Below are 40,575 nucleotides of genomic sequence, written 5' to 3' on the forward strand. Positions count from 1 at the left end.
GCGACCGCGTCCTCGAGCCCTCCGCCGGTGACGCTGCCTTCCTCGTCGCCGCCGTCGAGCGGCTACGCGAGCTCAGCCCGACACCGGAAGCAACGCCCACCGTCGAGGGCGTCGAGATCCATGAGTACTCGGCGCGTGTCGGTCGGCAACGCGTACGCGAGGCCGGAGGCAAGGCCCGCGTGCGGGTCTCTGACTTCTTCCTCGTCCCACCGACGCCGACGTACGACGCAGTTATCGGCAACCCCCCTTATGTCCGATACCAGGACTGGACGGGTGAGACGCGCGCCCGGTCACGGCAGGCAGCTCTGCGGGCTGGAGTGTCCCTGACGGGTCTGGCCTCGAGTTGGGCGGCGTTCACGGTGCACTCTGCCCTGTTCTTGAAGGACGGTGGTCGTCTGGGGCTAGTCCTGCCGGCCGAGTTACTGTCCGTGAACTACGCCGCACCGGTGCGGCAGTTCCTGTTTGATCACTTCCAGTCGGTCGAGCTCGTTCTGTTCGACCAGCAGGTCTTCCCAGAGGCTGAAGCCGACGTCGTGCTACTGCTGGCGAGCGGATACCGGCTCGGGCCAACCGACCAGGCAGTGATCCGCCGCGCCCACAACGCCAGCGACCTGATAGCTCTGGGCGCCGGAGAATCATGGACTCCGCTCGACCCGGCGGGCAAGTGGACCGGATCTCTTGTCGGCATGGCGGCCACCGAGCCGCTGCGCAGCCTCGCTGCCTCGGGCACGTTCACGTGTCTGGAAGCATGGGGAGACACGACGCTCGGCATCGTGACCGGAGCGAACAACTACTTCACGCTCTCACCGGCACGCGTTCGCGAGCTCGGCCTCGCGCGCCGCGAGCTGTTGCGCTTGTCGCCACCGGGCTCCGCCCACCTCAGGGGGCTCGTGCTGTCGACCGACATGCTCAGTCGACTCGGTGCCGCCGGGAAGGCGACCTACCTCTTCTATCCCGACGAGAACCCCTCGCCCGAAGCCTTGCGCTACATCGAAATGGGCCACGCCACTGGGGTCGATACAGCCTATAAGTGCCGGGTACGCAGAACCTGGTACCGGGTGCCCCTCGTGCGGCCCGCTGATCTCCTGTTGACCTACATGAACGCAGACACACCCCGACTGACGACCAATCAGGCTGGGGCGTACCACCTCAACTCCGTGCACGGCGTGTACCTCACCCCGGCGCACCGAGACCTCGGAGTAGAGCTGCTGCCACTGGCGAGCCTCAACTCTCTGACCCTCCTCAACGCCGAGATGGTCGGCCGCGCGTACGGCGGCGGGATCCTCAAGATAGAGCCTAAGGAAGCCGACGTGTGGGGCGTGCCGGCCCCCGAGCTGCTCATCGCGCGGGCCGAGGCGCTCCGCAAGGTTCGCGAGCAAGTCGCGCGCAAACTCCGGGCAGGCAAGTTACTCGAAGCCGTGGAGACGGTCGACCAGGCGCTGCTCCTCGACGCCGGGCACCTCTCAGAGGCCCAGATTGCATATGTACGACAGGCACGGGCCGAACTGGCTCACCGACGAATGACAAGGGCGGCCAGTGGCAAGTAACCCATCGACCAAAGAGCTGGCCTGGCCGCTCTTCGACCGCATCGTCAGTGACGCACTCCGCGATGACGCGTACACCAATCCCTGGCATCGCCAGGCCGAGGGCACGCTGCGCTACGAGCCCGACTACGACACGCTCGTTCGCCTGCTAGGCGTCCCTCTACACCTGAAGGCAGCCACCACGACTGGTGTCCCCGCACTCGCGCTGGACGTATGGATCGCCCACGAACTGCGCCGTGCGGGGTTCGACCAGGATGCGGTGTGGCCTCGCGCGACGCACCCACGCATCCTGCCCGGCCCTATCGCCCGACTCCTAGAGAAGGGCACGGTTACCGAGGCGATCCGCAAACCTCTACTAGAGCGGCTGATCAAAAAGGGCAACGTCAAGAACGTCACCCAGTCAAGCGCCTCAATCCTGGGCAAGAATTACCTCAAGCAGGTAGACGTCATCATGACTGACTGGGCCACCGGTCCCGAGCTTCTGATCTCGACCAAACGGATGGACTCCTCCTACGGCAAGAACGCGCCCAATCGCGTCGAGGAGTCCTACGGCGACGCGAAGAATCTTCGCCTGCGCCATCCCATGGCCGCTCTCGGGTTCGCATTCGGCCTGCGGACCGACGTCTTCACCAAAGAACCAGATACCGCCGAGTGGCTGCTCGACCTGCTCGCCAAGCTCGGCCGTGAGGAAGACGCATACCACTCCACCTGCGTCATCCTGATCGAGTACGGCGAGGAGCTCGCTATCTCGGAAGCTGAGGGTGAGGACCTCGAAGATCAAGAGCGGCGCGTCGCTGCGGGACTTGAGCCGGCACCGGACGAAGACGAGGAGCCAGTCGTGCTCCCAAAGTCCGAGATCGAGGAGGAACTGAGCAAACTACCGCCCGTGAAGATCGATCACGACAGGACGCCGCAGAACCTCTCACCGTCGACCTTCCTCGCAACAATGGTGAACCGTGTCCTCGATGCGACCCCGGTCAACATGCACAAGCGCGCCCGCGCCCGCCAGCGTGAGGCGCTTGCATAGCGCAGACATCTAGACGGCGTGGCCGCGGATTGCCACTATACGGACCATGCAAGTCGGCGATGATGACGGCCACGGCCGTTACGGTGTCCTGGACGAGAACGCCGCTGGGTTGTTGTGCCATGAGTGTGGTCGGCGGTTCACCCATCTCGGGCTGCACGTCTACAAGGCGCACGGGCTCAGCGCGAACGCGTACCGGACGGCTCATGGACTGAGCCGGCGCGGCCTGGTTGTCGAGGCGACCAGGAGAGCCATCGCGGACAACGCACGAAAGGGGTTCGCTAGCAACAGCGCGTTCGTTCAGAAGAGGGATCCCGCGAAGGCCACTGCCGTGCGCCTCGCTGCAGGCAGCGTCCACTCGCCGGCTGGTCTGGAGGCGATGCGACAGGCCAGTGCCTCTCGACGGGGTAAGCAGCGGTTGGTCACTGTCGTGGCGTGTGAGCTGTGCGGTGTGGAGTTCTGTCCGCTGATCAAGGCCAGGAAGCGCCGGTTCTGTTCGCGGTCGTGTGCGGCGAAGTACAACTGGGCGCGTCGGTCCGGCTAGCGAAGGCTGTCGTACCAGCGGACCACACCGTTGGCGGCGTGTGCACGGCCCAGAGCGCTTGAGGCTGCGTCGAGGGCCGCGGCGGCGGCCTCAAGCTCGGCCGCGGCGGTCACGGTTCCGGTGGCGCCGTCACCGCGGTCGTCCTCCCCCGCGTAGTGCACGCCATCCACCACGCCGCTGTGCCAGGCACCGAGCTGCCGGCAGACCTGTTCTAGCGAGTCGACGGTGGCTCGCAGCTCGCCGAGCAACTTGTAGGAGTCAGCCGGTACGGGCACGTCGCGGGTGGAGTGGGCCAGCGTGCGGGCGGCCTCCTCGATCTCGGCAGCGATCGCTACCTGGCGCCCTTCTTCGTTAATAGCCATCGTCGGTTCCTTTCTCAGCTGCCCATGGGGCGACCCTGCGGCAGTTCGCGGGCGCCGACTCCGGGCCAGGGTTGGCCGTCGTTGTACTTCTCTTCGAGGCGGTTGACCTCGGCCATGACGGCTCGGGTGATGAACTCACTCAGTGACCGTGGTCCTTCGAGGTGGTTGGTGTGCAGGATGGCGGCCCGGACCCGGGCGGTGTCGTCTTCGTCCTGGTAGAAGCTGACCTTGTGGCGGAACTTGCGGCGCACCTCCCCCACCGCTGGCGCCTCGGGCGTCGCCGGCGTCGGTGCGGGACCGGTCGGCTCAGCCGCTGGCGTTGGTGCGGTGGTCTCGGGGGCTGGGTCGGCTGGGGACAGGCGGCTGAGGTTGCTCTTTCGCCGTTGCGGACGGGCACTCATCGCACTGCCTCCTCAAGAACGGTCAAGTACTCGTCGAAGCGTTCGGCCATCCGGTTGGCGACTCGGCTGCCGAACTCGTCAAGTCCGACGCTGGCCTCGGCCGCGTCGGACAGAACGACGGCCTTGGGGATCGGTGGTTCGATGATCGTCATGGCTCCCCTGAGTTCCTCGAGCCAGCTCTGTCCGCTGACTGTCTGGTCCTCGTGCTGGTTGACCAGCACGCCGGCGATCTTCAGGTCGGCGCGGTAGTGCCGGCGGACGGTCTCGATGGTCTCGTGTAGCTTGACCAGGCCGTTGATGCTGGCTTGCTTGCTCTGGGTGACGATGACGACGCCGTGTGCGGCGACTAGGCCGTTGATCGTCAGCTGGTCCAGCGAGGGCGGGCAGTCGATCAGGATCAGGTCGTACTGCTGTGCTGCGTCGCTCAGTGCGTCGCGTAGCCGGGCTTCGCGGCCGGCGCCGGCGACCACGAGCTCGTCACGCACGACGCCGAGCCCCTCCCCCACGGTCGGGGCGACGTCGAGGCCGTCCCAGATTCCGGGGACGATGACCTCGGCGAGTGGCTCGCGGCCACGAGCAGACAGCACGTCGGCGATGCTGATGGAGTCCTCGGGCACCTCGTCGCGTGCCGCGATGCTGGTCAGGGTGCCTTGCGGGTCGAGGTCGACGACCAGGACCTTCTTGCCGGCGCGGATGCCGGCGCGGGCCAGGTGGTAGGTGGTGGTCGTCTTTCCGACGCCGCCCTTCTGATTACACACGGCCAGGATGCGCGCTGTCATGTAGTACCTCCAAGGCTGCTGATCGTACTAATAGTGGCGTTACCGGTGGCGGTGGCGCGCCGGGTCATGGCAGCACGCCGCGGCGGCGGATGAGGTCGCGCTGCCGCTGGGCCCGGTCCGGTTCGCCGCGACGCTCACACAGCACGTCATAAGGCACCGTCGCGGCCGCTGCTCGCACGACCTGGGCGAAGGCGGCCCAGATGCGCTCCTGCTCAGCCTCGGCGGCCCGGAATCCCAGGTCATAGCCGTGGTCGAGGCCGGCCTCATAGTAGGCCAGGGCAACCCGCTTGGCGGTGGGCGGCAGGTCCGCCAGGCTCGGGACGTCGTCGTCACTCAACACGAGTCTCCCCTGTTACCACTAATAGTGGCTTTGATGGTGGCTAGCGCTTTAATCTTGTCGGGTCGGAAGCCGGACCAGTGATGGTCGGCGTCCTGGTCGACCACGACGACCGGCGCCTCGGTGTAGCCGAGTTCGGCGGTGACGTACTCGCGCACTGCCGGGTCGTCCGCCACGTCCACGGTTCGATAGCTGATGCCTGCCTTGTCGAGGACACGGCGGGTGATGTCGCACCTGATGCAGTTGGGCGTTGTGTAGACAGTGACGGTGTACATGGTTCCGTCCTTCCCCTTGACCTCCAATAGTACTAATGCCGCTAGACGATGGCAACGGCATTAGTACTATTGGGGCTTTAGGTTGCGGTGTGGTTTGCGGATTCGGTGATGGCGTCGGTCAGGGTGTGGGCGGCTCGCAGGACGCGGGCGGCGGTGTCCTTGATGGTCTCTGCCTTGCAGTCGCTCCAGCCGGCGACGTAGCCGACGCTGTAGGAGCTGGTGTCCAGCTCGAGAATGCCGGCGACGATGTAGGCCACACTCTCAGCCTCGGTCTCCTTGATGCCGCGGTGCTCGACGTACTCGGCCGGGTCCTCTTCGGCGTGCAGGATGACGTGTGCCGCTTCGTGCAGCGCGGTCTTGGCGGCCTGGGCGGGGGAGAGGCCGGCGTCGACGACCACACGGCGGGTGCCGTCGGTGGTGGTGTACCCGTTGACCGCGCCGGGGATCGCTTCGCACTCGACGCTCCAGCCCTGATTGGTGAGGTAGTCGGCCACGGCCTCAAGGATGCCGTGGGCGTCCTCGCCAGTGAGGTGGTGGGCCAGAGTGCTGGGGTCGGCGGCGTCGGGGTCGACGGGGTCGGTCTGGCTCATGTCGAACACGGAGACGGGGAAGAACCGGCGGCCGCGGTGCTGCTTCTCCTCGCCGGTCTTCTCGTCGGTCTCGGTGGTGAGGATGTCGCGGCCGCCGAAGATGCGGATTCCGCGCTCTCCTTTGCGGACCTGGCGGCCGAGCTTCTGCCAGGTGCGGTAGCCGGCGACGTGGGTGGCCTCGGGCTGCTGGGCCATGATCAGCAACAGGTTGTTGATGCTGTAGCGGTGGAACGCGCGGGTGAAGTCGAGGAACCGGGTCCACGCCTCGGAGTCGCGTAGTGCCTCGACCTGGTCGGTGATGGCCTGGTGCAGGGTCTCGGCCTCGGCGCGGCGCTGCTCGGGGGACTTGGTGTTCTTGATCTTGCGGGCCATTGGCCTCTGCCTCTCTTGACGGTATCAGTACTATTAGGGGAACCGGTGCTGGGACTGGTGTCCGTGTGTCCTGCCCCCACCTCGTTTTTTTGCCGTGAAGGCACGAATGTGCCGCTAGGGAGGCCGCCCGGAGTGCAAGGGTCCGTGGAATACCGGACTGAGCGAAGCGAGGGAGGATATGCCGCGAAAGCCCTTGCGCGCAGGGCGGCCGACCGTATGCTGCCGAAGGCTTCACGGCGAGAAAACGAGCGCCGTAGGCGCGAGCAACTGTCGGCCGCGCAGCGGCCGTCCGGTACGGCCCGTAGGGGCGCTGCTGTTCTTGGCCGGGCGTTACGGCGCGGGTTTCCAGTGTCGAGCTTGTTCGGCGAGGACGGCTCTGGCTGTAAGGACCTGGCTGCGCCAGGGTGTAGTGACTTTGTCGAGGTTGAGCGGGGGCAGGAGTCGCTGGAGCACATCGGTCTCCACGGTGCCAAGGGTGGCGCCCTGTGGCGAGGGCCAGGCGGCGAGGCGCAAGTAGGTCAGCATCCACTTTGTGAGTCGCTGGTCGCCGTCGGGGTCGAGTGCGTAGTTGGTGAAGTAGCCGGGTACTGCGGGGTTTCGGGGCCGGGCACGTAGCGCGAGGTGGCCAGCGAGAAGGCCCGCCAGGGACCGGCGGAGTGTGGATTGGCCGGTCTTGCCGGTGACGAAGTGGGTGCCGAGGTCGCGGCCGGCGAGGGATCGCTCGGCCTTCCCGACGTAGAGCGGCCGGTTGTCGGGTGGCTCTCCCAGGCCGAGTGCGTGCCAGGTCGAGACATCGCCGTGGACGGCGTAGATACCCGGCGTGCCGGGAACGTCAGCGGAGCTGGAGCGAACGGGGTAGCCGGGGCCGATCAGAGCAGCGGCGGCACTGTCCGCGAGTTTGTTGAAGAATCGGGGTGGTGCTGGCCAGGGCCAGGTGTCGAGGCGTGCGGCTGCTTCGGCCATTGTGGGGATGCCTCGCACCTGGCCGGCGGTGACGAGCTCGTGCATGTGGGCGGCCGTGAGGAGTGCTGCGACGTCCGGCAGCGCCTCCGCCCAGATGTCGGCGCCGTCGAGGTAGGCGCTGAGGATCGCTTCGGCTTTCTGGATCTGCCGGCGGGTCAGGGGAGTGGGGTCATCGTCACCGGGCAGCGGCGCATCGGCGGCCTGCTGGTAGTCGTGAGCGGGGTCTTGACTCACTTTCGGCCTCCCTGTCGCGCTTGACCTGATTCTGCCTGATCACGGCTGTGAGGATGTGAGAGTGGGCCTGTAACTGCTTTAACACTAACAGTACTGTTAGCGCCCGCTCCGTTTGAGTATTCGCGGCTCGCTGCCGTGCTGGTGTTGATCAGTGGCTGTGGGTCGTCATGTCGTCCCGAGCGCGGCCGCTGCGGTGCGGATCCAGGGCTTGACGTCATCTTTGCGCAGCCACAGTAGGCGTTCGTCGCGGTGGTTGCGTGGGTCGGGCCGCCACAGGACAAGGATGTGGGAGTTCGTCCAGCGGTTGGCCACTGCTGGCACCCACCAGCTCGAGCCGTCGTCGTCGACGAGGCGCGCGAGGCATGGGACGGAGCCCATGGGGTTGAGCGGGATCTTGGCCGGCTGTTCGGCGTTGGCAGGCTCGGCGCGCATGAGCCCAGTATCGAACACTAGTGCGACGTCCGCGGCGTGGGTTGTAGCGTTGCCTACGGATTGGCTCTACTGCTCCCCACACGGTGCGGCCGGGGGCCGCCGGTGTTGGTGGTTTCTTTCCCTTCCTGGCGTCCGAGTCTGAGCCGCGGCCGCCGCCGGTCAAGTCGGGCGCTGCGCGCCGGCGGTCTGCGAAAGATTCTGTGCCGCGCTCCTGCGTCGCTTATTTCGCCCCAGATTCTTCCTTGTCCCGCCGGTTCCCCGACTGGACCTCTGGCGTCCCGTCGCGGCTCTGATCGAACTACTGCCAGGAAGGGAAAGAAAAACGTTCAGGGGAGGAGCGGGTGATGGGTGCTTACGTGGTGGTGTACGGCAGGGCGGGGTGCCAGGCGTGCTGGGCGACCGAGCGCGCGTTGCAGCGGGCGGGGGTGGATTTTGAGGTCGTGGATCTCGACGGCAACCCGGTGGCGCTGCGTCTGGTGAAGGCCTTGGAGTTCACCTCGGTGCCGGTGGTGACGACGGGCAGGGAGTGGTGGTCGGGGTTCCGGCCAGACCGGATCAGGGCAGTCACGAGGGCTTGATTGGGGCGTCGAGAGATCGAGGTGTTGAGGCAGGAGCTTGGCGGCCACCCTGCTCGGCCACCGTCGGGACGGGCCGGCCGGTCCTGATCGCTTCAGCGACGGCTCGAGCGAGCAGGCGGCCGGGGCTCCAGGGGCCCGCTGCCGTGAGGCGGTTGGCGGCCTCGGCCTCTCGACGAGCGCGAGCTCGCGCTGCCAGCTCGCGCTGCTCGGTGATGATGCGTTGGCTGGGGGAGCGGCGCACCGTGCCGTGGGTGTCAGTCCAGGCGGCGATCCGATGCGTCAGCCAGGCGCCGAGGTTGGCTACGCCGGTGGCTCCGTCGTGGGGCCACTTGGTCCCGCTGGGACGGTGGTCGAGGGCGTACTGAACATCGGCGAGCGTCCAGCCGGCCAGGAAGTAGGGCCGCAGCACCGACCTGATGTACCGAGAACTGATGCCACGCAACGCTGGAACAAGGTCGCGCAAAGTGCCAGCGGCTGCCAGCATGTCGTCCTTGCGCCTTGGCGTGACGGATCGTGGCCACGCTGGTAGTTGGCGCTGTGCTGGTACTGAGGGTGGCCGCGCTTGCGCGGCCTGATGGGCATGGCCGCGAAGCGGCTCCGCTTGGGGGGATGTCAGCTGCTCGCGCGCGTGCGTGTGGGGGGGTACGTAAGCCTCTTCGAGGGGAGGGGTCTCATCCTCATCCACAACTTGGAGACGCCGAGGCACTGCGAGCACGTAGATGGCTCGCTCGTTGATGGCGGGGCCCTGGCTCTTGGGCGCGTACTCGGCGCGGCGGCCGCTGGCGACAATGCCAAGAAGGCCAGCCTCACGTAGCCGGCTGAGGTAGCGGGCCACGGTGGCCCGCGAGTGGCCAGCGCTAGGGTCCAGCTCGGTGATGGCTTGGCCGAGGCTGGCCCACGAGAAGTTCGTGGTCTTGGTCGCGGTGTCGGTGGCGTTGGCGATCGCCCGCGCGACGGCCCGATAGGTGCGCAACGCCGGTGCGGTCATGGTCGCGGTCATCGGGTGGGCCAGCGCTTCTTCGAGCCAGTGGCTGGTACGTCGAGGAATCGTCTGCCCTGCCGGCACGGCGAGGCGCACGGTCAGCGGTGCACGTTCCCGCGCCCTGCTGGGGCGCCGGTAACGGCGCCGGCCGTGGTTCCACGGCTGGTCTTGTGCTGGCGTGTCGCGCGTCGAAGGTAGCGCTGTGCGCGCTGGAGTGGCTATGGTGGGCTCCGAGCGTTAGACGCACGAAGGTGCGTCGATCTAGGCCCTTCACCACCCCGCCGGCAAGCAATGGGGTGAAGGACTTGGACTTCAGGGGCCGGCCCTTCGGGGCCGGCCCCCACTCATATGTGGGGCTATGCGCTAGTGGCTAGCGGCAACTCCTTCTGTTCGGGGTGTCGAGCGGGTGCCGGGGCAAGGTCAGCAAGACCCTCGTGCTCGGCGAGCACGGCCGAGACGTAGTCACTGACCGCGTCGTAGCCGGCACGTGCCGCGCTGGCCTCTACGGCGGCGCGGACTTCCCGGTGGGGTCGGCTGTAGAGCACAACCCGATCGCCCTTGCTGGGCCGTCCGATGCGTCCACTCATGACCGCCACACTGGCAGTGCTGCTTGCAGAAAGGCGGCACCGTTGTCGGCGTGTCGTCGCGATAGCGGGCGGAGTGCTCACTGTGCTCCCTTCACAGGCCGTGGGCCACGGCGGCCGCGGCGTGCAACCAGGCGCGGCGGGTGCGCTCGTTCAGTGCTCCCAGCCGCAGTAGTCCGTCGACCATGCCCGCGTCGAAGGGGATGGTGACGGCCTCGCGTGAGAGGGGCTCAAATCCGGACGCGATCCGCCCGACCTGGGCGGTGGTGGCCTTGGGGTCGCCCTGGCTGACGATGACGACTGCTCCTGCGGCCAGCTCGGCTCCGCGCTCGTCACGTTCTGCGAGAGCTTCGAGCAGGAGTGCGCCGGCCTCGGCGTGGTCGTCACGGGTGGTGGTGGCCACGACGATCTGGTCGGCGTGGTCGATCATCCGCAGCCACATGGGGTCGGACTCGTCGTTGCCCGAGTCGATGAAGATCAGGCGGTAGTACTTGGCTGCGACGGCGTGGATAGCGTCGACGTCGGCTGGCTCGACTCGCTGCTCGTGCGCCAGCGCCATCGGCTTGGACCGCAGGACGTCGAACCGGTCGCGGGTCTGGTGGTGGACGTAGTGGGCCAGGTCCGCGGACTGCGCCGCGGTGCCCAGCAGCCGATCGGTCTGGGGCAGGAGTTCGAGCAGGGTGGAGTCGTGTGGGCCCTGTTCGGTGCGCCAGCCGAGGGTGCCGCGGGTCTGGTTGTTGTCCCAGGCGAGCACGCCGGCGCCGCCGTAGCGGGCGAAGACGGCCGACAGCAGGATGGTGCTGGGTGTCTTGCTGGCCCCACCCTTGCCGTTGACGATGGCGATGGTGCGAGGCCCGGGCCAGTGCTGACTCACGGCCTGTTCGTCGGCTCTCTCGCTGCGCTCGGCTTCACTTGGCTCTACCCGGAGGCCTACCCGGGTCAACAGCCCGCGGATGCCGCTGCTGGCAGGCTCTTCGGCCTGTTCGTTAGTGAGGAAGGACTGACGTAGCTCACGTCGAGTCAGCGGGCGGGTGGCTGGTGGCGCCTCGCGCACCCACGGGGTGGCACCCGCAGCAGGCTCCTCCTCAAGCTCGGGAACTGCAGGCGACACGTCGGGGGTCGATGCCGCTGCTGGCTGGTCGACGGGCACGGTTTGCTGGCGCCGCGGGCGGCGCTGGGACGGGGCTTCGGCGTCCTGGTCTGCCTCGACTGTGCCGTCGGGGTGGACGATCAGGGGCCAGGTTCCGTCCGGGCCGCTGGCGGTGACGCGAACGGGCCGGTTGACCTTGGCTGCGGTTTCGGTGATGACCGCGACGATGGCGGCGCGGGCGTCCTCGGCGTGTGTGGTCTCGATCGGCCGGGAGGTGCCGTTGATGATGACCTCACCGGTGCCGTCCTCCCGGGTGACGGCTTGGATCCGGGGCCAGGACGTCACTGTCTTGGTGGTCATGTCTTGTCTCCTGCCTGTCACAGAGTGATGCCGAGGTCGGCCAGGAACTCTTGGGGGTTGACGGGGGATCCGTCGACGTGGATCTCGAAGTGCAGGTGGCAGCCGGTGGACCAGCCGCTGTTTCCGGTGCGGGCGATCTGGTCGCCGGCCTGTACCTGGTCGCCGACGGAGACGAGGATTCCGTTGGCGTACATGTGCTTGTAGCGGGTGATGACTCCGTCGTGGTCGACGTCGAGGGTCCAGCCGCCGTGCTGGTCGGTGAAGACGTCGATGACTGTGCCGTCCTGTGCTGCCCAGATGGGGCCGTCGCAGCCGCCGGCTTGGAAGTCCAGGCCGGCGTGGAGGTGGGTGTAAAGGCCGGTAACAGGGTCGGGGCGTATGCCGTAGCCGCTGTTGATTGGTCCGTCTGCGGGCGGTGCCCAGCCTTCGGGGCTGACCGTGCCCGGGACGGTGAGTGCGGAGGTGCAGACGTGGCCCCCGGTGCCGGGGGTCAGGCCCGTGTCGGTGGCGGAGAGGGCCTCGACGACGGCTACTGCGGCGTCCCAGTACCGCTCGTAGTGGAAGGGGTCGGCGTTTCGCTGCACGCGGTGGGCCACCATGGTCGGCTCGAGGGAGTCGCGGGCGTCGAGCTGGATCATCGTCTCGAAGAAGTTGGTGGCCGAGACGTAAGGGTCCATGCGGTCCTGGTAGCTGCCCCAGGCGCCGTTGTCGCGCTGTTGGAACAGGCCTCGAGAGTCGGGGCCGGCGGCGTCGCCCCGGTCCAGCACGTGCAGGCTGGACTCTCCCATGGCGGTCATGACTCCGATCGTCTGGTCCCGCACGCTCATCCCGAGGTCGGCTCCGGCGCGCAGCACGTGCGCGGCGTTGGCGAGCTGTTCGCCGCGGTAGCCGCTGATCGGGCCATCGGGCACGTCGCCGGCACCGATGGTGACGGTTGAATCATCACCGGGGTTGCAGGTGGCCTCGGCCGGCGCACCGCCCAGGAGCATGAGGCTGAACACCAGCGCGATGAGCCCTGCGGGGACAAGCAGGACCGCAGCGACTGGCATGAGCTTCTGCGACATGCCAACGTCCTCAGCTGTCCGCTTCGGGCGGGGTGATGCGCTCTGCGAGCCAGGGAGCGTTGTCGTCCTGCCGGCTGAGCAAGACGGTGTAGGTGCCGACGTCGGTGGGGACCTTGACGTGGGCGATGTAGGGGCTGGAGTCCTCGACCACGGTGGGCTCTGCCGTGATCTGGCTGGCGGGGATGTTGGCCGGGTCGACGTAGGCGTAGTCGCTCTGTGCCTCGCTGCTCAGCAGTGGTTCGATCTCGGCCCACCAGCTGTCGTGGTCGAGATCTGGACGTGCGAAGGCGCGCATCACCGCCTCGCCGGCTGCCGCGGCCGAGGCACGGGAGTCCTGGTCCCACTCGGGCACCGTACGAGGGGTGATCACCTCGCCGGTGTCCTCATCGATGAGTCCGGGGACGTCCGGCTCATCGATGCCGCTCGAGGAGCCCTGGTCTGGCTCCGGTGTGTCGACCGATCTCGTAGTGGAAGGGAGTGTGGAGCTGGCCTCACTGGGTTCACCAGCTGGTGTGCTGTCGCTGGGACCGCATCCCACCAACACGCAGGCGATGAGTACGGCTGCTGCTGCGATCGTGCGTTCGTGCGTCACTGAGCCCCCCTCGTGACTGCCTTCTACGTCTGTTCTGGCTGCGCGATGTTGGCTCCCGCGCGTAGCGTCTCCTTGAGTTCGTCTCGCAAGATGAACCAGCTTGAGCCGACCTTGTAGCCGGGGATGACCCCGTCCTTGAGCCACTTGTAGACCCCCGGCTTGGTCATCCCCAGCAGGTCGGCCACCTCTTGCACGCTCAGCGTGTCCGGTCGGCCCTCGAACAGCGCGTCGAGGTGCCTCACGTCCCACTTCCAGAGCCGCATACGGGCAGTGTAGACGCAAGTGAACACTGTGGGGAAGTGTTCAGCACTGTATGGCCCTGTCGCATGCTATTGATCCCTGTTGCTTCCGGCGCTAGCCTAGGTAGTGGTCCAGAATATGCTCCACGTCATTATCGAGGGGGCAAGATAATGTCCGACGGCAGCAACCCCTGGGTGTCCCGTCCAACGATGGCGGACGAAGCCCAGAAACAGGTAACGAACTCGCAGGCGACAGTCCCGCCGGCGACGGGTCCGGTAGCGCCGCAACCCGACGTGCGTGCACCCGATCACGTCGACCAGTTGCCGGTGATGGAGCGCACCCACGCGGCGGAGCTCTGGTGGATTGGTGTCCATGGCGGCTCGGGGGAGAGCACCCTCGCTTCCCTCGTACCGCAGTGGCGCGCCGGCGAGGGTGCCTGGCCACGGGTAAGTGGGGAGAGTGCACCAGCGCGCGTCGTTCTCGTGGCGCGCTCCCACGTGGCCGGCCTCAGGTCCGCGCAGACTGCGGCCACGCAGTGGGCCGCAGGCCTGGTCCCGTCGGTGGAACTCCTGGGTCTGGTCGTCGTTGCCGACGCTCCGGGTCGCCTTCCTCGGCCGCTACGCGACCTTGCCCAGCTGGTCGGGGGAGGAGTGCCCCGGACGTGGACGGTGCCGTGGGTAGAGGAATGGCGTCTCGGCCATGAAGCCTCGCTGCCTGACGCCCCACGCCAGGTGCGCCAACTCGTCAAGGAACTGACAGCGCTGACTCGAGCTGGTGCACCTACGGGCACCGCGAACCGGAAGGAAGATTAATGATCATCGAGGCAATCTCGACCGCGGGCGACATCGCGGCGCTGATCCCTCTGACAGCTCTGCCGGACCCAGACCCCATCCAGCCTCCGGGCACCGAGGGGTTGACCGCGATTCTTGGCTGGGCGCGCTGGGTGGCTCTGGCGGTGTGCATCCTCGGCCTGTTCGCGGCCGGTGCGCTGATGGCGGTGTCCTCCCGTCGTGGTGAGGGCGGAGAACACGTGGGAAAGATCGGCATGTCGCTGGCTGGCGTCATCGTCATCTCCGCGGCTGTGGCTCTCGTCGGCTTCCTCGCCGGGACCTGACCGGTGATGTAGATGAGCAACCAGGACGAAACGCGAAGCCCCTTCACGCGCCCCGGGTTTCTGGTGGCAGCGGTGCTCGTCGGGGCGATCGTCGTTGTCGGTGTCGTGCTCGGCATCCTCAACGCGACCCGCGCGGGCGACGATCCCCCCGACGCGAGCCCCACGCCAGCGGAGCCGGGACCGTCCGCCACGTCCCCAGACCCCTCTGCCCAACCCACCGACGACGAGAGTGTGTGCGGCCTCAAAGACGGGGACTCTGAAGGCACACTCTCGACCGCACCGGAGACTGAGTGGCAGTTTCAGGGCACCACTGCCTACCCAACCTCCTCCACCTACGGGCCTGGTGCGACGGATGAGAACGGTGTCCGGTACTGCTTCCAGCGCTCACCTCAGGGTGCATTGTTCATGGCGGCCAACGCGATCCCGCAGGGATCGGACCCCTCGGTCAGTTCCGCTTGGGTGGACTACGCCCTCGCTGAGGGTCCCTATCGGGAGCAGTTACTCGGGGAGATGGGTGGCAGCCCGGTGACGGAGGGGATGCGCCTGTCCACCGTTGGGTTCCGTCTGTTGCACTACGACGGAGAAACTGCCCGTGTAGACCTGGCAGTACGTGGCTCCGCTGCAGGACAGGCAGCGACCCTCTCTGGCGTGTACGAGCTCGTTTGGCAGCACGGCGACTGGAGGATTAGCGCCGACATAAGCCAACCACTCGACATGGCCACAATTCCCGATGCCGCCGGCTACATCTCCTGGGGCGAGTAATGGCCGCGGCACAGGACTGCGGAGCCCTGGACTTCGGATGTAAGGCGGCGCAGCTGGCGAGCAGTGCAATCGGCGATGCAATCGAGAACATGGCCAATGCGGTGATGGAGGCGTTCGGCAAGGCCATCGCGTCGCTCGGCACCGTGTGGGTCCACATCGGGACGCCTAACCTCACCGGTACGGGAGGTTCCTCCGGGCTAAGTGCGGGGGACAGTGCCCCCGTCGCCGGGGCCGCGATCACGACCGTCATGGGGTACGTGACGTGGATCAGCCTGGCGGTCGCCATCCTGTCGCTCTTCGCGCTGGGCGCCCTGGTGGCTACGCGCATGAGGGCGGGCGAAGGAATCGCTGCCGTCGGCCGCGTGGGGCTCATCTTGGCCGCCGTTGTCTTGGTGGCCGCAGCTAGCGCGCTCGTCACTGGCGTACTGCCGTCGGGCCCCCGCAATGCCGGTGGTGCGGTGCTCTTCCTTCAGTCGGGGCTGTGGTGGTACATGGGCGCCGCTGCGGTGGTTTCTGTCGTCATCGGAGCGGCGCGCATGGCCTGGGAGCAGCGCGCCGAGCCGGGCCGAGAGACGGTCAAGTCGCTGCTGACGCTTGTGGTCGTCGCCGGCGCAGGAGTGACGATGGTCAGCCTGCTCGTCACCGCTGCCGACTCATTCTCGGTGTGGATCATCAACAGTTCCCTCGAGTGCGACGTGACAACGGACTCCGCGTGCTTCGGGGAGAACATGCTCAACCTCCTGGCACTGACCACGAACTCCACCGCCGGCGGCCTGGGCGCGCTACTGGTGATCATCCTCGGGCTGATCGCCATCCTCGGCGCAGCGATCCAGATCCTGCTGATGGTTGCCCGAGGCGGGATGCTGGTCATTCTCACCGGGATCCTGCCGCTCGCTGCGTCGTTCACGAACACCGAGATGGGCAAGGGCTGGTTCAAGAAGTGCGTCGCCTGGCTGGTGGCGTTCATCCTCTACAAGCCCGCGGCGGCCATCGTCTATGCCGCTGCTTTCCAGCTCGTCGGGACTGACGTGTTCTCCGACGACGGCACCGGGCTGCTGGCGGTGCTGACGGGGCTGATGCTGATGATCATCGCTTTGTTCGCGATGCCAGCACTGATGCGCTTTGTCACGCCGATGGTTGGCGCGCTGGCTGGTGGCGCAGCGGGAGGCGCGGTGGCGATGGGCGCGATGGCCGCGTTGCCAACCGGTGCCGCGGCCATCGGGCGCTTGGCGGCCGGCGGCGGCGCGGCCTCGGCTAGCGCCGCAGGCAGTGGTTCATCGGGCCCGAGCGGCTCCGGAGGCACGGGAGGCCCCTCAGGCACTCCGGGCCCATCCGGAAGCCGCAGTTCGGGAATGTCGCCGAATGGTGAATCAGGAGGCTCCTCGCCTCGAGGCGGCGACACCGCAGTGGCCGGATCGGGAGCAACTCCCGTGGGAGCGCCGGCGCAGATGAACGGCGCCGGGGCTAGTGCGGGCGCGGGCAGTGGCGCGGCGGCCGGGGGCGCAGGTGCCAGCGGAGCTGCCAGCGCTGCCGGGGGGCCGGTCGGCCTAGCGGCGGGTGCCGCGCTTCAGGCCGGAAAGCGCGCGGGCGCAGCGGCGTCTAGCGCTGCACAGAACGTCGGTGGACAAGCGACTGGTGAGGGCGAGGGGGGTGGTCCAAGTGGCAGCAGTTGAGACAAGCAGGGGCCCGCGAACCTACGGGAACTGGCGACGTCCCACGTCGGCAGGGATTCTCGGTTTAGGGTCGGTGGGTACTGCTCTGCTCCTCGTCGGGTTGATCATGGTCGTGCTCATGGTCATGATCGCCGGACTGCTCGAGGCGCTGATCGTGGCCGGCGTGCTGGGTGCGGTGATGCTCGCGGTGCTCACGAAGGACTCCCACGGTAGGAGCCTGGTCAGCCGGGCGGGGGCACGAGCGGCATGGTGGTCCGCGCGGTCACGTGGCACGCACATCTACCGCTCAGGGCCGCTTGGGCGTTCAGAGTGGGGCACCTTCCAGCTGCCAGGACTTGCCGCCCCGGTCCGGATGAGCGAGTTCACTGACTCCTACGGCCGCCCGTTCGCGCTGCTCTACACCCCCGCCACGTCGAACTTCTCGATCGTCATCGGCACCGAGCCGGACGGCGCGGCACTCGTGGACCAGGACCAGATCGACATTTGGGTGGCCGACTGGGGTCACTGGCTCGCCAACCTCGGTGACGAGCCAGGCGTAGAGGCTGCCTCGGTCACGATCGAGACCGCACCGGACTCGGGATCGCGTCTGCGGCGCGAGGTCGAGATCAACCTCGACGAGAACGCTCCGGCGTTCGCCCAAGAGATGCTGCGCGAGGTCGTGATGCGCTACCCGGCGGGCTCGTCGACGGTCAAGGCGTATGTCGCCATCACGTTCAACGCCGCTCACCGCACAGGCGGCAAGCGGCGTCAGGCCGAAGAGATGGGCCGGGAGCTCGCGGCCCGGCTACCTGGACTGACGGGTGGACTACAGGCCACCGGGGCAGGCGCGGCGCATCCGCTCTCGGGGCAGGAGTTGTGCGAGGTCATCCGCGTTGCCTACGACCCGGCCGCCTCGGTCCTCATCGATGAGGCACACGCCGCGGCGGAGGTTCCCGAGCTGTCCTGGCCCGACGTAGGGCCGGCCGCCACGCAGGCCAGCTGGGACGGGTACCGGCACGACTCGGCCTACTCGTGCACCTGGGCAATGAGTCAGGCGCCGCGCGGTGCTGTGCAGTCCGGCGTGCTCGCGCGTCTGCTGGCCCCACACCGCGACATCGCCCGCAAGCGCGTCACCCTGCTCTACCGGCCAATCGACGCCGCGCGGGCGGCCGCCATCGTCGAGGCCGACCTCCGGGCCGCCGAGTTCCGGCTGACCGCGACAAGCAAACCGGCCGCCCGCGACAGCCTTGCTGTCCGCTCGGCGGCCGCCACGGCAAGCGAGGAAGCCTCCGGCTCTGGCCTCGTCCAGTTCGGCATGCTCGTCTCGGCCACGGTGGACGACATGGCGAAGGAGGCCGACGCCCGTGCCGCGGTCGACAACCTGGCGGCAACGGCGCGGCTGCGGCTGCGCCCGGTCTACGGCTCTCAGGATTCGGCCTTTGCTGCCGCGTTGCCGTTGGGGCTCGTACTGCCCAAGCACATCAAGATTCCAGCCGAGCTGAGGGAGAAGCTGTGACTGCGACTGACCAGCTCAATGTCCGCGCCCGTCGCCGTGCTCGAGGCACCACACCGGAGGTCAGGCCGCTGCGCCCACCGATGCGCGGCTGGCTGGGTCGCGGCCGCGGCGAGTCGTTCTATGTGCAGACTCCTGCCGAGTGGCGCGGCACCACCGTGCAGGTCTGCGGGCTGTGGCCCTTTGCCGTGGGCGCCGGCACCCCCATGGTGGGCGTCCCCTTCGGGCGCCATATCTACACCGGCGCCACGCTGTGCTGCGACCCGATCTCCTGGTACCAGCGCGCCAATCTCATCGGCAACCCTTCGGTGTTCTTCCTCGGCCGCCCAGGCCTGGGCAAGACCTCAGCGGTCATGCGCATGGCGGTGGGACTGAGCGGGTACGGCGTGATCCCCCTCGTGCTGGGAGACACCCGACCGGACTACATCAAGATGGTCACCCAGCTCGGCGGTCAGGTCATCACCCTGGGCCGCAACCGCGGCGCGCTGAACGTCCTCGATCCCGGCGAGGCACCGGACGCAGCCCAGCGGCTTCGGGCTGCCGGCTTCGACCGTGAGGCCGAGGAGGTGTTGGCCGACGCCCACGGGCTCCGGCTCAACATGCTCTCCTCGCTCATCACGGTGCTGCGCAAGAGCCCGCCGACGGCCCGGGAGGAGACGATCCTTGCCCGCGCCCTGACGTGGCTAGACGAGCACCACGACGGCGTGCCCGTCATCCCCGACCTCTTGAAAGTCGTACAGGTGGCTCCGACCGAGCTGCGCGAGGCCGCGCTCGACCGTGGCGCGGCCACCCGCTACCAGGAGGTGACCGAGGAGCTTGAGGCGGCGCTGGTTGCGCTGTGTCCCGGTGGGAAGTTCGGTGACGTGTTCGCCAGGCCGACCACTCAGCCCATGCGCCGTGACCGCGCGGTCGTGTACGACGTGTCGGCGATCCCGCAGTCCGACAGCGACCTGCGTGCCGTCGCGCTGCTGGCCTCGTGGTCTGCCGGCTTCGCCGTGGTCAACATCGCCCAGATCCTGGCCGACGTGGGCCTGGAGACGCGCCGGCACTACTTCGTGGTGCTCGATGAGCTCCACCAGGCACTGAAGGCCGGCCCGGGCCTGGTCGATCGCGTCGACTACCTCACCCGGCTCAACCGGACGGTCGGGGTGGGGTTGGCGATGATCACTCACACGATGAAGGACCTGCGTTCCCTGCCGATCGAGGAGGACCGGCAAAAGGCCATGGGCTTCATCGAGCGCGCCGGGTTCATCGTGTGCGGTGGCCTGCCACTGAGCGAGATGCCACTGCTGACGTCCGTGGTCGGTCTCTCTCGCGAGGAGCAGGAGCTCCTCGGCGGATGGCAGGACCCACCTGCGTGGGACACCAAGGAGGGCCGAGAGGCGCCGCCTCCGGGGCTCGGCAAGTTCCTGGTGAAGGTGGGCGGCCGGCCGGGCATCCCCGTCGACCTGACGCTCACGGCGGCGGAGAAGTCGCTGCACATGAGCTCCGCGCGGTGGACCGACCGCTCCCGCACGGGCCTGCTGGGACAGGAGGAACCGCAATGAGCCTGCCGAACAATCGCCGCCGCGACCCCGGCGGAGCCTCGAGTGAAGCCGTCCTCGTGTGGGTGGCCATCGTGTTGGTCGTCGTCGGGGTGGGGTCGGTCTACGCCGCGATGCACCTGGGCCATCGCTTTGCCGGCACCGGCGCCAAGGTGCCCAGCGATCCGTTCTCGGTCCTCTTTGGGCTGCTGGGCGGTGACCAGCAATGGCCAGGCCCAGCCGGATGGTGGGTCCTGGCCGGCGTGACTGCGCTGCTCGTGCTCCTCACCGCTGGCGGCGGCCTCGCCGTCCATCGCCTCCGGACGCGGCGCTCACGGGTTGACCGCGCCGCGAGCTACATGGGTCGCGGCCGCGATGTGCAGGACCTGACGCGCAAGCGTGCTCAAGCCACGGCTACGCGCCTGGGCGTGGACTCCTCGGCCGGTGTGCCGATCGGGCGCGCCGTAGCGAACAACGAGCCGCTGTACGGCTCGTGGGAGGACATGCACATCGACATCTGGGGGCCCCGCACCGGCAAGACGACCAGCCGCGCGGTGCCAGCCATCTTGGACGCTCCCGGCTCGGTGCTGGTGACGTCGAACAAGCGCGACGTCGTCGACGCGACCCGCGACGTGCGGGCGAAGGTCGGGCCGGTGTGGGTCTTTGACCCGCAGAGCATCACCCTCGAGGAGCCTTCCTGGTGGTGGAACCCGCTGTCCTACGTGACCGATGAAGTCCGGGCAGCCAAGCTCGCCGACCACTTCGCCACCGGGTCGCGTGATCCCGGCGCCCAGACCGATGCCTACTTCGACCCGGCCGGACAAGACCTGCTCGCCGGCCTGCTGCTCGCCGCGGCACTGGACCACCGGCCCATCACCGACGTGTACACCTGGCTGACCCGGCCCACGGACGAGACCGCTGTGGACATCCTCCACGAGCACGGGTACTCCCTGACCGCCGACCAGGTCGCCGGCGTCGTCTCGGCCCCCGAGAAACAGCGCGGGGGCGTGTTCGGAACCGCGCAACAGATGGCCTCCTGCCTGACGAACCGGCAGGTCGCCCACTGGGTCACCCCGCAGGGCCTGGCCGACCAGCGCCCGCAGTTCCGGCCCGAAGACTTCGTCCGTGCCGATGGCGGCACACTGTACTCACTGTCCAAGGAAGGGCGCGGCACCGCCGGCCCGCTCGTCACCGCGCTCACGGTGGCCGTTGTCGAGGCGGCCGAGGATTTGGCCGCGCGCTCACGGGGTGGCCGGCTGGGTACTCCGCTGCTGGGTGTGCTCGATGAGGCAGCCAACGTGTGCCGCTGGCGCGAGCTGCCCAATCTGTACAGCCATTACGGCTCACGCGGGATCGTGCTCATGACGATCCTGCAGTCCTGGTCCCAGGGAGCCGAGGTCTGGGGCGAGTCGGGCATGAAGAAGCTGTGGAGCGCCTCCAACGTCAAGGTCTACGGCGGCGGAGTCAGCGAGGCCAGCTTCCTCGAAGACCTGTCCCGGATGATCGGGGACTACGACCGCCTCTCCTCCTCCACCTCCTACGGGCGCGGTCACCGCACCGTCTCCCAGCAGCTCCACCGAGAGCGCATCCTCGACGTGGCCGACCTCGCTGCTCTGCCCAAGGGGCGAGCGGTGGTGATGGCCTCCGGCTCACGGCCAACCCTCATCCGCACCCAGCCCTGGATGAGCGGACCCCACGCCGGCGAGGTCGAAGCCTCGATCGCTGCTCACGATCCACAGGCCGAGCGCACCATCCATGAAGCACAACGCGAAGTGGCCGCCGTCGAAACAACGGTGGGAGCCGAGGAGGCATCATGAGCGACTGGGCCAACGACCACCACGACCACGAGGGCATTGACGCCCAACCGGTCGACGTCGATGAGCAAGCAGACGACACAAGCGTCGAGGCTCAGTCGACGCTGTACTACGGCTCCGTCGACGAGTTCGTACGCGAGTACCTCCGCCACGTCTACCGACGGCGGATCAACGGCCGAGAGCGGGTGTGGGCGGCGCGCTGGTGGGAACACGACGAGGCAGTGATCCGGCTGGAAGCGCTCTGGCGAGCCTGGGAGCATCTGCGCCAAGACCCAGCCACCGGAATGAGCGTGTGGTGGCGCGACCATGCCGACCACCACATGGCCGTCCTCATGGACCCAGATGGCCCGTTCGCGTCCGCGGATTCAACGGCGGAGACCAACCAGACCAAGAAAGGCAGCTCCCTTCCATACGCAGCGCCTCCAGGTGGACTGTTTCCCGATGTGCGTAACGAGTAGCCGCTAACGAGGTGCAGGTGATGGCAAGGGCAGCCGGACTCACCCGCGCCCGTCTGCGCCAAAGACGGTCCGCAATGTCGACGAGGCGTTCCGCCTCGCTGACGAGGTCATGGTGCTGTCCCGGGCGGGCAGGTGGCACCAACCAGGGCCCGGCCCCGTGTCCGACACGCAGGCACGCGTTAGTGGTGCGCCGGCCGAAAACTGTGTAACGTCACGCCCTAGTGGGGTGTAGTGCGCCCTAAAGTCGAAAGCCCCGAGGTTCGCCCGGGGCTTTTCTCCTGCCCTGCTGCTGATTCTCGACTCGCTGTGCAGTGGTCTTTCCCGGGGCACCGTCACACTGTCACACTCAGCAGGTGAGGATCCGCGTCCACGAACTCGCCCGGGAACTAGGGGTGGACTCCCCCCGAGTTCTCGCCGAGCTGCGCAAGATGGGCGAGTTCGTAAAGTCCGCATCAAGCGTGCTTGACCCTGCGGTTGCAGCAGCGGTGAGGAGCTCGTTCAATTCCTCACCAGCCCAGTCCTCTCGCCGGAATCCGTTCACGTCGCAACCTCCAAGCCGCCTACCGTCTGTGGGGACCTGGGGGACCGGCCGGTGTGCCGACCCTCCACCACCTAAAGACGACGAGCTGACAGCTGCCGAGGCTGCAATCGAGCTCGGCGTCAGACAGTCGACCATCAGGCAGTGGGTCCACCGCGGTTACTTGACGTCCTCGGGTGTTCGCGGTCGCGCTCGGCTGTACGAGCGAGCTGACCTTCAGCGCGCCAATGCCCAGGCCAAGGCCAAGGCACGTCGCCCCGCGCCACCCTTTGCGGTCCCGCGGGAGCTCACCCGGAGGCCCGTCAGCACGGGCGAGGCTGCGCAGATCGCGGGCGTAGCACCGTCAACGATTCGGATGTGGGTCCATCGCGGACTACTTCAACCCCTCACCGCAGTGGGTTCAAAACACACGTTTGACCCGATTGAGGTCCTGCGGGTCGCCCGTCGACTCTGAGCAGAGCAGTTCAGGCCTTCCTCGGTGCGCATTCACCACCCGCCGGCTGCCCCCTGCCAGCCTCGAGGCCGCCGTCGATCTGAACAGCCCCCTCCAGGCACCTTGCCGTGACCCAAGACTCCGCAGCGACCGTGCTGCGGTTAAGTCCAGTCCCACAGGCTGGGCACCCCCATAAGGAGGTCGCGATCATGGAGATCCTCGCCGCTCTGGCAGGACACCTGTTCGCGCCTGCTCTGATCACCGCTGCCGGGCACTTCGCGCTCCGGCTACTTCCCTTGGTATCGGACCGCGTGAACCAGCGTGCCGTCCGTCTCGCCAAGGCGAAGCGCAACCGACAGAGCAGGTAGCGCACAAAAGCGCCTTTCTCAGGGGTAGGGAGAGCTCTGCCCAAAATCAGCCCATGCCGATAATCCGTAGTTATGACATTCCCGCGTCGTTGGAACGAACGCACGCTCAGCACCCCGGCCTCTTCGGCACCATTCCCCTAACCCCGCGCAACGGTGGGTACTTACTGACGCCTAGTCATGCTCAGGGATTGACCAGTGCCAGGGCCAATAGGGCTCCCTCATTCGGAGTTTGTAGCGTCGTGGCCCTCCGGAGCGACCGTGTCGTCCATGTACACGGTCGCGCTAGTCGCAAATTCGGTGGTCCATGACCCAGCCATCACGCCTGACGTTGCCGCGAAGATCGGATAATCGGTTCTGACGTCGTCACCCGTCAAGGTAGGGCGCCAGTCGCAGGTCACGACAGGCGAATTATCCCGCGTAATTGCGATCCGCTGCATGACCGAGTTCAGCTGCACACACAGCGCCCACGTCACCAAGTCTTCATCGGGCGCGATGAAGTACCAGCCAGGTCTGAACTCGGCTACGTCACCCTCATCCAACTCCTCCTCCTGCGTTGCCAGCAGCAGCGGAGCGAGATCGTCCTCTGGACCGTCTATAGGAGTCGAACCTTCGGGCAAGAAACCAGTTGAAGACTTCTCCCCCACAAATACCACGCGTACATAGAACTGCTCCGTGCTCACGGTGTGCCAGTCGAAAAGCTGGAAGGACGATGAGTGATTTATGAGTGCGCGAAACCTCCTGGCAGACTCGAGCAGGTCCAACGACTCCTCGGGAAACATCGCGAATGGCTCGAGCCACGTCAGAAACTTTGCGACGCTTCGGTGAGGCACGTTGGCAAAGACGTCTCTATGCCGCCGCATAACGTTCGTCAACTTATCAGCCGCGGCATAGAACTGTTGATAATAGTCCACGGTTGCGCGATAGAGCCTGTGTTTTTGGTTTATCGACGGGTAGTTCTGCGGGTAGAAGACGCTCACAGGTCCGAATTCCCCCCGCGCGCGCTGCACCGCGTCCCGAAGCTCAAGCAGCTGTAGAAGCGCGTCTCGCAACGACTCGACGACAGTGCGCTCCGCCGGCGAAGGTCGCCAGTGCTCCAGCTCGTGAAGCCAGTGCTCTACGTAGGCAGGGCCGACTCGAAAGAGGTGCACGCCTACATCTTCCAACCCGCCCTCTTCCTGAGTCACCGGGCGATCATTGCACCGTGGCGCTGCCCTCGAGTACCTGTTGGGCTGGGTTCAGGGAACTCCAGTGCCGACCGCGCGCGGCGGCACGCGGAACTATGTGCCGCCGTGGATGCGGAGCTCGCGCCGCTCGAAGATCCCCGTGATGCCCGCTCGACGGTACTTGATACGAAGGGTGCGGTTGTTGAAGACGGTCGCGGTCAGGTCGTCACCAGGCGGAATAACGAATCCCCGCCATCTCCTGCGCGTCAGAGTCAGCTCGTAGAACAGTTGGTCCTCATTCGGGACCAGCCGGAGCGCGGCATCGTGCTCCGCTTCGACGGGAACGTCACGCCAGACGACCTTGTCCCCCTCTACGGTGTCAACCCCCTGCCATGTGACGGAGGTGAGCTGGGCGGGTACCGCCGAGACATTACGGACCAGCCAAGCGTCAGGTTCTACTCCCTCGACGGAACGCGTCAGGGTGACACCACGTGGCAGCACTGCCCACAGGACCACACCGGTGATGGCAGACGCAAGAACGCCAAGAAGGAAGTCATCCAGCACGACCCGACTCTAGTGTGGACAGTAGCGACGTCGTGGCTGCTGACTGCCAGGGACCTGCATCCAGGTCCCTGGCATACGTGTCTACCGATCGAGTCCGGCGCGATGCCGCTGCATTCCGCGCACTCTGGCGCTCCGCGCCTTCGGCACCCCGCCCACGCGCTTGACCGCCTCGGTGGCTGGCCGGCTTTGGCTGACGTCAGCGCGGATCTTGGTGGCCACGACCTTCTGGTCGATGCCTTTGGCTTCGAGTTCGTGGGCGATGCTCTGCCGTCTTTCCGCGCTGTCGTACATGGCGCGGCCGTCTGCGCGCAGGTGGTCCGCTGCGGCTTCTCGGAGCTCGGCGTCGACCGCTGCGCGTAGCCGCTCGTCCGGGTGAGGTTCGTGGTGAGCGGCCGCACTGGCTTCCTCCGAGAGACGCTCTTCGTGGTCGGCGTCCCGCAGCAGGCGGTGGGCTTCGGCGCGATCTACCTGCTCACGGTTTCGCTCGGCGTCGGCCTGCGCCCGCTCGTGCTCGGCGCGCTGCATGGCCGCGTTCACCGCGGCGGGTGTGGCGCCGGTGTTGTCGGCGTCGATGCCGTACCGGGTGCGCAGCTCGTCGCGGATGCGCTGCTCTGCCCTGACGGCTTCTGGATCTTCGTGCGCCCACGCTCGGGCGACCTGATAGGCGTGGCCGATCTGTTCGGGGGTGGCTCGATCCCACCACTCGGCCCGGTAGACGCCACCGAGCTCGGCACGTGCCGCGCGATGCTCAGCCTCGAGACGCGAGTGCATCTCCCGCGTCTCCTGCTCGCTGTGGGCCTGGACGCGGCGCAGCGCCTGCTCACGGCCGCGAGCGAGCCGCTCTGCGATCTGTCCTGCCGCCGTGACAAGCACGCGGACCTGGCCCTCGAAGGCTTCCTCGATGCCGTCGGTCTCCTCAACCATGACGAATCCCCCTTGTTCATCGTTCCGGGCCGCGGTCTGCGCCCGGCTTAGCTGTGGTGCGCCGCTGGTCCGGCTGGAGTTTCGTGGGCAGCGCGGAGGCGGCCTGGGTGGCGTCGTGCGCGTGGCCGGCCTGCATTCGTTCCAGCATCTGCTGGGCCTGTGGGTCGAGCGCGCTTGACTGTTGAGCTGAGCCCGCCGGGGCTGGGTGTACCGGTTGTGGCAGTGCGTCGCGTAGCCGCAGCAGGCGGGTGCGGGTGTCGTTGGCCAGGAGCTGGGCGTGGCGCAGCTGGCCGGCGGCCACGGAGGCGTCATAGACAGCCTGTGTGAGCCGCAGGAGCTGGCGCACCATCGCCGCTTGGGCGACCTTTCCCTTCCCGCCTCGGGTGGCGCTGGCCAGCAGCATCGCCGCCCCCGAGATGGCCACTGTCCCGGCCTTGGTCGGTGGCACCGTGCGGCGGTAGGTCTGGGCCGACCGGGACAGCGCCTCGGCGGCTGCTGCGAGGTCACCGGGTGTGTATTCTATGGCGTTGGACCAGGCGGCTAGCGCCCCGGCTGTCTGGCGGGCGACGGTGGCCCAGGTGTCGCGGTCATGGACGTCAACCGAACGCAGCCGGTCGACCAGGGCCTGCAGCTCGGTGTTGTGCTGCTCCCACAGCTGGGGATCAGGCTCGTGGGCCTCACGGCCGCTCGCTGTGACGCGCTTGCCGCGCTTGGCGGCGTTCCACTCCGCCACGGCCTCACTGGCACCAGTCGGTGTGTCCGGCCAGCCGTCGCGCAGCCGTGGCAGCGACAGGTCGCGGGCCAGGTTCCCCCCGCCGTACCAGATGGGCCGTTCACCGGCTTCTGGTCGCTGGGCGACCGTGTAGCCGGTGACGACGTCGGTGCGCCCCGAGGCATACCTTGGTCGAACCAGGAGCCCGGAGCGGCGTAGCCGGCGCACGAACTCGGCCTCGGATTCACTGGCTGTCGCCGCGGCGCGCACCTTGAGTGCCAGCACGTAGCGCGGCTGGTCGGTGCGCAGCTCGGCAGCGATGCGTCCCTGACGGTCAGCACCGTCCAACGCCTCCCACGCGGGCAGGTTCTCCCCGTGTTTGGCCCGCCGGCGCTCGTGCTTGGCGCGGGCTCGGGCGCGGGCTTGGGCCTCTTGCTCGGCGGGGTTGTAGCCGCGGGTCGCGCGTTCGGCGCGCACCGACTCCAGTTCTTCCAGGCCGTACTTGACCTCCAGTGCCCGCGTGGCCGATTGCGCCCTGGCGAAGTCGTGATGGATCGAGGCCTTGGTGCCGTCCTCGCGCACGAGGTTGACGGCGATGTGGATGTGGTCGTTGCCGTTGGCCGACACCCCATGACGCACCGCGGCCCAGCGGCAGGGTGCCTTGCTGCCCTCGTTGTCATCAAAGCCCATCGCCGTGATGAAGTCGCCTGCGATGGCCCCCCACTGCTCGTCAGTCAACGAGCCTTCGTCAGCTCGCAGAGACAGCGAGCAGTGCCACACGTGCCCACCTTTGACCTCGACGTCGTAGGCGGTCCTGGGTCGGTCCAGATGACGCGCGACCGCAAGGCCGGCCTCGCGGTTCAGCTCGTCATCGTCATGCCATGCCATCAGGGCCGGGTCGCCGGCCACCAGGTGCGGATCGGTGTGCTCGTTGGTCCGGCCCGGGCCCACCAGGTACGTCATCAGTCCGGCCATGCGATCCCCGCGGACCACGTTGGGCATCACGGCAGACTCAACCCATCGATGGCGTCGTCAATGCGCTCGGCGGTACGGCGCACCGCCGCCAGGGTGCCGCCGAGTTCTGCCTGCACCTCGCCGGTGGCGTTGGTGGCCTTGGCCATCTGGTTGACGTTGTTGGAGATGGACGCCAGCAGCCGGTGAAGCGCGAACAGCTCGGCCATCGCATTGCGTCGCTCGCTCGGCATCTCGGCCGCCTCGACGGCTAGTGCCGATTCCACCAGCAGGCGGGGCACCGTGACGCCCTGCTCGGCGGCCAGGCGCAGCAGCATTCCCTCTTCTTCGGGCGACACCTTGACCTCGTGCCGGTGCGGTCGCCCACCCTGCACATTGGCGCGCCGCCGGCGCGCGAGCTGGCGACTCCGTGGAGCCTCAGTGCTCACAGCAGATCACCAGCCTTCCTGCCCAGCGCAGCGACCCCGCCCACGGCGGGGATTCACACGTCCAGTGTGCACCCACCGGCGCCCGGCGTCGAGCGGGAAAGCCACTTAGCCGGGCTAAGTGTATAGCTTGCTCCGTCGGGACTCCGCTGGTCTGTAACCTCACCCTGGGAGAATTGCCGCCCAAACTCTCGACGTGACGCACGTCTCACCGTACGCTCGTCGTATGCCTCGAGTACCAACACCTGACGAGGCCGTCGAGCGCGCTCGACAGGCCCAGGAGCAGCGCCTGAAATCCATCCAGTCACTCGCCGAGGCGCGCCAGCGCATCGTCGACGTGCGCGAGGAAACCGAGCGCGAACGCGCCGAGCTCGAGGCACGCATCGCCAGCCGCATCAACGACGCCCAGCGCGACGACCTGCGCGCCTACAACGCCGCACTGAGCGCCGGCTGGTCAACGACCGAGCTGCGCAAGATCGGATTCCCAGAGCCGGAGAAGAAGAAGCGCGCCGCACGCGCACGTCGCCGCACCAGCGCAACGGGCAAGGCGAACGGCACCACCTCTCAGCCGACCACTGAGAGCAGCACACCAAGCACGGGGGACACCGACCATGAGCGAGTCACCAGCTGAGTCCATGATCGCCGAAGCGATCGCTGCACGACCCACCCACGGGGAGACCAGCCCCTCCCCCACAGCGACCATCGACACAGGGCGCGGCTTGCCTATCCCACTCGACGTCGGCGGCGAGTCTGATGAGTGAGCAGCCAGGCGCTCTGGCGGCTCGCCACGCAGCGCTGATTGCCGGCGCCATCCCCTACCAGCTCGAGTACCAGCCCCGCGACGACCAGGTAGCCATCGCCACCATCGCTGACGGCCAACTCGGGCCCGTCGCTGCCGTCAGCTGGGACTCCGACGTCACCGACGGTGCCGGGCACGCGCGGTGGATGGCCGGCCGGATCTCCGGCCCCTTCGCCGCCGCCGGCGTCAACGACTTCATCCCCGTCACCTATGGACCCCACGCGCACGAGCGGGCGGTCCTGCTGTGCGGGGCGTTCGCCGAGTACGGCAACGCACACATCGGGATCGCGGTCGACCGGGAGGCCAACACGGCCCGGGTCATCGATCCAATTCTCGGCCCCGCTGACGCCACCTACGAGCTGGTCCCACCCGCCGACTACATCGTCGCTGGAGGAGCGGCTCCCGCCGCTTCTCGCGAGGACCTGCTGCTGCGCTACCAGCCGCACCCGGAACCCGCCTACCCGCAGGTCACTGGCGGTGTCGCTGACACGATCGCGACGACGCTCCCTTCAGTGCGCCAGGCCCAGGCCCGGGCACTGCTCGAGGACCTGACCCGACCGAAGGCCGAACGCCGTCCCGAAGACCTCTCACGCCTCGCGCACCTGGCACTGAGCCACAAGTTGGTGCGCGACTCCCTGCTCGCCGACACTGGCCGTGATCGCGCCAAGACCCACCTCCTGGTGGATCTCTACCGGGCCGCGCCCGCGGCCTACCGGCCTGGGCTCGCCACGCTGGCGGCCGCCAGCCTCTACGTCAACGGCAACAGCGTCGGCACCGAGCAAGTACTCACCCATGCCGACCGGTCCGGCACTCACGCACGACTGACCGAGCTCGTTGAGATGGGGCACGCCCTGCGACTGCCGCCACCCGCCGTCGACGACCTCGCCGGCGACCTGGCAGCCGCGGCCGAGGGCGCAGACACCGCGTTCAGACGCGAGCAGACCTCCGGCCTGCACGGCGCCTCCTTCCCGGGTACCCCCACCACCGGCCCCGGCAAGCACCAAGGCGAACGTCCGGGCGGTCGGCTTCCGCCGGCCCCCCGACGCGAACCCGACCTCGACAGGTGAACAGAGAACCCCGCGTCACGAGCACGGCGGCTCACCACTCTCCAACTCGGTCGCATACAGGGCTTCTCTCGTTCCCGCCTGCGGGAGCGGATCCTGACCGTAGACTTCGGTCGATGATTCCGCCGCTGACAGCAGTTGGCGCGCTTCCTCGAGGCCGGTACCCGGCGACGATCCCAGAGGTCGAAAGCGCCTTCGTCGCCGACCCGATGTGGGCCGCGTCCACTACCCGACCGACCGTCTGGGCCGACTGGCTGCAAGTGACCGCACAGGCGAGAAAAGTGGTTCCAGTTGCCGCCGCGTGGCTGGGAGGAAGCTTCCTTACCGACAAGTTGAACCCCGACGACCTCGACGTCATCTATCTCATCGACGCCCGTCAAGCTGCAGCCGTCACGAGCCCGCTGTACCGCGGCTTCCTCTCGCTGCTCTCCCAGGGCCAGGCGCTGCGCACGCTCCGTGGCAGCCGGCTCGACACGTTCGTCATTGACTGGGTGCCCGATCCGGACGGCGCACGCATGGCTCCGGGATTCAGCGACTACGTCGCCGACCGGGGATACTGGGATGACCTATGGCAACGCAGTCTCAGCGGACCAAAGATGGCGCCGCGAGTGCCATCAGACGCACTGCCCAAGCGTGGCTACTTGGAGGTGATTCTCGATGACTTCCAACCCTGACGACGACTTCCTCGCCGGGCTGCTCGAGGACGCCGCTCTCCAAGGCGTCGCGCTGGAGTGGTCCACGCCGAACGACCTCGCACGCCGTAGCCGGGAGACCTTAGCTGCCCGCATCGCCCCAGGACGCCCTGGCACCTCCCGAGGGGAACTGCGCCTCGCCGGGTCCGGTGTTGTCGGCCACAGCATTCGCCTGTCTGACCTCGGGGGCGTCCTTAGCAGCTTCCAGCGCACCGTCTCTGCTGTCGGTGGAGCTCTCGACGGCATCACGAGCTCGAGGGGATCATTGCCGGCATCGCTGGTCCAGCGCACGAACTTGCGCCTTGACGCCGCACCCGCTCCGGGATCAGTCAGGCTCGCAATCACTCCCGAGCAGTCGCCGGCGGCCGAGCTCTACCCCAACGGCGAAGTACCGCTCGACGACACAAGCCGGCCGCTGTCCGACCGTAGCCTCGAGGAGGTCATCCGCCTTCTCCGAGCGGGAGCAACAGCAGACCCCACAGCCCGAGAGTTCCGCGCCGAATTCGCCGAGCTCGGACCACGAGCTGCCAGCGCGGTCCGCGCGTTTCTCAAGATCGTGGCCGACGACGACCTTGATTTGAACCTCTCATGGCAAGAGCCGCGGAGGCCAACCATCAGCGCCGCCGTTACGTCCAGCGAGGCGCGTTTCCTTGAGCAGGTCATCGCCAACAACGGGCTCGACGACGACGAGCTAGTTGTTCGCGGCACCGTCCATACGGTCAGTGATCGGCGCCCGCTCGACCTTGAAGTCGCCGGCGCTCCAATGCGAGTGCAGCTCGGCGATCAACTACCCCCGGATATCCACACGCTCAACGTCGGTGATGTTGTGGACGCTCGCATCAACGTGACCACCGAGCAACGCGCAGGTGGCGATGAGGTTGTGACTTACACGCTCATCAGCATCGAGCGCGTGGACGAGCCCTGACTGAACACCAATCAGCTCCACGACGTGTGTCTTTCGCCGTTTAGTGGCGGGGTTCTGTCGACGCTTCATGGCGGCTTCCGGTCCCGAGTCAGGCGACGGACTGCGCTGATGGTCGTCCCAGAGCCGATCCCTATACGGGTTTCATGCTGCACAGCAGGAGAGTTTGGTGATGTCGGTGGTGAAGGCCTGGGCGGTGAGCTTGAGGCCTTCGGCCATGGTCAGGTAGGGGCTCCAGAGGTTGGCGACCTGGTCGATGGTCATGCCGGCCTCGAGGATGTAGACGCCGGCGGCGGCGAGGTCGCCGGCGTCCTGAGCTAAGGCGGTGATGCCGATGATGCGGCCGGTGTCGGCGTCGGTGACCATCTTGATGAGCCCGCGGGTGTCGCGGTTGACGATCGCGCGTGGGACGTGCGCGAGGGGCAGGACGCGGCTGTCGTAGCGGATCCCGGCGGCGGAGGCCTGTTGGTCAGTCATCCCGACGGCGGCCAGGGCCGGACTGGTGAACACAACCCGGGGCAGGTGGCGGTAGTCAACCTCGCGGCCGGAGCCGGTGAGGGCGTTGTCGGCGGCCAGGGTGCCGTGGGCGGCGGCGACGTACACGAACTGCCGGTGGGCGGTGACGTCTCCGGCGGCCCAGATGCGCGGGTTGGTGGTGCGCAGGTGGTTGTCGACGATGACCTCGCCCAGCTTGCCGGTGCGTACGTCGACGGTGTCGAGGCCGAGCGTGCCCGTGACCGGGCGGCGGCCGGTGGCAACGAGGACCTCGGCGCCCTGGAGTTCCTGTGAACCGTCGGCTGTGGTGGCGGTGAGCGCGACCTCGCCGGTGGCCGGGTCGCGGCGCACCGCGCTGGGCGCCGCCCCGCGGATGATCTGGATGCCTTCGTCGGCGAAGATCTCCTCGAGGCCGGTGGACGCCTCGGGTTCCTCGTGGGACGCCAGGCGTGAGCGGACCACCATGGTGACCCGGGCGCCGAGCCGGGCGAAGAGCTGGGCCTGCTCCATGGCGACGTAACCGCCGCCGATGACCAGCAGCGATTCCGGGACGTGGTCCAGCTCCATCGCGGTGGTCGAAGTCAGGTAACCGGCCTCCTGCAGGCCGGGGACCGGCGGCGCCCAGGGCGTGGATCCGGTGGCGATCAGGTAGCGCGCGGCCCGGACGGTCTGCACCGTGCCGCCCGGGCCGGTGACGCGCAGTGCCGGCTCGGTCGGTGTGCCGACGAACGTTGCCTCCCCAGGAAGGAGGTCCCATCCGTACGCGGTAGCCAGATCGAGGTACTTCTCGCTGCGCAGCGATCCGACGAGCTCATCCTTACCGGCGACCAGGGTGGCCATGTCCACCGGCCCGACGCCGGGGGCCGGCAGGCCGGGGAACCGGGCGGCGTCCAGGGTGACGTGGCGGGCCTCGGCGGCCGCGAGCAGGGCCTTGGATGGCACACACCCGGTGTTCACGCAGGTACCGCCGACGGTGCCCCGCTCGATCATCACCACCCGCTTGCCCAGGCTGGTGCCGCGGATCGCGGCCGCGAACGCCGCCCCACCCGACCCGATCACCGCCAGGTCATACGACCCGGCCTTAGCCGTTGCCGTCATGAGCTCCTCCTTCGTCACCCTCAGGATCGACCTTCCAGTGCACTGGAAGGTCAAGGCAGAATGAGTGGCATGCGGATCGGCGAGGTGGCCCAGGCGTCAGGCACGACAACCAAGACCCTGCGGTACTACGAGGAATTCGGGCTGCTGCCCGCCGCGGACCGGACCCCGGCGGGGTACCGGGACTACGGCCCCGACGTGCTCGACCGGCTCGACTTCATCCGCCGGGGGCAAGCCGCCGGGCTGACCCTGGCCCAGATCAACCAGGTGCTGGACATCCGCGACCGGGGGCACGCCCCCTGCCAGCACGTCACCGACCTGCTCGACACCCGCCTCGAGGTGATCGACCGACAGCTCGCCGAGCTCGAGCAGCTACGCACCACGATCGCCGACCTACGCGAGGACGCCGCCGCCGGCGACCCCGCGACGTGCTCCCCCGAGGAGATCTGCCGCTACCTGTGACCCCGAGCGATCACGGGCCATGGCACCATCGCGACATGGTCGATGACACCCGGCAGCGGTGCTCATGCTGCGGCCGGCTGCGGTCACGCAAGGCACTGCACGCACTCGGGAACGAGCAGGCCTACATCTGCCGAAGGTGCGGGCTCTGGGTCGCCCTTCGCATCTCCCGCGACTGACCGACCCCGCCCGCAAGCGAAGGCGTCGCCGGCCGCGGGTGGGGGTCAGTAGCGCGGCGCGCCGGCGAGGACCTCGAACTGCCAGTCGCGCCGGGACCGAGCGTCCTGAGGTTGCGGCGATGGAACGTTCACGCTGCTGAAGGGGCGGGTCAACGGTTGCGCGTGAGCTGGCCGAGGCCAGGGAGGAACCGGCCTACTCTTCCGGAGTAGCTTGCGTAGGCGTGCCCGTGGGTGCGGATCAGGTATGGCTCTTCGACGAGGCGGACCTGGATCTCCACGGCCAGGAGCAGGCAGACCAGCGCCGTGGCCGTCACCGCCGTCGGGACCAGGAGTGTCACTCCGAGCAGCGCGGTCAGCATCGCGGTGAAGATCGGGTTGCGGACCACGGCGAACATGCCGGAGGTGACCAGACCGGTGCGCTCGGTGGTGTCGACACCGATCCGCCACGAGGCACCCATTCCCGCCTGGGCGGCCAGGACGCCGGCGAAGCCGGCGATGGCCAGTGCGAAGCCCGCCCACAGGATGGCCGGGGGCAGGGTGATGGGGGCCGTGGTGCCGGTGAGGACCAGGGCGGGGCCCGCGGCGCCGAGCGCGAGGGCGGCGGTGAAGAGGGTCCCGCCCCACGACTCGGCCGATCCGGGGGCGCCGCTCAGGCCGCGGAAGCCGGTGGACCCGGTGCGTCGGCGGTGGATCCAGGAGCGCGCACCGAACGCGGCCACCAGGCCGGCCAGGTACAAGGTCAGTGCCGTGGCTGCGGCGGCATCAGTGGTCACGAGGGGGCTCCGTGGGTCGTCTAGTGGTGGGTGTTACAGGCCGAAGGCGCCGCCCTCGAGGAGGATGACGATGCCGAGGCCGATGAGGACCAGCGGGAAGAGGATGTGTTCCCAGCGTTCGAGGACCTCGGCGATGGGTCGGCGGGTGGCGACGTACTTGGCTGCGAGCACGAGGAGGCCGACCAGGGCGAGGAAGACGAGGCAGTAGGCGATGATCGCGGTGGTGGACGCGGTGGCGAAGACGGGGACGTAGACCCCGATGTTGTCCCCGCCGTTGGCGAACGTCACGGCGGCCACGGTCAGGACTCCGACCTGCTTGCCGGCGACCTTGGCCTCGTCATCCTCATCATCGTCGTCACCGCGGTTGCGCCACGCTCGCCATGCCGCGTACAGGCCCAGGGCGAGCGGGATGAGTCCGAAGTAGGGCAGGGCCGCCTCGGGCAGGAAGGAGCGAGCCCCGAGGGAGACCACCACGGCGGCCAGCAGGATGCCCCCGAAGCCGAGGTACTGACCGAGCAGGATCTTGCGGGTGGTGCCCCGCTGGCCCGCGCCGCGGGCGTAGAAGAGGGACAGCACGATGATGTCGTCGATGTTCGTGGCCACGAACAGGCCGATCGCCTGCAGGATCGGGGTGAGCAGTTCCATCGGGTTGCCTTTCAGGGCGCGTCGGACCGCTGGCGGTGGTCAATGGGGCCGCGTTGGCCCACGGCGTCAGCGTCCGAGCGCGGGCTGGTGCGTGCGTGCGGCGCGCAGGCCGTTGAGGATGACCAGGACCTCGGCGATCTCATGGATGAGCACGACGGCGGCCAGGCCCAGGACGCCGGTGATGGCCAGGGGTGGCAGCGCGGCGATGATGAGCAGCGACAGGACGATGTTCTGGTTGACGATGCGCCGCCCGCGTCGGGCGTGGGCGATGGCCTGGGGCAGCAGGCGCAGGTCCTGACCGGTGAAGGCGATGTCGGCGGACTCGATCGCGGCGTCGGAGCCGGTGGCTCCCATCGCGATCCCGACGTCGGCCGCGGCCAGGGCGGGGGCGTCGTTGATTCCGTCACCGATCATCGCGGTGGGCCGTTGGGCGCTGAGCTCGCCCACGGCGGCGGACTTGCCTTCGGGGCGCAGCTCGGCGCGCACGTCGCTGATGCCGGCCTGCGCCGCGAGGGCGCGGGCGGTGCGCTCGTTGTCCCCGGTGAGCATCGTGACGCCGATGCCGTCGCCCGCCAGCGTCGTGATGACCTGGGGGACCTCGGAACGGAGCTCGTCACGCACCCCGATCGCCCCGGCGACCGCGCCGTCGCGGTGCACGACGACAACGGTCATCCCCTGGGCCTCCAGGGCACGGACCCGGTCGGTTATGGGACCGGGGTCGACCCAGCGGGGGCTGCCGACCCGCACCTCACCGCCGTCGACGGTGCCGTGGATGCCGTGACCGGCTTCCTCGGTGATGCCCTGAGCCGCGGGGGTTGCGGGAGCGGCCTGGGTGATGGCGGCGGCGAGGGGGTGGGTGCTGTGCTGCTCGAGCGCGGCGGCCCAGGCCAGGACCTGCTCCTCGGTCACGTCGCCGGTGGGAACGACGGCGGTGACGGTGGGCCGGTTCCTGGTCAGGGTCCCGGTCTTGTCGAAGGCGACGTGCCCGATATCCCCGAAGCGCTCAAAGATCGCGCCGCTCTTGATGATGACGCCGAACTTGCTGGCCGAGCCGACCGCGGAGACCACGGTGATGGGCACCGCGATCGCCAGCGCACACGGCGAGGCGGCCACGAGCACCACCAGGGCGCGGGTGATCCACGTCTGCGGGTCACCGGCAAGTGAGCCGATGAGCGCGACCAGCACGGCCACGACCAGGACGCCGGGCACGAGCGGGCGGGCGATGCGGTCGGCGAGCCGGGCGCGTTGCCCCTTCTCGGCCTGGGCCTGCTCTACCAGGCTCACGATCGTGGTCAGGGAGTTGTCGGTGCCGGTCGCGGTCGCCTCGACCTGCAGGACACCGGCGGTGTTGATCGCCCCGGCAGACACCTCATCACCGGGGCCGACCTCGACGGGGATGGACTCACCGGTGATGGCCGAGGTGTCCAGGCTGCTGTGCCCGGTACGGATGATTCCGTCGGTGGCGATGCGCTCACCGGGGCGGATGACCATGACCTGCCCCGCGCTCAGGTCACGGGCCGGGACGGTGACCGTCTGACCGTCGGTGAGGACGGTGGCGCTCTGGGGCACGAGCTTGAGCAGGGCACGCAGCCCGGCACGCGCCCGGTCCATCGCGCGGTCTTCGAGGGCTTCGGCGATGGTGTAGAGGAAGGCCAGGGCCGCGGCCTCCTCCACGTGGCCGAGGATGACCGCGCCGGTGGCGCTCATCGTCATCAGCAGTGCGATGCCGAGCCTGCCCGTGGCGAGTTTGCGCAGCGCACCGGGGACGAACGTGGAGGCCCCGAGCAGTAGGCCGACCCAGAACAGCACGAGCGCTGCACTGTGGGCGCCGGACCACTCACAGGCCAGCCCGGCCACGAACGCAGCCCCCGAGGCGATGGGGATCATGACGGCGGGGTCACGCCACCACGGTGCCTCGTGCTCGTCGTCGGTCTCCAGCTCCTCGGCGGGCGCGTGGGTGGTGGCGCTCATGCCGCGGTCCCGCTCGGGCAGCAGCCGGGCACCGCGCAGGCCGGGTTGAGGCACGGGGCGTTCTCATCGACCGCCAGCGTCACCTCGACCAGCGCGGTCATCGCCGCCGCCAGGTGAGGGTCGGCGATCTCGTACCGCGTCTGGCGCCCTTCGGGCTCGGCCACGACGATGCCGCAGTCCCGCAGGCAGGTCAGGTGGTTGGACACATTCGACCGGGTCAGGCCCAGGTCGCGGGCGAGCACCGCCGGGTAGCTCGGGCCCTCGAGCAGCGTCATGAGGATGCGGGAGCGGGTCGGGTCGGCCATCGCCCGGCCCAACCGGTTCATCACGTCCAACCGCGAAGCAATAGTCAGCATGCACTGACCATACAGCAGGCACTGACCATACAGGCCGCGCTGCGCGGGACAACTTAGGGAGGCTTGCCGGAGAAGAGCAGTACGGACTCGACCTCCCGGTGTGTTGATGACGAGCGTCTCAGTTCCTTGGTTCTGATACACCGACACATGAGACATCTTCCGACGCCGCCGACCCGCAGGCAGGCACCTCACAAGTAGGTGCGAAACTCGGCGCGTCGGGCCGCGCCAGCACGCCGAGTTCTGTGACACTCGGAAGATGTCGTCGACCATCGGCTACGCCAGAGTCAGCACCGGCCACCAGTCCCTCGAGGCGCAGAGCGACGCACTGACCGCGGCGGGCTGTGAGCGAATCTTCAGTGACAAGTTCTCCGGTGCACGGGACGACCGCCCGGGCCTTACCCAGCTGCTCGACTACGTCCGTCCCGGCGACACCGTCGTGGTCACCGCACTGGACCGGCTCGGCCGCTCCCTGTCCGGAGTGATCCGGACCGTAGAGACACTGACCCAAGCCGAGGTGCTCTTGCGGTCCCTGCGCGAAGGGATCGACTACTCCACCTCCACCGGACGGATGCTCGCCGGGATCTTCGCCTCCCTGGCCGAGTACGAGCGCGACCTCATGCACGAACGCGCCGCCGCCGCCCGCGAGGCCGCTCGCCTCCGTGGTCGGCACACCGGCCGCCCCCCCAAACTCACCAAGGACCAAGCCAGGCAGGTGCGCTCACTGCGCGCCGGCGGAGAGCCCATCTCCGACCTCGTCCGTAGCTTCGGTGTCTCCCGCGCCACCATCTACCGCGCGATCAACGCTCCCGACCTGACAGCAGCCCCGAGCGAAGAACTGCTCTCCGCCGGAGCCAAGCCGTGTTGAACCGGTCGCGGAAGGCTCGTACAGTCGCGAGCTCGTCGGCGACCTCGGAGGTGCGCTGTTTACGGATCGAGATGGCGACCGCGACCGAGGCGCCGATGAGGCCGGCGGTCGGCGCGGCAGCCAGGATGACAGACCTGAGCCAGTCGGGATCCTCCTCGCTGTTCGGCAGCTGTCCGTGCCCGAAAACCAGCGCGAACGCCCAGAAGGTGAAGACGAGTAGCGCGATGCTGCCGGTGAGCCAGATGAGAATCTCGGCATGCAGGGCAGGGCGAGCTCGGCGAAGCACGGCCCACGCGATGAGCCCCGCTCCGACAACAAGCGCGATTGTGGCGATGAGCCACAGTGCGGCAGGGGTCATGTCGCGAAGGGTAACCACGGCAGCCGGTAGCCGGAGGGGCTTCGGCACTGGAGCCCGCGCCCGTCATCCGGCCAGAACGTCACTGGGCCCTCTTCAGTCGGCGTCCCGTACTCCCCGACGTCACTGTCGCCCGCTTCGCAGTTGAGCTGGGGACGGCGGCGGCGCTGGACGTCTCCGACCGAAGAGCCGCCCCCGCCAAGTAGTAGATATTCCGTACGCGATCCCTGTCGTCGTCGTTGCCACCCCGGGGCGTATCGAGCATCCGTTTCTTAACACGCAGCAGCCCGAGGCTCTCTAGCTCGCGCGTGCCGCTGGTTCGCATCGATGACCTGATGCAATACCAATCTGGGAAGTTCTGGGTCGACCACCACATCCCATCCCGAGTGCTCTCAGGCTCCGCGAGGAGGATTAGGAGCATGGCAAGCCCGGGCGCCGCCATGCGCTGGATGTATCCCTCCCACAGCCGGTCGGGCATCTGCAGATACAGCTCGACCTCCTGCTGCTTGGCGCGCCTCGACGCCTGAGCGGGTCTCCGCTCGCTGGGCGGGCGGTAGGGATCCCCAGACCCGTCCTCGCGGAGAAGCGTGATCCTCGAGGCAGCCCCTCGGCTAACTTCGACCTCGATCAGCCGCAACTCCTCCAGGCGCTTGATCGCATCGTTGACCCGTCGCGCACCTCTATGGGCGGCGTCTTCAAGGTCGAGCAGCGCGGCCCACCGACGAGCCGACAGCGTTGAATCGTACGGCTCGGCCGAACTGCGTCGGATCAGACCGAGGTACAGCTTCAGCGGGACGGCGCCGCCGCGTCCCCGCGTGGAGACGATCTGCGCCAGAGGAGGCGGGCTCTCCGGGTTGGCCGTGCGCACAAAGGACTTGCGAACCGGGGTCGTCGTTCGGCGTCCCGCAGCCGAGTTGAGAAGCCTTTCGACCTCACGTTGAGAGGCTTCGCTCAGATCCTCACGCCCCACTTTGACGCCAGTTCGAGCGGCGATCACTCCTCGGCGTCGCGATGAACTAGATGTCCTCTCTACTTCCTCCATCTGGCTCCACCCCACTCCGGCTCTATTGGCATACCATTTCATACACTAGCACTAACCAGATCCTGGTCAACAGCGATCGGTAGTTCTGCAGATACGGCATCGTCGCAGGTCAGCGTGGTGAAACCCGGCCACTAGGTGTAGCGTAGTGACCACGACCTGGAGGAAGCGACTCAGCAACTGGGAGCAAGGGGCTCATGCAGTTGCCGCCAAGGCCAGGCCGAGCCGGTGGTCAGGTGCACGTCTGAGCGATGGAGTGCACCGGCAGTGAGGGAGTGTCTACCTGGACGGGCCAGGGGAGGGTGCTGCTGACGAAACTGCCCGTGCCGGCCGACGGGTCTCGGGGTTGGAACCCCGAGACCCGTCGCGCATCGCCGTCACATGTGAACGGTGTGCCATGACGGCAAGGACCCGCGCCAGCATGTCTGCCGGAGCGTGTTGGTGGCGTACGTCAAGATAGGCACGTGTCGTATGCGCCCCTCGTCCACCCCACGGACACCCCCGACCTGAGGAAGGCTCGTGGGGCGTTCTTCACCCCCGATGAGATCACTGCGTTTATCGCCCAGTGGGCCATCACCTCACCC

44 protein-coding genes are annotated in these 40,575 nt (G+C 67.9%); 19 read left to right on the forward strand and 25 right to left on the reverse strand.

Annotation, left to right across the window (positions count from 1 at the left end; translation table 11 throughout):
- The coding region (locus tag V2J52_RS16600) for an Eco57I restriction-modification methylase domain-containing protein (RefSeq protein ID WP_331228855.1) at positions 1-1,547 on the forward strand (1,547 nt) is incomplete at its 5' end.
- Positions 1,537-2,571 (forward strand): hypothetical protein, encoded by a 1,035-nt coding sequence (locus V2J52_RS16605; protein WP_331228856.1) that lies wholly within the window; start codon positions 1,537-1,539, stop codon positions 2,569-2,571. The genes V2J52_RS16600 and V2J52_RS16605, both read left to right, overlap by 11 nt.
- 537 nt (positions 2,572-3,108) lie before the next feature.
- Here V2J52_RS16605 and V2J52_RS16610 read toward each other — a convergent pair.
- The 8 genes from V2J52_RS16610 to V2J52_RS16645 form a co-directional block, all read right to left on the reverse strand.
- Positions 3,109-3,474: a hypothetical protein gene (locus V2J52_RS16610; RefSeq protein ID WP_331228857.1), complete on the reverse strand. Its 366-nt coding sequence runs from the start codon at positions 3,472-3,474 to the stop codon at positions 3,109-3,111.
- 14 nt (positions 3,475-3,488) lie between these two features.
- Entirely contained in the window at positions 3,489-3,875 is a 387-nt protein-coding gene (locus V2J52_RS16615) for a ParB family protein (protein ID WP_331228858.1), read from the reverse strand.
- Positions 3,872-4,654 (reverse strand): ParA family protein, encoded by a 783-nt coding sequence (locus V2J52_RS16620; protein WP_331228859.1) that lies wholly within the window; start codon positions 4,652-4,654, stop codon positions 3,872-3,874. Before V2J52_RS16620 ends, V2J52_RS16615 begins: the two co-directional genes overlap by 4 nt.
- Positions 4,655-4,718: 64 nt before the next feature.
- Positions 4,719-4,991: a hypothetical protein gene (locus V2J52_RS16625; RefSeq protein WP_331228860.1), complete on the reverse strand. Its 273-nt coding sequence runs from the start codon at positions 4,989-4,991 to the stop codon at positions 4,719-4,721.
- Positions 4,988-5,266: a glutaredoxin family protein gene (locus tag V2J52_RS16630; RefSeq protein ID WP_331228861.1), complete on the reverse strand. Its 279-nt coding sequence runs from the start codon at positions 5,264-5,266 to the stop codon at positions 4,988-4,990. The genes V2J52_RS16625 and V2J52_RS16630 overlap by 4 nt, the downstream gene beginning before the upstream one ends.
- A gap of 77 nt (positions 5,267-5,343) precedes the next feature.
- Positions 5,344-6,228 carry an ArdC-like ssDNA-binding domain-containing protein gene (locus V2J52_RS16635; protein WP_331228862.1) on the reverse strand — a complete coding sequence of 295 codons (885 nt, stop codon included), beginning with the start codon at positions 6,226-6,228 and terminating at the stop codon, positions 5,344-5,346.
- Between the two features lie 330 nt (positions 6,229-6,558).
- Positions 6,559-7,425 carry a GIY-YIG nuclease family protein gene (locus tag V2J52_RS16640; protein ID WP_331228863.1) on the reverse strand — a complete coding sequence of 289 codons (867 nt, stop codon included), beginning with the start codon at positions 7,423-7,425 and terminating at the stop codon, positions 6,559-6,561.
- 165 nt (positions 7,426-7,590) lie between these two features.
- Positions 7,591-7,857 (reverse strand): hypothetical protein, encoded by a 267-nt coding sequence (locus V2J52_RS16645; RefSeq protein ID WP_331228864.1) that lies wholly within the window; start codon positions 7,855-7,857, stop codon positions 7,591-7,593.
- Positions 7,858-8,201: 344 nt separating this feature from the next.
- On the opposite strand from V2J52_RS16645, the gene V2J52_RS16650 reads away from it, so the two are divergent.
- Positions 8,202-8,435 carry a glutaredoxin family protein gene (locus tag V2J52_RS16650; protein WP_331228865.1) on the forward strand — a complete coding sequence of 78 codons (234 nt, stop codon included), beginning with the start codon at positions 8,202-8,204 and terminating at the stop codon, positions 8,433-8,435.
- Here the strand turns inward: V2J52_RS16650 and V2J52_RS16655 are convergent.
- From V2J52_RS16655 to V2J52_RS16675, 5 genes are all read right to left on the reverse strand, one after another.
- Positions 8,422-9,513 (reverse strand): hypothetical protein, encoded by a 1,092-nt coding sequence (locus tag V2J52_RS16655; RefSeq protein ID WP_331228866.1) that lies wholly within the window; start codon positions 9,511-9,513, stop codon positions 8,422-8,424. The two genes, V2J52_RS16650 and V2J52_RS16655, sit on opposite strands and share 14 nt — an antisense overlap.
- Positions 9,514-10,095: 582 nt before the next feature.
- Entirely contained in the window at positions 10,096-11,451 is a 1,356-nt protein-coding gene (locus tag V2J52_RS16660; protein WP_331228867.1) for a MinD/ParA family ATP-binding protein, read from the reverse strand.
- A gap of 17 nt (positions 11,452-11,468) precedes the next feature.
- Positions 11,469-12,515, reverse strand: a complete 1,047-nt coding sequence (locus tag V2J52_RS16665) for a M23 family metallopeptidase (protein WP_331228868.1) — start codon at positions 12,513-12,515, stop codon at positions 11,469-11,471.
- A gap of 10 nt (positions 12,516-12,525) precedes the next feature.
- The gene (locus V2J52_RS16670; protein ID WP_331228869.1) at positions 12,526-12,885 is read right to left on the reverse strand and encodes a hypothetical protein; all 360 of its coding nucleotides are present in this window, start codon (positions 12,883-12,885) and stop codon (positions 12,526-12,528) included.
- Between the two features lie 245 nt (positions 12,886-13,130).
- The gene (locus V2J52_RS16675; RefSeq protein ID WP_331228870.1) at positions 13,131-13,370 is read right to left on the reverse strand and encodes a helix-turn-helix domain-containing protein; all 240 of its coding nucleotides are present in this window, start codon (positions 13,368-13,370) and stop codon (positions 13,131-13,133) included.
- 306 nt (positions 13,371-13,676) lie between these two features.
- Here V2J52_RS16675 and V2J52_RS16680 point away from each other — a divergent pair, with 306 nt between their 5' ends.
- The 10 genes from V2J52_RS16680 to V2J52_RS16725 all read left to right on the forward strand — a co-directional run bounded on the left by V2J52_RS16680 (position 13,677) and on the right by V2J52_RS16725 (position 23,522).
- Positions 13,677-14,159 carry a DUF6668 family protein gene (locus V2J52_RS16680; protein ID WP_331228896.1) on the forward strand — a complete coding sequence of 161 codons (483 nt, stop codon included), beginning with the start codon at positions 13,677-13,679 and terminating at the stop codon, positions 14,157-14,159.
- Entirely contained in the window at positions 14,159-14,461 is a 303-nt protein-coding gene (locus tag V2J52_RS16685) for a hypothetical protein (protein ID WP_331228871.1), read from the forward strand. The genes V2J52_RS16680 and V2J52_RS16685 overlap by 1 nt, the downstream gene beginning before the upstream one ends.
- Positions 14,462-14,473: 12 nt before the next feature.
- Positions 14,474-15,223, forward strand: coding sequence for a DUF8175 domain-containg protein (locus tag V2J52_RS16690; RefSeq protein ID WP_331228872.1), 750 nt, complete (start codon positions 14,474-14,476; stop codon positions 15,221-15,223).
- Positions 15,223-16,896 (forward strand): TrbL/VirB6 family protein, encoded by a 1,674-nt coding sequence (locus V2J52_RS16695; protein ID WP_331228873.1) that lies wholly within the window; start codon positions 15,223-15,225, stop codon positions 16,894-16,896. Before V2J52_RS16690 ends, V2J52_RS16695 begins: the two co-directional genes overlap by 1 nt.
- Positions 16,883-18,391, forward strand: coding sequence for an SCO6880 family protein (locus tag V2J52_RS16700; protein ID WP_331228897.1), 1,509 nt, complete (start codon positions 16,883-16,885; stop codon positions 18,389-18,391). Before V2J52_RS16695 ends, V2J52_RS16700 begins: the two co-directional genes overlap by 14 nt.
- Entirely contained in the window at positions 18,388-19,935 is a 1,548-nt protein-coding gene (locus V2J52_RS16705; protein ID WP_331228874.1) for a type IV secretory system conjugative DNA transfer family protein, read from the forward strand. Before V2J52_RS16700 ends, V2J52_RS16705 begins: the two co-directional genes overlap by 4 nt.
- Entirely contained in the window at positions 19,932-21,728 is a 1,797-nt protein-coding gene (locus V2J52_RS16710; protein ID WP_331228875.1) for a type IV secretory system conjugative DNA transfer family protein, read from the forward strand. Before V2J52_RS16705 ends, V2J52_RS16710 begins: the two co-directional genes overlap by 4 nt.
- Complete coding sequence (locus V2J52_RS16715; protein ID WP_331228876.1) at positions 21,725-22,183, forward strand: DUF4913 domain-containing protein; 459 nt, start codon at positions 21,725-21,727, stop codon at positions 22,181-22,183. The genes V2J52_RS16710 and V2J52_RS16715 overlap by 4 nt, the downstream gene beginning before the upstream one ends.
- 392 nt (positions 22,184-22,575) lie before the next feature.
- Entirely contained in the window at positions 22,576-23,175 is a 600-nt protein-coding gene (locus V2J52_RS16720; protein ID WP_491062197.1) for a MerR family transcriptional regulator, read from the forward strand.
- 188 nt (positions 23,176-23,363) lie between these two features.
- Positions 23,364-23,522: a hypothetical protein gene (locus V2J52_RS16725; protein ID WP_331228878.1), complete on the forward strand. Its 159-nt coding sequence runs from the start codon at positions 23,364-23,366 to the stop codon at positions 23,520-23,522.
- 218 nt (positions 23,523-23,740) lie between these two features.
- Here the strand turns inward: V2J52_RS16725 and V2J52_RS16730 are convergent, their stop codons facing one another.
- The 5 genes from V2J52_RS16730 to mobC all read right to left on the reverse strand — a co-directional run bounded on the left by V2J52_RS16730 (position 23,741) and on the right by mobC (position 28,174).
- Positions 23,741-24,706: a hypothetical protein gene (locus tag V2J52_RS16730; protein ID WP_331228879.1), complete on the reverse strand. Its 966-nt coding sequence runs from the start codon at positions 24,704-24,706 to the stop codon at positions 23,741-23,743.
- 93 nt (positions 24,707-24,799) lie between these two features.
- Positions 24,800-25,249 (reverse strand): hypothetical protein, encoded by a 450-nt coding sequence (locus V2J52_RS16735; RefSeq protein WP_331228880.1) that lies wholly within the window; start codon positions 25,247-25,249, stop codon positions 24,800-24,802.
- A gap of 81 nt (positions 25,250-25,330) precedes the next feature.
- On the reverse strand, positions 25,331-26,173 hold the full coding sequence (locus V2J52_RS16740) for a hypothetical protein (RefSeq protein WP_331228881.1): 843 nt from the start codon (positions 26,171-26,173) through the stop codon (positions 25,331-25,333).
- Between the two features lie 16 nt (positions 26,174-26,189).
- Positions 26,190-27,890, reverse strand: a complete 1,701-nt coding sequence (locus tag V2J52_RS16745) for a relaxase/mobilization nuclease domain-containing protein (RefSeq protein WP_434056444.1) — start codon at positions 27,888-27,890, stop codon at positions 26,190-26,192.
- Positions 27,887-28,174, reverse strand: coding sequence for a plasmid mobilization relaxosome protein MobC (gene mobC, locus V2J52_RS16750; RefSeq protein ID WP_331228883.1), 288 nt, complete (start codon positions 28,172-28,174; stop codon positions 27,887-27,889). The genes V2J52_RS16745 and mobC overlap by 4 nt, the downstream gene beginning before the upstream one ends.
- Before the next feature lie 334 nt (positions 28,175-28,508).
- Between mobC and V2J52_RS16755 the strand changes: the two genes are divergently transcribed.
- From V2J52_RS16755 to V2J52_RS16770, 4 genes are all read left to right on the forward strand, one after another.
- Positions 28,509-28,913 (forward strand): hypothetical protein, encoded by a 405-nt coding sequence (locus V2J52_RS16755; RefSeq protein WP_331228884.1) that lies wholly within the window; start codon positions 28,509-28,511, stop codon positions 28,911-28,913.
- Between the two features lie 122 nt (positions 28,914-29,035).
- Positions 29,036-30,148, forward strand: a complete 1,113-nt coding sequence (locus tag V2J52_RS16760) for a DUF4192 family protein (protein ID WP_331228885.1) — start codon at positions 29,036-29,038, stop codon at positions 30,146-30,148.
- Between the two features lie 113 nt (positions 30,149-30,261).
- On the forward strand, positions 30,262-30,819 hold the full coding sequence (locus V2J52_RS16765; protein ID WP_331228886.1) for a DUF6932 family protein: 558 nt from the start codon (positions 30,262-30,264) through the stop codon (positions 30,817-30,819).
- Complete coding sequence (locus V2J52_RS16770; RefSeq protein ID WP_331228887.1) at positions 30,803-31,762, forward strand: hypothetical protein; 960 nt, start codon at positions 30,803-30,805, stop codon at positions 31,760-31,762. Before V2J52_RS16765 ends, V2J52_RS16770 begins: the two co-directional genes overlap by 17 nt.
- A 141-nt stretch (positions 31,763-31,903) precedes the next feature.
- Here the strand turns inward: V2J52_RS16770 and merA are convergent, their stop codons facing one another.
- Positions 31,904-33,352 (reverse strand): mercury(II) reductase, encoded by a 1,449-nt coding sequence (gene merA, locus V2J52_RS16775; RefSeq protein ID WP_331228888.1) that lies wholly within the window; start codon positions 33,350-33,352, stop codon positions 31,904-31,906.
- A gap of 69 nt (positions 33,353-33,421) precedes the next feature.
- Here merA and V2J52_RS16780 point away from each other — a divergent pair, with 69 nt between their 5' ends.
- Entirely contained in the window at positions 33,422-33,811 is a 390-nt protein-coding gene (locus tag V2J52_RS16780; RefSeq protein WP_331228889.1) for a heavy metal-responsive transcriptional regulator, read from the forward strand.
- A gap of 325 nt (positions 33,812-34,136) precedes the next feature.
- Here the strand turns inward: V2J52_RS16780 and V2J52_RS16785 are convergent, their stop codons facing one another.
- The 4 genes from V2J52_RS16785 to cmtR form a co-directional block, all read right to left on the reverse strand.
- The gene (locus V2J52_RS16785; protein ID WP_331228890.1) at positions 34,137-34,760 is read right to left on the reverse strand and encodes a methyltransferase family protein; all 624 of its coding nucleotides are present in this window, start codon (positions 34,758-34,760) and stop codon (positions 34,137-34,139) included.
- A 33-nt stretch (positions 34,761-34,793) separates the two neighbouring features.
- Positions 34,794-35,405 carry a cadmium resistance transporter gene (locus V2J52_RS16790; RefSeq protein WP_331228891.1) on the reverse strand — a complete coding sequence of 204 codons (612 nt, stop codon included), beginning with the start codon at positions 35,403-35,405 and terminating at the stop codon, positions 34,794-34,796.
- A gap of 66 nt (positions 35,406-35,471) precedes the next feature.
- On the reverse strand, positions 35,472-37,376 hold the full coding sequence (locus tag V2J52_RS16795) for a heavy metal translocating P-type ATPase (protein ID WP_331228898.1): 1,905 nt from the start codon (positions 37,374-37,376) through the stop codon (positions 35,472-35,474).
- A complete protein-coding gene (gene cmtR, locus V2J52_RS16800; protein ID WP_331228892.1) occupies positions 37,373-37,732 on the reverse strand; it encodes a Cd(II)/Pb(II)-sensing metalloregulatory transcriptional regulator CmtR in 360 nt (119 codons plus the stop codon). Before cmtR ends, V2J52_RS16795 begins: the two co-directional genes overlap by 4 nt.
- 256 nt (positions 37,733-37,988) lie before the next feature.
- On the opposite strand from cmtR, the gene V2J52_RS16805 reads away from it, so the two are divergent.
- Positions 37,989-38,597 carry a recombinase family protein gene (locus tag V2J52_RS16805; RefSeq protein ID WP_331228893.1) on the forward strand — a complete coding sequence of 203 codons (609 nt, stop codon included), beginning with the start codon at positions 37,989-37,991 and terminating at the stop codon, positions 38,595-38,597.
- Here V2J52_RS16805 and V2J52_RS16810 read toward each other — a convergent pair.
- Entirely contained in the window at positions 38,530-38,955 is a 426-nt protein-coding gene (locus V2J52_RS16810) for a hypothetical protein (RefSeq protein ID WP_331228894.1), read from the reverse strand. The genes V2J52_RS16805 and V2J52_RS16810 overlap by 68 nt on opposite strands.
- 79 nt (positions 38,956-39,034) lie before the next feature.
- A complete protein-coding gene (locus V2J52_RS16815; protein ID WP_331228895.1) occupies positions 39,035-39,994 on the reverse strand; it encodes a hypothetical protein in 960 nt (319 codons plus the stop codon).
- Between the last annotated feature and the right edge of the window lie 581 nt (positions 39,995-40,575).

It is taken from the genome of Georgenia sunbinii (assembly GCF_036421875.1).
In the GTDB taxonomy this organism is placed as follows: Bacteria; Actinomycetota; Actinomycetes; order Actinomycetales; family Actinomycetaceae; genus Georgenia_B; species Georgenia_B sunbinii.

Bases quoted from the DNA above. Each gene is read 5' to 3' on its own strand.
- V2J52_RS16610 (WP_331228857.1), bottom strand. From the start codon at position 3,474: ATGGCTATTAACGAAGAAGGGCGCCAGGTAGCGATCGCTGCCGAGATC.
- V2J52_RS16615 (WP_331228858.1), bottom strand. From the start codon at position 3,875: ATGAGTGCCCGTCCGCAACGGCGAAAGAGCAACCTCAGCCGCCTGTCC.
- V2J52_RS16620 (WP_331228859.1), bottom strand. From the start codon at position 4,654: ATGACAGCGCGCATCCTGGCCGTGTGTAATCAGAAGGGCGGCGTCGGA.
- V2J52_RS16630 (WP_331228861.1), bottom strand. From the start codon at position 5,266: ATGTACACCGTCACTGTCTACACAACGCCCAACTGCATCAGGTGCGAC.
- V2J52_RS16635 (WP_331228862.1), bottom strand. From the start codon at position 6,228: ATGGCCCGCAAGATCAAGAACACCAAGTCCCCCGAGCAGCGCCGCGCC.
- V2J52_RS16645 (WP_331228864.1), bottom strand. From the start codon at position 7,857: ATGCGCGCCGAGCCTGCCAACGCCGAACAGCCGGCCAAGATCCCGCTC.
- V2J52_RS16650 (WP_331228865.1), top strand. From the start codon at position 8,202: ATGGGTGCTTACGTGGTGGTGTACGGCAGGGCGGGGTGCCAGGCGTGC.
- V2J52_RS16660 (WP_331228867.1), bottom strand. From the start codon at position 11,451: ATGACCACCAAGACAGTGACGTCCTGGCCCCGGATCCAAGCCGTCACC.
- V2J52_RS16665 (WP_331228868.1), bottom strand. From the start codon at position 12,515: ATGTCGCAGAAGCTCATGCCAGTCGCTGCGGTCCTGCTTGTCCCCGCA.
- V2J52_RS16675 (WP_331228870.1), bottom strand. From the start codon at position 13,370: ATGCGGCTCTGGAAGTGGGACGTGAGGCACCTCGACGCGCTGTTCGAG.
- V2J52_RS16680 (WP_331228896.1), top strand. From the start codon at position 13,677: ATGGAGCGCACCCACGCGGCGGAGCTCTGGTGGATTGGTGTCCATGGC.
- V2J52_RS16685 (WP_331228871.1), top strand. From the start codon at position 14,159: ATGATCATCGAGGCAATCTCGACCGCGGGCGACATCGCGGCGCTGATC.
- V2J52_RS16690 (WP_331228872.1), top strand. From the start codon at position 14,474: ATGAGCAACCAGGACGAAACGCGAAGCCCCTTCACGCGCCCCGGGTTT.
- V2J52_RS16695 (WP_331228873.1), top strand. From the start codon at position 15,223: ATGGCCGCGGCACAGGACTGCGGAGCCCTGGACTTCGGATGTAAGGCG.
- V2J52_RS16710 (WP_331228875.1), top strand. From the start codon at position 19,932: ATGAGCCTGCCGAACAATCGCCGCCGCGACCCCGGCGGAGCCTCGAGT.
- V2J52_RS16715 (WP_331228876.1), top strand. From the start codon at position 21,725: ATGAGCGACTGGGCCAACGACCACCACGACCACGAGGGCATTGACGCC.
- V2J52_RS16725 (WP_331228878.1), top strand. From the start codon at position 23,364: ATGGAGATCCTCGCCGCTCTGGCAGGACACCTGTTCGCGCCTGCTCTG.
- V2J52_RS16740 (WP_331228881.1), bottom strand. From the start codon at position 26,173: ATGGTTGAGGAGACCGACGGCATCGAGGAAGCCTTCGAGGGCCAGGTC.
- mobC (WP_331228883.1), bottom strand. From the start codon at position 28,174: ATGCTGCTGCGCCTGGCCGCCGAGCAGGGCGTCACGGTGCCCCGCCTG.
- V2J52_RS16755 (WP_331228884.1), top strand. From the start codon at position 28,509: ATGCCTCGAGTACCAACACCTGACGAGGCCGTCGAGCGCGCTCGACAG.
- V2J52_RS16760 (WP_331228885.1), top strand. From the start codon at position 29,036: ATGAGTGAGCAGCCAGGCGCTCTGGCGGCTCGCCACGCAGCGCTGATT.
- V2J52_RS16765 (WP_331228886.1), top strand. From the start codon at position 30,262: ATGATTCCGCCGCTGACAGCAGTTGGCGCGCTTCCTCGAGGCCGGTAC.
- V2J52_RS16770 (WP_331228887.1), top strand. From the start codon at position 30,803: ATGACTTCCAACCCTGACGACGACTTCCTCGCCGGGCTGCTCGAGGAC.
- merA (WP_331228888.1), bottom strand. From the start codon at position 33,352: ATGACGGCAACGGCTAAGGCCGGGTCGTATGACCTGGCGGTGATCGGG.
- V2J52_RS16780 (WP_331228889.1), top strand. From the start codon at position 33,422: ATGCGGATCGGCGAGGTGGCCCAGGCGTCAGGCACGACAACCAAGACC.
- V2J52_RS16790 (WP_331228891.1), bottom strand. From the start codon at position 35,405: ATGGAACTGCTCACCCCGATCCTGCAGGCGATCGGCCTGTTCGTGGCC.
- V2J52_RS16795 (WP_331228898.1), bottom strand. From the start codon at position 37,376: ATGAGCGCCACCACCCACGCGCCCGCCGAGGAGCTGGAGACCGACGAC.
- cmtR (WP_331228892.1), bottom strand. From the start codon at position 37,732: ATGCTGACTATTGCTTCGCGGTTGGACGTGATGAACCGGTTGGGCCGG.
- V2J52_RS16805 (WP_331228893.1), top strand. From the start codon at position 37,989: ATGTCGTCGACCATCGGCTACGCCAGAGTCAGCACCGGCCACCAGTCC.
- V2J52_RS16810 (WP_331228894.1), bottom strand. From the start codon at position 38,955: ATGACCCCTGCCGCACTGTGGCTCATCGCCACAATCGCGCTTGTTGTC.
- V2J52_RS16815 (WP_331228895.1), bottom strand. From the start codon at position 39,994: ATGGAGGAAGTAGAGAGGACATCTAGTTCATCGCGACGCCGAGGAGTG.